Here is a 57,671-nt window from a genome sequence, read left to right on the forward strand (position 1 = left end):
TGTCGATGGTATTTTTTCCTTTGGTCCCTCCACGGTTCACATTGTAGTCCACGCGGATATTGACATCGTCGTATTTCACTCCGAGGTTGGCAATGAAGCGCGAGGTAAACTGATAAGTGGCTTCCGCATAGGCCGAGTGGATATTCTTCCGGACACCGTATTCATCCACGTTGCGGTCTAGCTGGAACATGCCGTTGTCCAAATTCTCCTGGTTGTAGAAATCCCCGAAGGAAATGTGTGCTAGGTCGAAAACCGACTGCTTGACGACAGACATGTCGTATTCCGTAGCTTCGAAGTTGTCGTCTACTATCCGGCCCATGTAGCCCAGTTGAATGTTCGACAAATCCCCATACCCGTTGTGGAGCTTATACGTCAGTCCGCCCCGGAGGTTCAGGTCGTTTTCCTGCAATTCAGAGAAATAACGCTGTTGCACGCCCGTACCTTTCATCGGTACATAACCCTTGTCGGTTTTTACCAGGTTGTTGATTCTTCTGTCGGGTTCGTTTCCTTGAATCGTGTTGTAAGAAAGTCCGGCATCCAGCAGGAAATTCTTGCCCAAGTCCCATTGCGTGTGAAGCTGGTTCACAAACAGCAGGTTATCGTTGGTCTGCTGACGGCGCATGAATCCCTCGTATGTGTCCGACGACTGATAGTCGGCATCCATTCCAAGGTAATCGCCCACAGAGGAATTGGAGGCATGCACCATCATGAAGTTGTAGGACAGGTGATGCTTCTGGTTGTGGGTGTAACTCAGGTTGGCCATGGCCAGCTGACTGGTCTCGATGCGGGAGATTTCGCCGCCCATATCCTGCGACAAATCACCGCTGGTAATGGTATTTCGCACTTCTTCGTCGTAGTAGGAGAAGTTTTTATGGTGACTGGCCACGATGAAGAAAGAGAGCGGGTTGTCGTGGATACGGAACTGTTTTCCCCCCGACAGACTATAGTCCTGGTTGATGGGGATATTCTTTTGGGAAGGGTCGATGGCATTTTTAAAGCTGTAGCTGTGCAAATCCTCTCCCGGTTGGGTGGTATTGGCAAATCCGAACAAGTTGCTTCCGCTGGCTTGCAGCAGGTCGCCCGACAGTGCTTGAGTATTGACACCTCCCGACAGGCTGAAATCCAGTGTGGCGTCTCCCGTCAGTTCCTTCGACGTGATGTTGATGTCGGCTCCTGATGCATCGGCAGGGGTGTTGCCATAAAAAGCCTTGTTCACTTCCACCGACTGGATGATGTCGGTAGAGAAAAAGTCGAGGGCAATATTCTTGTATTCAGGGTCTTCCGACGGAATGGGATAGCGGTTGAGAGTGGTGAGGTTGTAGCGGTCGCCCAATCCGCGGACAAAGACATTTTTCACTCCCTCCTGTTTCGAGATACCCGATATCTTGGTCACGGCAGCCTGTGCGTCGCTGACACCTTTTCGTGCCAGTTCTTTGGCGCCGACTGCCTGAACGGCCACTACCGACCGTTTTTGTTCCAGCAGGGTCACGCTTTCAGATTCGCGGTTGGCCTTGGCTACCACTACCACATCCGACAACAGGTGGTCGTCGGTCACCATTTCGAAATCGAGCGTAGTGATTTTATTGTTCTCAATCTTGACCTGTCTTTTGATGGCAGTCTTGTAGCCTACATATTTAATCTCGATGTCGTAGATACCGTCTTCCACTCCTGAAAGCTGGAAATTTCCGTCCATGTCGGTCACGGCTCCGATGCTGCTCCCTACAATCTGTACCGTGGCACCAATCAGCGGCTCTTTTGATTTCTGGTCTGTAATGCAGCCCTTGATATTGACATTTACCTCTACAGCAAACACTTTGGCAGTAATCAGTGAGGTAAAAAGCGCTGCGTGAATCCATCTTCTTGTTCTGTTCATGTATCGTTTGCTTTTTTCTGCCGCAAAGTTGCGGACTTCCCGTTACAGGGTGAAAGCAATCCGATGAAGTTGCATTTACGAAGATGTGTCGTCTGTGTTGCCGTTTTTTCATTCCTATTTCAGCAGGAAGCGGAGTGTCTGTGCATCGCTGGAGGCCGCATCGTAGGAAAAGCCTTCCCATTCAAAGGCTTTCAGCTGTTCCGGCTGTTCAATCCGGTTTTTCAGGATGAAGCGGGTCATTTCGCCGCGGCACATCTTGGCATAGACCACCACGGTGGTGGGTTTTCCGTTCTTCAGGGTATAAAATTCGGGAGTAATGACCTGGACTTCCCGGCATATCTTGTCCCAATGGAACAGGTCTTTCATTTCGCCACTGGCCAGATTGACCAGAACACCTCCTTGCCGACGGATGGCTTCGATGAAGTAGTCGGTCAGAATCGGTTTCCAATAGTCGAACTGCGTTTGGTGCTGGTGTTCCGGCAGGCGGACATTCCCCTCCATCCGGTAGTTCCTGATGGCATCCAGCGGACGCAGCAGGCCATATAAGAAAGAGGTAATGAACAGGTGCTGCTGGGCAAACCGGAAATCCTCTGTAGTAAAGTCGGCCGGATGGATACGTTTGAACACCATACCCGTGTAGGCTAGCAGTGCCGGGAGAGACGGAGTGTCCGGTGAAAGAAAATCCTGGTAACGCAGGCGGTTCTCTGCGGCCAGCTTGGCATTCACTTTCAGCATCCGGCCCAGTTCCTCGGCGGTAAATTGGTTCATGTACAGGGCATTTTCCCGGGCTTCCTTCTGAAAATGAGGCACAGTGGTTTCGGGGAATTTTATCTTGGTGCGTGCCGTCATGGTTTTGGCACACGAAATGAAGGTCATCATATTGCAGGCTTGTTTTTTCGTTAAAACTCTTTACAAAGATAGGTTCCCCGGCGGATTTTCCATCGGTTTACGGTATCTTTGTCAGGATTTAACATTTACAGAAAGGAAAAAGACAATGAAAAGCGTACGAATCTGGAGTCTTCTGTGCCTGATTTGGATGGGGGTGCTGGCAGCCTCTGCACAGGACACGGGAAAGGAAAAAATCAAAGTGGGAGATGTGATGCCTGCCATCACCCTCAGCTCGGAAGTGTATGGGAAAGTGGCCCCGGCCGACTTGAAAGGCAAGGTGGTACTGGTGAGCCTGTTTGCCACGTGGTGCGGCCCTTGCCAGCTGGAACTGGCGGAAGTGCAGAAAACCTTGTGGCCGAAATACAAGGATTGCAAGGATTTCAAGCTGCTGGTTATCGGGCGGGAACATACTGATGCCGAGTTGAAGAAATACAACGAACGGAAAAAGTTTACCTTTCCGCTCTATCCGGACCCGAAGCGGGAAGTGTTCTCTCTGTTTGCCGACCAGAGTATTCCCCGTGCCTATCTGTTCGGAAAGGACGGTAAGCTGATTCGGGCTTCCGTCGGCTATACGAAAGCCGAGTTTGAGGAGCTGATGAAAGCCATCGAAACGGCCCTGAAATGAGCGAAAAAAAGGGCCTGAAAAAACGCCTTTGCGTTTGAAGGAAAACGTAAGTTCGTTTTACCTGAAACGCAAAGGCGTTTTGTTTCAAACGTAAGTGCGTTTTCATGCAAACGCACTTGCGTTTTTTTTGAGCCCTCAAAAGGCTTCGAAAGTCTTCAGAAAACCTTCGAAAGTCTACATTTTTTATTTGTATTCCTGCCAGCTCTTTATCTGGATGTCTTCCTGCTTCAGATGGCAGAAAGCCTCGATGAATGCCTTGGCCAGACGGGCGTTGGTAATCAGCGGAATGTTGTGGTCGATGGCCCCGCGGCGGATGCGGTATCCGTTGGTGAGTTCCCGCTTGGTATGGTTCTTCGGGATGTTCACAATCAGCTCGAATTTGTGTTCCGCAATCATCTTCATCACGTTGTTTTCGGCGTGCGGACGTTCATCGGGCCAGAACACCGGTGTGGTCGGAATGCCGTGCGAGTTCAGGAAGGCAGCCGTGCCGGCAGTGGCATAGATGTCGTATCCTTTCTGGTGCAGCATGTGGCTGGCATCCAGCAGGTCCACTTTCGATTTGGTGGCGCCGGAAGAGAAGAGTACCGATTTCTTCGGAATCTTGTAGCCTGTCGCAATCAAGGCGTTCAGCAAGGCTTCGTCAAAGTCATCGCCCAGACAGCCTACTTCTCCCGTAGACGACATGTCGACACCCAGTACCGGGTCGGCATTCTGCAGACGGGCGAACGAGAACTGGGAGGCCTTGACTCCAATCCAGTCGATATCGAACGCCAGTTTGTCGGGACGCACGTACGGGGCATCGAGCATGATGCGGGTGGCCGTTTCGATGAAGTTGCGTTTCAACACCTTCGATACGAACGGGAAGCTTCGGGAAGCACGCAGGTTGCATTCAATCACTTTCACGTCATTGTTCTTGGCCAGGTACTGGATGTTGAACGGACCCGAAATGTTGAGTTCCTTGGCAATCTTGCGGCTGATTTTCTTAATCTGGCGGGCCGTCGCAAAATAAATGTGCTGTGCGGGGAATACCAGGGTCGCGTCGCCGGAATGCACGCCGGCATATTCGATGTGTTCCGATATGGCGTATTCCACAATCTCTCCGTTCTGTGCTACGGCATCGAATTCGATTTCCTTGGTTTCCTGCATGAACTGCGATACAACCACCGGATATTCCTTGGACACCTCACTGGCCATTTGCAGGAAGCGTTCCAGTTCCTCCTGGTCATAGCATACGTTCATGGCGGCTCCAGAGAGCACGTACGACGGACGAACCAATACCGGATATCCCACTTTCTTCACGAACTCTTTCACGTCGTCCAGACTGGTCAGTTCCTGCCAGGCCGGTTGGTCGATGCCCAGCTGGTCGAGCATAGCCGAGAACTTGTTGCGGTTTTCCGCCCGGTCGATGGAAATCGGAGAGGTACCGAGTACCGGTACCGACTGGCGATACAGTTTCATGGCCAGGTTGTTCGGAATCTGTCCGCCTACCGAGACAATGACACCACGCGGCTGTTCCAGGTCGATGACATCAAGTACCCGTTCGAAGGAAAGTTCATCGAAATACAGACGGTCGCATACGTCGTAGTCGGTAGACACCGTTTCCGGATTATAGTTGATCATGATGGATTTGTATCCCAGCTTGCGGGCGGTCTGGATGGCATTCACCGAGCACCAGTCGAATTCCACGGACGAGCCGATGCGGTAGGCACCTGAACCGAGGACGATGACCGATTTCTCGTTCTTGTAATAATTGACATCGTGTCCTTCCACGGCATACGTCATATACAGGTAGTTGGTCAGTTCCGGATGTTCGGAGGCCACCGTGTTGATACGTTTCACCGCTGGCAGGATACCCAGCTTCTTGCGGTAGGCACGTACTTGCAGGTTTTCTTTCTCCATGTTTCCCTGCGTGGGTTTCAGTACGAAGCGGGCAATCTGGAAATCGGAGAAGCCCATTACCTTGGCCTGACGGAGCACCTCGGCCGGAAGTTCTTCGAGCGAGTTGTATTCGGACAGCTTATGTTTGTAGTCGACAATGTTTTTCAGCTTGCCGATGAACCACGGGTCAATCTTGGTCAGTTCGTAGATGCGCTCGATGGAATATCCCTCTTCCAGGGCCTGTGCGATGGCGAAGATACGCAGGTCGGTCGGGTTGGACAGTTCGTCGTCCAGGTTCGTGAAGCGGGTATGGTCATTGCCCACAAAGCCGTGCATGCCCTGACCAATCATACGCAGGCCTTTCTGGATAATCTCTTCAAACGTCCGTCCGATGGACATGATTTCGCCCACCGACTTCATGCTGGAGCCGATGCGGTGGGATACGCCGGCAAACTTGTTGAGGTCCCAGCGCGGAATCTTGCAAATCAGGTAATCCAGTTGCGGAGCCACATAGGCCGAGTTCGGGGTGCCCATCTCACCGATTTCATCCAATGTATAGCCCAGCGCAATCTTGGCTGCCACGAAAGCCAGTGGATAACCGGTGGCCTTGGAAGCCAGTGCCGATGAACGGCTCAGGCGGGCATTTACCTCAATGATACGGTAGTCGTTGGTTTCGGCGTGGAACGCATACTGGATGTTGCATTCTCCCACAATGTTCAGATGGCGGATACATTGCTTTGACAAGTCTTGCAGCATGCTGACCTGTTCTTCGGTCAGTGAGCAGGTAGGAGCCACCACGATGGATTCTCCGGTATGGATGCCCAGCGGGTCGAAGTTTTCCATGCTGGCCACGGTGAAGCAATGGTCGTTGGCATCGCGGATGACCTCGAACTCGATTTCTTTCCAGCCTTTCAGGGATTCTTCCACTAGAATCTGCGGGGAGAAGGTGAAGGCACTTTCAGCCAGTTCGATGAATTTTTCCTCATCGGGGCAGATGCCGCTTCCCAGACCTCCCAGCGCATAAGCCGAACGGATCATGACCGGATAGCCGATAGACCGTGCGGCTTCGAGTGCATCCCGCATGTTTTCCACTGCCCGGCTGACAGGAGTCTTGAGGGGTACTTCGTTGAGTTTCTTGACAAACAGGTCGCGGTCTTCTGTGTACATGATGGCATCCACTGAAGTGCCCAGCACTTCCACACCATATTCTTTCAGAACGCCTTTTTGGTAAAGTTCCGTACCGCAGTTCAGGGCTGTTTGTCCGCCGAAAGCCAGCAGAATACCGTCCGGACGTTCCTTCTTGATGATTTCAGTTACGAAATACGGAGTCACGGGCAGGAAGTAGACTTGGTCGGCAATGCCTTCCGAAGTCTGGATGGTGGCAATATTGGGATTGATGAGGACGGAGCGGATACCTTCTTCGCGCAATGCTTTCAAGGCCTGCGAACCTGAATAGTCGAACTCTCCGGCTTGTCCGATTTTCAGTGCGCCTGATCCGAGAACCAGGACTTTTTTCAATTCTTTCTTCATGGTTATAGATAAATTGGTGTTTTTCTCAAAGGTTGTTTGTGTCCGGCGGCTGTTTTTGTCGTTTTGGACTACTTGCAAAGAAACGATTTATTTTGAAGAAAACAAAGGATTTATATATCTTTGCTGCAATTTAGAAAGTAGAAACAATAGCTTGTAGTATGAAAAAAGAAAAGATTATTTTGACCGGTGACCGCCCTACCGGTAAATTACATATCGGCCACTACGTGGGTTCGTTGCGCCGACGTGTGGAGTTGCAGAATTCAGGACTTTACGACAAAATCTTTGTGTTCGAGGCCGACGGACAGGCGTTGACCGACAACATTGACAATCCGGAAAAGGTGCGTCAGAACGTGATTGAAGTGGCATTGGACTATTTGTCTGTGGGACTTGACCCGGAAAAGTCTACCATTTTTATCCAGTCGCAGATTCCGGAATTGTGCGAATTGAGTTTCTATTACATGGACTTGGTCACGGTATCCCGCTTGCAGCGTAACCCGACGGTGAAGACCGAAATCCAGATGCGTAACTTTGAAACCAGCATTCCGGTGGGCTTCTTTACTTATCCTATCAGTCAGGCTGCCGACATCACTGCCTTCAAGGCAACTACCGTGCCGGTAGGAGAAGACCAGGAGCCGATGATTGAACAGACCCGTGAGATTGTACGCCGCTTCAACCATATTTATGGTGAAACACTGGTGGAACCGGAAATCCTGTTGCCGGACAATGCCGCTTGTCTGCGTTTGCCGGGAACAGACGGTAAGGCCAAGATGAGCAAATCGTTGGGCAACTGCATTTACTTGTCGGATGCTGCAGACGAAGTGGAGAAGAAAGTAAAGAGCATGTACACCGACCCGACTCACATCAAGGTGAGCGATCCGGGTAAATTGGAAGGCAACTGTGTATTTACGTATTTGGATGCCTTCTGCCGTCCGGAGCACTTTGGCCGTTATTTGCCGGAGTATGCCAACTTGGACGAACTGAAAGCACACTACACCCGTGGCGGACTGGGCGACATGAAGGTAAAGAAGTTCCTTGCTGCCGTGATGCAGGAAGAGCTGGAACCCATCCGTGCGCGCCGCAAGGAATTTGAGAAAGACATCCCGGCTGTATATGACATGTTGAAGAAGGGTTGCGAGGTTGCCCGTGAGGCTGCTGCCCAGACCATGGACGAGGTGCGCCGTGCCATGAAAATCAACTATTTTGACGATGCCGCACTGATTGAAGAGCAGGCAAAACGCTTTGCAGAGCAATAAAATATGGAAATAGAGGAACTATATAACCGCTTTACGGAATGTAACGGACTGACGACCGACAGCCGCCATTGTCCGGAGGGTTCTATGTTTCTGGCCCTGAAAGGAGAAACATTCAATGGGAATGCCTTTGCCGCTCAGTCGTTGGCACAGGGGTGCCGTTATGCGGTGGTGGATGAACCGCAGTATGCTTCTCCAGAGAATCCGCGGATTATTCTGGTGGACAACTGTCTGGAGACCTTACAGAAGCTGGCCAACTATCACCGCCGCCGGTTGGGTACCCGTATGATTGGGGTGACCGGTACGAACGGAAAGACAACCACGAAAGAACTGATTGCGACTGTATTGGGTGAGAAGTTCAAGGTGCTTTACACGCAAGGAAACTTCAATAACCATATCGGGGTGCCTCTGACGTTGTTGCGTCTGAAGCCGGAACATGAGATGGCGGTCATCGAAATGGGGGCCAATCATCCGGGAGAAATCAAGACCTTGGTTCACATTGCCGAGCCGGATTATGGTATCATTACCAATGTGGGGAAGGCCCATCTTGAGGGATTCGGTTCCTTTGAAGGGGTCATCCGCACCAAAGGAGAATTGTATGATTTCTTGCGGGAAAAGGGAAATGCCACCATCTTTATTCAAAACGAGAATCCTTATCTGAACAAGATTGCTGTCGGCTTGACGTGCGTCCGTTACGGACAGACTCCGGGACTGGATGTGACGGGAAAGGTGGTAGCCTGTTCGCCGTTCCTGCATTTCAGCTGGACAGCCGAAGGGGTTTTACACGAAGTGCAGACACATCTGATAGGGGCCTATAACTTGGACAATGCTTTGGCTGCCGTGGCCATAGGTCGTTATTTCGGCGTGGAGGATACACAAATCTGTCACGCACTGTCTTCGTATGTGCCGCAGAACAACCGTTCGCAGCTGGTACACACCGCTTCCAATACCTTGATTGTGGATGCCTACAATGCCAACCCCACCAGTATGATGGCGGCATTGGAAAACTTCCGTCAGATGGAGGCGGCGCACAAGGTAGCGATTTTGGGCGACATGAAGGAACTCGGGGAAGGAAGTCACGAGGAACACCAGAAGGTGGTCGATTTCCTGAAAGAATGCGGATTTGAACGGGTAATGCTGGTTGGTCCGGAATTTGGAAGCACTGTCTCTTCCTTCGAGCATTATAAGGATGTGAAGGAAGTGGAAGCCCTGCTGGCAGCCCATCCCTTGCTAGAATGTTGTATCTTGGTAAAAGGCTCCAACAGTATGAAGCTGAGTGAGCTTCCGGCCAGTTTGTAATAAAGAATTATTTATTTTGATAAAAGTCCATGTCCGAGAGGAGACCTCTTGGGTGTGGACTTTTGTCTATTCTGAAAATCAGTATGCAGAGACATAGAATAATTCGTCCAAAAAATGGATGATATTGTTACTTGCTTGTTTTTCTTCTTTCCTTGACGAAATTTTTATCCCTTCTTTTGATGTGAAAAGCCTATTTTTGTAACTGTACTTAATATGTAAACTATGAAGCGCATTTTTTTATGTTTGATAGGCATTTTCTTTTTGGGAACTCTTGCCGCACAACGTTTGGTGAAGGTGGGTGACGGATACAGTTCGACTTCGGTCAATACGACCGTATTCCGGAACAGCCCGCTGGTGACGGACAAGGGTACGCAATACATATCTTATTATGATGCGGACGGTTATCTGGTGGTAGGTAAACGTGCTTTGGGCGTGGAGAACTGGACGTTGCATCGTAGCCAGTATAAAGGAAACGTGGCCGACGCACACAATGTCATCAGCATGATGGTAGATGGAGACGGCTATCTGCATCTTTCTTTTGACCACCACGGGCACAAATTGAATTATTGTCGGAGTACGGCTCCCGGAGCACTGACCTTGGGAGAAAAAGAGCCGATGACCGGGAAGGACGAGGACGATGTGACTTATCCGGAATTCTATCGGATGCCCAGCGGCGATTTGCTGTTTGCCTATCGTTCGGGAGCTTCCGGACGGGGAAATCTGGTGTTGAACCGTTATGACTTGAAGAGCCGCAAGTGGTCGCGTGTGCAGGATATCCTGATTGACGGGGAAAACCAGCGGAATGCCTACTGGCAGCTGTATATGGATGAGGCTGGAGTGATTCATCTGTCGTGGGTGTGGCGTGAAACGTGGATGGTGGAAACCAACCATGACCTTTGCTATGCATATTCTCCCGATGAAGGAAAGACGTGGTATAAGTCGACCGGCGAGAAATATACGCTGCCTATCCGGAAAGACAATGCGGAATATGCTTGTTACATTCCGCAAAACAGGGAACTGATTAACCAGACCAGTATGAGTACCGATGCGGAAGGACATCCTTATATTGTGACTTATTGGAGGGATGCGGACAGCGAGGTGCCTCAATACCGACTCGTGTGGAACGATGGTAAAGGTTGGCAGAACCGTCAGATAATGAACCGGTCACAAGGCTTTACCTTGAAGGGCGGGGGAACGAAGATGATTCCGATTTCGCGTCCACGCATTGCGGTGGATAAAGGAAAGGCTTATTTCGTGTTCCGTGATGCGGAGCGGGGAAGCAAGGTTTCAGTGGCTTATACAGAGGATGTGAAGTCGGGCGAATGGCAGGTGAAAGACCTGACCGATTTTTCCGTGGATGCCTGGGAACCCAGTTGTGACACGGAATTGTGGAAAACGCAGAAGAAACTGCATGTGTTCGTGCAGGAAACCCATCAGGGAGACGGCGAGAAAGTGAAGGATTCTGCTGCCACCCCGGTATATGTATTGGAAGTAAATTAATCTCAAGATAAAACTATGAAACAAGTATGTAAATTTTTATTGGCTTGTGCATTGGGTATATGGTCAGGATCGGCGGTTGCCAAGGACTCCGAAGCGGGTCAGGTCCGCAAGATGATTGACAAGGTAAACCAGCACTGGCAGGCCGAAAATTCACCGGAAGTACGTTCGTTCTGGGACAATGCCGTGTATCACACGGGAAACATGGAAGCTTATTTCCTGACTGGAAACGAGACGTACCGCACCTATTCGGAAACATGGGCAAACTACAATCAGTGGAAAGGAGCCAAGAGTGACAACCGTTCGGAATGGAAATACTCCTACGGGGAATCGGATGAATATGTACTTTTCGGCGACTATCAGATTTGCTTCCAGACGTATGTGGATTTATACAACCTGGCTCCGGAGGATTGGAAAATCCGCCGTGCCCGTGAGGTGATGGAATATCAGATGAGCACCTCACAGAACGATTACTGGTGGTGGAGCGACGCGCTCTACATGGCCATGCCGGTAATGACCAAACTGTATAAGGTGACGCACAATACGTTGTACTTGGATAAACTGTATGCGTATCTGCAATATTCCGACAGCATCATGTTCGACAAGGACGAAAACCTGTATTATCGTGATGCGAAATACATCTATCCGAAGCATAAGACAGCCAGCGGAAAGAAGGATTTCTGGGCTAGAGGAGATGCCTGGGTGCTGGCCGGACTGGCTAAGGTGTTGAAAGATATGCCGGAAGAATACAAGCATCATTCATTCTTTGTGGAGAAGTTTCAGAAAATGGCGAAGGCCGTAGCTGCCATTCAGCAGCCGGAAGGCTATTGGACCCGCAGCATGATGGACCCGGATTTTGCCCCAGGACCGGAAACCAGTGGTACGGCGCTGTTCACATACGGATTTTTATGGGGAATCAACAATGGGTATTTAGGAAAAGATACATACATGCCGGTAGTGGAGAAGGCATGGAACTATTTGTCAAAGAAAGCACTTCAGAAAGATGGTACGGTGGGCTATGTGCAGCCGATTGGCGAAAAAGCTATTCCCGGACAAGTGATTAACGCCAATTCTACGGCAAATTTCGGGGTAGGAGCATTTTTGCTGGCAGCCTGTGAATATGTACGTTATCTGGAAGCTCCTCAGGCTGCCGACCGTGCCTATTGGTGTAAGCTGGCTTATCAGATGGCGGCTCCGGTATTGCGTAACATGGCCAAAGGAGAATTGCAGAAAAACATGCAGCTGGAAGTCAGCCCTACCTGGGACGGACGCAACAAGAAAGTGGCTTATATGGAGACCTTCGGACGCCTGATGGCTGGTATCGCTCCCTGGCTCACTTTGCCGGATGACAATACGGAAGAAGGCAAGATGCGCAAGGAACTGCGTGAGTGGGCGTTGAAGAGTTACGCCAACGCCGTGGACCCGCAGAGTCCGGATTATCTGTTGTGGCGTCAGGAAGGACAGACGCTGGTAGACGGTGCGTATGTGGCCGAAAGTTTCCTCCGTGCCTACGACCAGCTGTGGATGCCGTTGGATGAAACCACTAAGAAACGCTATATCGAGGAATTCCAGCAGCTGCGTCGCATCGACCCTCCTTATACCAACTGGCTGCTTTTCTCGTCTACCATTGAAAGTTTTCTGGCCAAGGCGGGGGCACCGTTCGATGAATATCGGGTAAATTCTGCCATCCGTAAAGTGGAAGAGTGGTACACCGGCGACGGATGGTACTCAGACGGTCCATCTTTTGCATTTGATTATTACAGCAGTTACGTGTTCCATCCTATGTACCTGGAGACGCTCCAGGCCATGAAGGATGCCAAAGTGCGCAGCCGGATTGACTACGGGAAATATTATGACCGCGCGTTGAAGCGTGCCCAGAAATACAGTCTGATATTGGAACGTTTCATTTCACCGGAGGGAACTTTCCCCGTATTCGGCCGTTCCATCCCGTACCGTATGGCTACCATGCAGCCTCTGGCCCTGATGGCCTGGTATCAGGAACTTCCGGCAGGGGTGACAGGGGCGCAGGTACGTTGTGCCTTGACTGCCGTGATGAAGCGTATGTTTGCTACCGGTCATAATTTTAATGAAGGCGGTTTCCTGACCATCGGTTTTACCGGTCGCCAGCCGAATGTAGCCGACTGGTACACCAATAACGGAAGCCTGTATATGACTTCTCTGGCTTTCCTTCCGTTGGGACTTCCAGCTTCCCATCCTTTCTGGACCGATGCGCCTCAGGAATGGACCAGCGTGCGGGCATGGGGTGAGAAACCGTTCCCGAAAGATCATCAATGGAAAGACGAAATCCGTACGTGGGATTTGTTTTAAGCTATTATATTGGGGCATATTAAATAAGAAGAACAGATTTGTAGAGTCTATATACGTGAGTATATGGACTCTATTTTTTATTTCAACATCGTATATCTAAAATTGGTTTTTACTTTCTAAAGTAAGCTTTTTTATTCTGTAGTTAAACTTGATTCTATGTAACGTGAAAAATGAATTTTCTATTTTACTGATTATGAGTATATTATAAAAATTGAGCAATAGCGGTATGAATGGAATATGAATAATTTTTATCTCTCTAATGATTAATTTTTGTTGTTTTCTATTATACGTATTTTATACTTTTGCACCCGTAGGTTAATTACTTAAGTCTTACATTAAAAAAACAAAACAAAGTAATAGCCTGCATGAGATAATTTAATCCTTAAATTTTAAACAGAGAAAAACGATGAAATCAGATTCATTACGAAACATTTCCGGGTGGAAAGCTTGGGTAGCATTCACTGGTTTTATGGCATTTTCTCCGATTGCATTAATGGCGGCACCTTCTGTAGAAGGTATTGCCGCAGTGCAACAACATCAAACAATCAACGGTGTGGTTGTTGACAATTCGGGAGAGGCCATAATTGGTGCAAATGTCATTGTGGAAGGAACCTCTATTGGTACGATTACCGATTTTGACGGGCGTTTCTCTTTATCTGTCCCTAAAGGGGGAAGAATAAAAATTTCTTTTATTGGGTATAAGGATCAGGTAGTAACTCGTTTCAGTGCTAATAAAGAGCTGAAGGTTGTTTTGGAGGACGATTCTCAGATGTTGGGTGAGGTAGAGGTCGTGGCCTATGGCTCACAAAAGAAAGTGTCAGTTACGGGTGCTATTTCTTCCATGAAAGGAGAAGATTTGTTGAAAACTCCGGCAGCATCATTGTCTAATGTTTTGTCTGGTCAGGTGACGGGTATTTCTTCTGTACAGTATTCAGGTGAACCGGGAGCCGATGCTGCTGATTTGTATGTTCGAGGTATTGCTACATGGAACAATGCAGCTCCGTTGATTCAGGTGGATGGTGTAGAACGTGATTTTTCACAGATTGACCCGAATGAAGTAGAAAGTATCACGGTATTGAAGGATGCCTCTGCTACGGCTGTGTTTGGTGTGCGTGGTGCGAATGGTGTAATTTTGATTACGACTAAACGTGGTTCTGAAGGAAAAGCCAAGATTTCATTCTCTACTTCAGCTGGTGTGAACTTGATGACTAAGCAGTTGACGTTTGCAAATTCTTATCAGTATGCCTCATATTATAATGATATGATGGTAAATGATGGAGGTGTACCAACTTTTTCTGACGAACAACTTGCCAAGTTCCGTGATCACACCGATCCAATTCTTTATCCTGATATAAACTGGCTGGATTACTGTATGAATGATGCTTCTTTTCAGTCACAGCATAATGTGAACATTTCGGGTGGTACAGACAGAATGCGTTATTTCGTTTCAGCTGGTATGTTTACACAAGATGGTATGTTTAAGCAGTTGGCTGCGTCAGATGACTTTAACTTTAACTATAAACGTTATAACTATCGTGCGAACTTAGACTTTGATGCGACCAAAACGACATTGATTTCTGTAAATATTGGAGGCCGTATCGAAACAAAACGTACTCCTGAATCTGGAGAAGACCAAAACCAATTGTTCCGTAAACTGTATTGGGCTGTTCCATTTGCAGGGGCCGGCTTGATTGACGGAAAGCGTATTGTGTCGAATGCGGATTATTTGCCCTTTACTGGAGTAGATGGATTGGATTCTTATTATGGAAAAGGTTTCCGTACGACTACTACCAATGTATTGAACGTTGACTTGGTATTGGATCAAAAACTGGATTTCATTACTAAAGGACTTTCATTCAAGATTAAAGGATCTTATAACTCAAGTTATTGGACACAAAAAGTAGCCAGCTCTTCTATTGCTACTTATACGCCTGTAATACAGGAGGATGGTTCTATCGCTTATCGTAAAAACGGTTCAGATTCGCAGCTGTCTTATTCTCGGAATACCAATGGAGAAGGAAAGTCACGTGACTGGTATATGGAGGCAGCTTTAAATTATAGCCGTAAGTTTGGCGATCATAATGTAACGGGATTGTTGTTGTATAACCAGTCTAAACGTTATTATCCAGGAGGAACTTATGATGATATCCCTTCTGCATACGTTGGATTTGTAGGTCGTGTGACTTATGATTGGAAGACTCGTTATATGGCTGAATTCAACGCCGGTTATAACGGTTCTGAGAACTTTGCGCCGGGTAAGCGTTATGGTTTCTTCCCCGCAGGGTCTGTAGGTTGGATTGTCAGTGAGGAGTCTTTCTTTAAGCCGTTGAAAAAAGTTGTGAGTTATTTAAAACTTCGTGCTTCCGTAGGTATGGTTGGTAATGACAATAATGGAAACAACCGATTCTTGTATTTGCCAGATGCGTATGTATTGGGTGGTGATGGTTATTATTTTGGAACGAATGCTGGGAGTGCTCAGCCAGGTGCATACGAAGCCACAAAATCGAATGCAGATGTGACATGGGAAAAAGCAGTAAAACAGAATTACGGTATTGACTTTTCTGTCTTTAATGACCGTTTAAGCGTTTCTGTCGACTGGTTCAAAGAAAATCGTAGAGATATTCTTACTACACCGGATTACATGCCGGGAATTTTGGGTATGACTTTGCCGATTATGAATGTGGGTAAAACCGAGAATAAAGGTTATGAAGTACAGTTAAAATGGAATGACAAGATAGGGGATGAGTTCCGTTACTGGGCTAACTTCAATATCTCATTTGCTCGCAACAAAATTGTGTATAAGAATGAGGTGAAGCAGAATGAAGAATGGATGTATGAAACAGGACGTACTATTGGGTCTCGTTCAATTTATAAATTCTGGGGATTTTATGATGAAACGGCTGATGCAAGATATCAGGCAGAATTTGGTGTCCCTATTGCTGATCATGGATTGACATTGAAGCCGGGTGATGCTGTTTTCGTAGACTTGAATAAAGATGGTGTGATTGATGGAGATGACTCCAGTCGTGATTTGAGTTTTACAGATACACCGGAGTATACAGCTGGTTTGAATATTGGATTTAGTTGGAAAGGATGGGATTTCTCTGCACAGTTTACAGGAGCGTGGAATGTGGACCGGTTGCTGTCTGAGTTTAGACAACCTTTGGGTGATACGCAAAACAAAGGTTTGCTTCTTTATCAGTATGAAAATACTTGGCGCTCATCAGACGACACTTATACCGCAAAATTCCCTCGTATTTCTAAATTGGCTGCAGCCAACAACTATCGTGGATCTGATTTGTATTTGTGTGATGCCAGCTATTTGCGTTTGAAGAGTTTGGAAGTGGGATATAATTTCAGTCTGCCTTTCATGAAAAAATTGAAGATGGATCAGTGCAGACTTTATGTAAGTGCATATAACTTGTTTACGATTACAGGTTTTATGTGGGGAGACCCGGAATCTCGTCAGAGTGACCGTCCTAATTACCCGCTTACCCGTGTTGTTAATCTTGGTTTGAAGGTTGGATTCTAAAAACTTATAATCTATGAAACATTTTGGAAAATGGTTTATAATGGCATTTGTCGGAGCTACAACAGCTACGTCATGTGTTGATGAAATAAAATTTGGAGATAGCTTTCTGGAAAAGGCGCCTAGTGTAGCCGTTACGCAGGATTCTATTTTTGGCAAAGCCGATTATGCCCGTCGGTTTTTGTGGAATACTTATAGTAAACTCTATTATGGGCTAGCCACTAACTGGAATGATGTGGACGGCAAAATGAATACTGGTATGTTTGAATGTTTGTCGGATTGTTTTCACAGTCATAATTCGTGGGATGGATTGAACCGTCATTATTATTCTGGAACTTACACAGCCGTAAATGAAGATAATACTTCTGAAACTCGTTTTGGGTTTACAAAGGAAGAAACTTGGCAAGCAATACGTCAGGCTTGGATTTTTATTGAAAATGTAGATCGGGTGCCTGATATGGAAGATTCCGAAAAAGAACGGTTGAAGGGTGAGGCAAAAGTCATTATTGCATCTCGTTATTTTGACATGTTCCGTCATTTTGGAGGATTGCCGATTGTGGAACAAAGTTTTGAAGCAGCCAATGAATATGAAGTGCCTCGTGCTACTGTCGACGAAACGGTGAAATTTATGATTCGTTTGTTGGATGAGGCGGCAAAGGTATTGCCTTGGGATTTGACTGCAGATGGTGAATCCAACTGGCAGGGACGTATGACACAGGCTGCTGCAATGGGATTGAAATGTAAAATATTACTGTTTGCTGCAAGTCCTTTGTTTAATGATAATGAACCTTATTGCACAGAAGCTCCTCAGGAAGCTGTTACACAAAACTTGGTATGGTACGGAGGCTATAAGGCTGAATTATGGAGCCAGTGCTTACAGGCTTGTGAGGAATTCTTTACTACATTGGCCCAAAAAGGACATTATGAACTGGCACAAGCTTCGGGTACGACTTGTGACGATTATCGCAATGCCTTTAATAAGGCGTATTTTACCAGAGACAATACTGAATTGTTGATTTCTACTCGTATCATTGGTAAGTATAATTGGGATTGGTGGTATTATTGGGGTGACTGGGTTCCTAATGGTGGATATACCCCAACATTGGAATATATGGAAATGTTCCCGATGTCAGATGGTACACCTTTTGATTTCGATAAAGCAGTAGCTGATAATAAGATGTTCTTTGAAGAGAATGACTATAATAAGCCGACTCGTGACCCGCGTTTGTATGAAACAATTCTTGTAAATGGAGCCAAATGGGCTGGACGGTCGGTAGAATTGTGGAACGGAGGTCGTGAAAATGCAAATAGTACAGCTACGGAAACTGGTGTGTATGCAACAGGATTTGGATTGTATAAATTCTATAAAGAAGGGAAAGGTAGTCTTGCTGGAAATTATTTGGAATGGCCTTATTTGCGTTTGGCTGAGGTATATTTAATTTATGCAGAAGCGTTGTTGAAGAATAATCGTCCGGGAGATGCAATTGAACAAGTCAATAAGGTACGTGCTCGCGTGGGATTGAAAGGTTTAAAAGAATCTAATCCAGGTAAAAATATGGAAGACGCTAACGTGTTATTGGAAGCAATACTGAATGAACGTGCCTGTGAATTGGGATTGGAAGATGTACGTTTCTTTGATATGATTCGATATAAGCGTGCTGATTTGTTCAAACGTCCATTGCATGGTTTGTTGATTGAACGTACGGATGGTGGAACAGGGTCTTGGTCAGATAAACCAGCTGCAGACAGAGGACCTTTCCCAACAAAATTTAAGTATACACAATTCCAAATTTCAAATTCAGCTCGTTCATGGTGGAGCAATTTTAGCAGCAAATGGTATTTGTCTGCTTTCCCTGTAAGTGAAGTAAATAAGGGATATGGATTGGTTCAGAATCCAGGATGGTAATGCTGATTTTTAATTAACAAAGACAGAAAGAAGATGAAGAAACAAATATTAGCTTTGACTACGCTTGCCTGCATGAGCATGCATGCTATGGCTCAAGAAGCAGTTGATGTGACTGGTTTTGTAATAGATAAGGCCGGTAATCCTGTGTCGGGGGCTGCTGTTTCAGTAGTAGGTATCCCTGCATCTATGGTGTCTACAGATGCTACTGGAAAATTTACGATTTCAGTTCTGAAAGATGACAAGCTGCAAATCCTGACACCAACGGATGCTGTAAAAACAGTGGATGTTGAGTTAGGAAAGAAAATGACGATTGTAATGGATTTGTCCACTGAAAAAGTAAATTATGGTTTTAATCTGAACCAGACATTTGCAGAATCTACAGGAGCTGCTTCTACTGTATATAGTGATAAAATAGACACTCGTTCATCGTATACATTAGGTAATTCTATGTATGGGAATGTAGCTGGTTTGACTACAATGCAGTCTACTGGTGTGATGTGGGAACAGATTCCTTCTATGTTTATCCGCGGACAGAAAACGTTGAATGGAAATAATGGCATTCTGATTGTGGTTGATGGTTTGGAACGTGATAATGCATATAATGTATTACGTTATTTGACACCAGAAGAAGTTGAATCTGTTACTGTGTTGAAGGATGCTGCAGCAGTAGCCTTGTATGGATATAAAGGAATTAACGGTGTGTTGAATATTGTGACCAAAAGGGGTAAGTATAAATCTCGTGAAATTAATTTCTCTTATGACCATGGCTTTACTTACCAGAATCGTCTACCTCAGATGGCAGATGCATATACTTATGCAAATGCGATGAATGAAGCATTGGCGAATGACGGTAAGTCTGCACGATATACTCAAAATGAATTGAATGCTTTTAAAAGCGGGAAGTATCCTTATTACTATCCTAATATTGATTGGTGGGATGAGGTTTACCGTGAAAGAGGAAAATCGGATATTGCGACATTAACCTTCCGTGGAGGTTCTTCTAAAATGCGTTATTTTACGATGTTGAACTTGCAGAATGGCCGTGGATTTATCAATAATTCAAATTCAAATGAAGGTTTTTCTACTCAAGAGAAATACTCAAAAGCAAACTTGCGTAGTAATTTGGATATTGATCTGACTTCTACTACAAAATTGCAGGTAAATATTATGGGAACCTTAAACGAATTCAGCCGTCCGGGATTAGGTTCTGATAATTTGATTGGAGTACTTTATTCAACCCCGGCTACAGCTTTTCCGATTCGTACGGAAAGTGGCTTGTGGGGCGGTAATGCTACATGGACTGGATGGGCAAACCCTGTAGCTTTAACTCAGGCTAGAGGATATTCAAAAGGACATACTTTGGGCCTGTGGGCTGATATGACATTGAGACAAGATTTATCTTCTATCACGAAAGGATTAGGAGCTTCTTTCCGTATGGGATATGATAAGGTGGCTTCTTATTGGGAAGACCATACAATGGAGTACAAGTATGGTAGTACTTCTGTTATTGGATGGGAGAACGGAGAACCTAGTAGCTTTAGTGAATATGAGGCTGGTAAAGATACTGAAATGGCAGGAGGTAGTAAGTTGGACTGGCAGTATCGTTCTTTTAACTTCATGGCGAATGTAGACTGGAACCGTCAGTTTGGTGATCACAAAATTTACACTACATTAATGTATACTTACAAGTATGATAACAATGTGAACATCAATTCAACATTGTATCATTGTAACTGGTCCTGGTATACACATTATGGGTTGAAAGACCGTTATTTCTTGGATTTTGCACTGGTAGCTTCAGCTTCTAATTTGTTGGAAACAGGTAAGCAATGGCATTTGTCACCTACAGTGGGATTAGCTTGGAATCTTACCAATGAAGATTTCCTGAAAGATTCATCTTGGTTGAATTTTCTGAAACTGCGTGGCTCTTTCGGTATTATCAATACGGATAATATTCCTTATAATGGATATTGGAATACTACCATGAACGGCAGCGGTGGAGGATATCCTATTCAAGATAATTTTGGCAATGGTGGTGCTTGGCAAGAAGGAACATTGCCTTCATTGAATGGAACCACAGAAAAAGCCTATAAATATAATGTGGGTGTGGATGCGACTTTATTTGGTGGACTTACCTTGATGGTTGACGGGTTCTATGAAAGACGTCAGGATATATGGGTTTCTACAGCTGGTAAGAACTCGGCTGCATTAGGAACTTCAAGCTCCTATGCTAATGCGGGTATTGTAGATAGTAAAGGAGTTGAAATAGGCGCTGACTATACGAAGAAATGGGGTGACTTCCGTTTCAATTTAGGTGGTAATTTCAGTTTCACTAAAAACATTATAAAAGAACAGTTGGAAGAGCCCCGTGCTTATGATTATCTGTACAGTACAGGAAAGCCTGTTGGACAGATTTTCGGATATCAGGCAATCGGTTATTTCATTGACCAAGCCGATATTGATAATAGTCCATCCCAGCAGTTTGGTGAGGTAAGCCCTGGTGATATTAAATATAAAGACCAGAATGGTGATGGAGTAATCAATGAATTTGACCAGGTTGCATTGGGATATAATTCGAGTGTTCCGGAAATTTATTATGGATTTACTCTTGGAGCAGAATGGAAGGGTATTGGATTTAGCTTGGCTTTCCAAGGTGTAGGCCATTATACTTCATGGACTACTGTGACAGGTCTGTATCGCCCGTTGACTAACGGTAATACAATCTCTCAATATTATTATGAAAATCGTTGGACGCCAGAGAATCCGAATGCCCGTTATCCACGTCTGTCTACTGAAACAGTGCAAAATAACCAGCAGAGTAGTACTGTTTGGTTGGAGAATGGTTCTTTCCTGAAGTTACGAAATTGTGAGGTTTATTATAAATTTCCTCATGAGCTGATTAGTAAATGGCATCTGAATACAGCTAAATTATATGTAAGAGGTGTCGATTTGTTCTGCTGGGATCATATTAATCAGATCGATCCGGAATCATTGGGCAATGGTATTCCGACGACCCGTTCGATTAACGTGGGCCTTTCAGTAGGTTTCTAATTTCTTAATATTAATTGAAAAGTAAAAAACTATGAAACTTAAAAAGATATTATTTGGATTGGCTTGCATGTCTTTGATGGCTTCGTGTGCAGATTTGGATTATCATGAATATACAACCTATGATAAAAGTTACGTTTTTACAGACTTTGGTCGTACGGGGGCTGTTGTAACGAATATTTATAGTTATTTGGATTCGGATCTTCCGGCAGACGGCTCACTTTGTTCAGCATGCGATGAAGCTGAATATGCATGGAGCTGGTCTTCTGTACTTGGATATACTGACGGTCGTTGGAGTCCGACGAACGCTTATAGTAGATGGAGTTTTGAAGGAATTCGAAAGGCTAATTTTTATTTGGAAGAATCTAAATATGCAGATTTTTCAGAATTGAAGCAAGACAAAAATTATGAAGCAGAAATGAAGCGTTTTAACCGCTATCAATATGAGGTCCGCTTTTTACGTGCATACTTTTATTTTAATTTGGTTCGTGCTTATGGGGAGGTACCCTTGATTACGAAGGTAATGACAGAGGATGAGGCCAATCAAGTAAGTCGCACTCCGGTGGCCGATGTGTTTGATTTCATTGTGAAGGAATGTGATGAAATAGCTGATGAACTTCCGGTAGACTATACAAAACTGGAAAATGATGCGGCCAATGGTACAAATCCAGAAACGGGACGTATTACCAAACAAGCAGTTTTGGCCTTGAAGGCACGTACATTGTTGTATTGGGCAAGTCCGTTGTTTAATGCTTCGAACGATAAAAACTTGTGGAAACAGGCTGCTGAGGCCAATAAAGCCGTGATTGATTTCTGTGCAGCTAATGGAATCCAGCTTGGTAAATATTCTGAGATTTGGGGAACAGATAATTATAAAGCGAAAGAAATGATTTATGTTCGTCGTGTCGGAGATACTGATTCTCCAGAACGTACAAATTTCCCGATGGGTATGGAAAATGGTAATTCAGGAAACTGCCCGTCTCAGAATTTGGTGGATGCTTATGAAATGCAAGCTACCGGTAAGGCTTGGAATGAAGAAGGAAGTGGATATGATCCATCTAATCCTTATCAGGGCCGTGACCCTCGTCTGGCTATGACAGTTGCCGTTAATGGGGATAAATGGCCGAATACAAATCCAGTTCCTCTTGAACTTTATGTGGGTGGACGTAATGCATTGCCAATTGCGGGAGCTACTCCTACTGGATATTACTTGAAAAAATATCTGGATGGAACAATCGATATTAGTGCTTCTACTAGTAGTGGTGGCAAAAGACATAGTTGGGTAACTTATCGTTTGGGTGAATTCTATTTGAATTATGCGGAAGCCGTATTTAATTATCTAGGTTCTTCGGATGCGACTAGTGCTGAATTTCCTATGTCTGCGAGAGAGGCTGTAAATGTGGTTCGTAATCGCTCGGATGTTCAGATGCCTGGTTTCCCTACTGATATGTCTACAGATGAATTTGTAACGAAATACCGCCGTGAACGTATGGTGGAATTGGCATTTGAAGGGCATCGCTTTTGGGATATTCGTCGTTGGAAAGATGGTAACTCACAGAAAAACTTGATAGAAATGCAGATTGTCAAGAATGGTGATGCCTATACTTATACGCGTGTCACTAAATCTCGTTATTGGAATGATAAGATGTATCTGTTCCCAATACCGGATAGTGAGATTCGTAAGAATCCTAATTTGTCTCAGAATCCAGGATGGAATAATTGATTGTTGTTTTATTTAAAGACAAATAACTTATGAAACTTAGATATATAATAGCAGCATTAGTTGTTGCCTACATAGGGACAGGATGCGATGATAAATTGGAAACCTTTGAACCGCAAGGTTATATGGGGTATCCAACAACAATAGAAGGTATTACATCGGAAGCATTGCCGGGTCAAATATATTTGACTTGGAATGTACCGGAAGGAGCTGAATTTTCCTATATGAAAATCTGGTATGATGATCCATTGTCAAAACAAACGGTTTATAATGTAGTTTCCAAGGGTACAGCTGAATTGTTGATTGATGATACGCGTGCACGTTTTGGTGAATATGAGATATTTTATCAGACTTTTAATGCAAATAATGAAGGTGGAGAAATAAAATCTATCAAGGCTACTTCAGGTATAGCACCTGCAACTATTACAGAAAAGCGTACAGAGTATAAGCTTACCGAAAATCAATTGAGCACAAATGCACAAGAACCTTCAGAAGGTCCGATTAAAAATTTGATAAACGGTGATACAAACGACTTTTTCCATACCCGTTGGAGTAGTCCTCAGATTCCGTTACCTCATTATATTCAGCTTGATTTCAATGAGGAACATCAAATCTTTGCATTGGAATGGTGGGATCGTGTGGTCGGAAACTCTGATGGTTTCCCTTCAGTGGTGGAACTTCAGATAAGTAATGATGGAAGTAACTGGGAGACAGTGAAGGTATTGAGTGGGTTTGCTGCTTCTTCAGGAGCACATATTACTACAGAATATGTAGATGCAGGTAAACCGTTTACTCACTTTCGTTTCAATGTGACTTCTACTACACAGAATAGCTCTTATTTCCATATGGCAGAATTTAAATTCTATGATGTAGAACTTGATATTTATGATCCGGAAACTGTTGAATTAGATTGATTATGTTTTTGGCAATATAAAGTTTCCAATGTAATGTGAAGTGAATTATTGCGTTATTAGTTAGATAAGTAATAATTGTTTAAAATGCCATTCTGTATCCTAAATGAATGGAATGGCATTTTTCTTTAATCAAAGGCTTTGGCAGAATGAAGAGAATAACTGTTGGTATATTTTTATGGATAATGTGCATCGCTATAAGCTTTGCTCAGGAGAATTATAAATTGGTTTGGAGCGATGAATTTAATCGGGATGGATTATTGGATTCTACGGTATGGAATTATGAAAATGGGTTTGCTCGTAATGAAGAGTTACAATGGTATCAACCTGATAATGCTCATTGTAAAGGAGGCTGTTTGATTATTGAGGCTCGAAAGGAAAAACGTTTGAATCCAATCTATCAGGAGGGGAGCAAAGATTGGAGAACTTCACGTGAGTTCATAGAATGTACCTCCTCTTCGGTTACTACGGCAGGAAAGAAAGAATTCTTGTATGGGCGATTTGAAATACGTGCCCGTATTCCGGTAGGAAAGGGTGCTTGGCCTGCAATTTGGTTATTAGGCAATTCGATGGAATGGCCTTCATGTGGTGAGATTGATATCATGGAGTTTTATCGTAAACAAGGAATACCACATATTTTAGCCAATGCAGCGTGGGGAACAGATCAGCGATGGGTCGCTAAATGGAACAGTAAAGCGATTCCATTCAGCCATTTTCTGGCAAAGAACCCTGATTGGGCTTCAGAGTTTCATGTATGGCGTATGGATTGGAATAAGAAAGCTGTTCGTTTGTATTTGGACGATGAGTTATTGAATGAGATATTATTGAACGATACTTATAATGGTGTGATAGGAGAGAAACTCAATCCGTTTATGCAACCTCAATATTTATTGTTAAATTTGGCCGTGGGAGGTATAAATGGGGGAGAGGTGTCAGAAGAAGCCTTTCCAATGCGTTATGAAATTGATTATGTAAGAGTTTATCAACAATAATTTAATGGTATGAAAATTTTAGGATTATGGATTATGTGCTTGTGCACATTGATGTTTCCCGATTTGGTATTAGGAAAAAATACGAAGGAGATTCGTAGTGGAGAAATTTGGCCTGATAATCAAGGGGTACATGTTAATGCCCATGGTGGAGGAGTATTATATCACAAGGGAACTTATTATTGGTATGGGGAGAATAAATCGGATACAACCAGTAGTGCAATGGTGGGGGTTATGTGTTATTCTTCCCGTAACTTGTATGATTGGAAAAAAGAAGGAGTTGCATTACCTGTTGTCTTGGATGATGCATCCAGTGATATTACGCAAGGATGTATTATGGAACGTCCAAAAGTGATTTATAATAAGAAGACTAAAAAGTTTGTCATGTGGTTCCATTTGGAACTAAAAGGAAAAGGTTATGCTGCAGCTCGTTCTGCGGTAGCTGTTTCAGACACTCCTCAGGGACCTTTTAAGTATATTCGTTCGGAGCGTATTAACCCGGGGCAGCTTCCTTTTGATATGACAGAAAAACAGCGTGAGATGCTAGATACTTTGGATGCGGATAAATATAAACAATGGTGGACTCCCGTATGGTACGAAGCTATCAATAAAGGATTGTTTGTCAAGCGTGATTTGCAAGGAGGGCAGATGGCGCGTGATATGCAGCTTTTTGTAGATGATGATGGAAAAGCATATCATATTTATTCTTCTGAGGATAATCTGACATTACAAGTTGCAGAGTTGAGTGACGATTATTTGAGCCATACGGGAAAATATATCCGCATTGCACCTGCTGGTCACAATGAGGCTCCTGCTATATTTAAAAGAAATGGAGAATATTGGATGATTACTTCTGGATGTACAGGATGGGCTCCCAATGAAGCACGTATGTTCTCGGCTCCCAGCATCTGGGGACCTTGGAAGAAACACCCGAATCCTTGTCGTGGCCCTAAATCTGAAATTACTTTTGGAGGTCAGAGTACGTATGTGTTACCGGTAGCAGGGAAAAAAGATGCTTTTATTTTTATGGCAGATATATGGCGCCCAAAGCATCCTAGTGATGCACGTTACATTTGGTTACCTATTCAGTTTGAGAATGGAGTTCCTTATGTAGAGTGGATGGATAGTTGGTCACTCGATTTTTTTGACAAGAAATAAACCCGAATATAATAATTATTCAAAAATGCTCGACCATTGTTAATGAAGGCTATGGCGAGCATTTTTTGATATGATAGGCTTCCTCGACAAAAGAAGGTCACTTCCGTTTCTTTTTCAGATATTCTGAAGGAGCCATTCCATATTCATCCTTAAAACATTGTCTGAAATAGCCTATACTACTAAATCCGGTAAGATCGGAAATCTCAGCTAAAGAATACTTTCCGTCGTTTATTAGCTCTATACTCTTTTTCATTTTTACTTTTCTAACGAATTCATTAACTGACATTTCTGTCAATCCTTTGATTTTTCTGTATAGAGTAGAGTGGCTCATACACATTTTGTCTGCGATAAAGGCCACATCTATTTTCTCGATACTTAGGTTCTTTTCAATAATATCCGTAACCTTGTTCAAGAACTCTTGATCAAGTTTATTGAGATTCTGGCGCTCATTTTCAATATCTTTTTGCTCATTTTCAGTTGTGGGAATAGTTGTGATGACTTCTGCTATTTTTCTCCTGTTTTCCAGAATATTATTGATTCTGCTATTTAATAATCTGGCGCTGAACGGCTTGGTAATGAAAGAATCTGCTCCAGCTGCATAACCTTCTTCTTTATCTTGAAGTGTATCTTTGGCTGTTAGGAGAATGATAGGAATATGACTAGTACGCATATCTTTCTTTATGTTTCTACATAATTCGATGCCATCCATTACAGGCATCATAATGTCACTGATGACGATGTTAGGAATTTGATTTTGTGCGATATCCCATCCTTCTTTTCCATCAGCAGCCGTTATAACCTCATATCTGTCTTCGAATGAACTTCGTATATATTCTCTGATGTCTTGGTTATCTTCTACAAGAAGAATGATTGGTTTCCCGTCTTCAGTTTCTTTGAGCTCATTGGATAATATATTCTCTTGTGAGAGGGAATCTGTTTCTTTAATTGTTTGGTGTTCAGCATTGGGATAAGTATTTTCTGTGAGCAGTTTCAAGGTAAACTTGCTACCTTTTTCTACTTCACTTTCCACGTCAATTGTAGCTTGATGTAAATCTGCCAAAGATTTCACTAAAGCTAGTCCAATGCCAGAACCAGAAACTTGGTATTTTCCTTGTCCTTGATAATATCGTTCGAAGATATGGTTGAGGGATTCTTTGGATATGCCATGCCCTGTATCTTCTACGCTGATGATTGTATATTTGATATCATCTTTTTCTTTGGTTTCTATAGATAGTGTAACCCTTCCTTTAGGGGTATATTTTAGAGCGTTCGACATCAGGTTATCTACAATGATGGTGATGATTTCCTGGTCATAGTAGAGTTTGGATTCCGGCAAGCTCGTTTTAATATGGATCTCTACATTGGTATTCTGATTCAGCTCCTTATATTTTATGCCTATTTCTTGAATTAATCGGGTTAGGTTGTCATAACGAACTTTAAGTTTTCTGTTTTCTGTTTCTGTTTTTCTGAATTCAAGAATTTGGTTGATTAGATTTAATAGTCTGTTAGCACTATTTCGGATAATGCTAATTTTGTTGGTTTGTCTAGGTGATAATGTGTCGTCGGCCTGTAAATCTTCCAGCGGTCCTAAAATTAATGTCAGGGGAGTGCGTAGTTCATGTGTGATATTAGTATAGAACCTCAGACGCTCGTTATTCAATTTTGGGTCATTTTCATGTTGGTGATGTTCCAAATTCAGACGACTTTCTAATGCCAGTTTCCGTTTGTAGAAATGAAGTATAGCATACATGATAAGGCATATAATGATAAAGTAGGTAAGTTTGGCATACCAGGTGAGCCAGATTGGAGGAGCTATCGTAATTTGGATGGCAGTAAAATTATCACTCCATGTTTGGTTTCTCATTCTGGCTTTTACTTTAAAGGTATATTTACCTGGCTGTAAATCACGAAATGTAATTTTATTTTCATTCTCTACTTCGAACCATGTTTTACCTAAACCTTCCATGGTATAGGCATATTCTACTTGTGGACTCTGTGTATAATCCATTACACCAAATGTGACAGTAAAGGTGCTGTTTTTATATGAGAGATTTACTTTACCATTTATGATGGGAGTAATAGAATCTTTATTGCTGGGTTGAGAGTATTCGTAACTTCGTACGCTTGTGATTTGTACGGGAGCTATGGTAATGTTTTCTACGATATCTTCTGGATTAAAGTAGCATGCTCCATTTTGGGATCCAAAAAAGAGTGTGCCATCCTTTCCTATGCAAACCGAACCATCCATAAAGTCCCCTCTTGGTACTCCTTGATGCCAAGTATAATTAAGAAATTTTTTTTCTTCCTTTTTCCATTGAGCGATACCTCCGTTTGTGCTAAGCCATATTTTCCCTTGTTTGTCCTCAATGATAGCTCTGACATTTTCATTGATTAAACCTTGTTTATGATCGAAAATCTCAATTTGAGGTTTTAAGGGATTGGGAATATAAGCAATACCTGCGCGGGTCGCTGCCCATAGTCCCCCCTTATTATCTAGATAAAGGGAGTTTACAGCGTTGGTATTCATGCCATTGGTTGTATCGAATTGCATGATACGTTGTTTTTGTGATGAAAAAACAACAAGTCCTTTGCCGAATGTCCCTAGCCATAGCCGTCCTTGTCGGTCTTTTTGAATACCATGTATCATTAAGTCTGGTAATTGTTCGTTTATTGTTTTCTCTTCACTTATGATACCGTCTTTCCAAGAGTATAAGCCATTTTGAGTGCCGATCCAGATTTTATCGTTATCTTCAAATATACAACAAATTTCTGCGTCTTTGTCATTTATTGGAATCCGGGTTATAGCTTTGTTTTTAGGATTACACATGAGTATTCCGTCTTTATATAAACCGAGCCAGAGCATTCCGTTTTTATCTTTGAAGATGACAGATGCATGAGTATGGGGATTGGCTTTCCCGGCTAATGAGATGATTTTTTGAAGCTGCATCTTTTCATTGAATACGGCTATTTCATGTTCTCCTCCTAGCCAGACATGCGACTCGTTATCAATCGTAAGTCCCCATATTTGTTTATCGGTTAAGGCCCCGTCTTTTAGAATACTGTACTCCAAGGTCTGGAAAATAGGCTTATTGTAACTTAAAAAATCAACTCCTCCACGATAGTTCCCAATCCAGATGTTGCCAAATGAGTCTTGTAGAAAGCTTTTGGCATTAGGAGATGAAATTCCGTGCAGATCGTTGCTTGCCTTTATATTCTGAAAATGTGTGTTTTGTGGACTTGTAAATACATTTTCATTTAAGTCTAAAATGCTGATGCCTCCCATTTGTGTGCAAACCCATAATTTTCCATCTTTACTTTCTCCAATATCATTAATTTGATTGGAAAGAATTGAAGTCGGATTGTTGGGTTGATTTTGAAAAGAAATAAACTGTTCCTTTTGTGGATTGAATAAGGCAAGTCCATCTTCTGTACCTACCCAGATTGAGTTTGTTTTGCTGATTAGAATGCAATGAATTGTATTATTGGGAATGCTATATGGGTTTTGGGGGTCGTGACGATATACTTTAGCAGTTTGTTTCTCTATATCAATCACTGCTAATCCCCCTTTTTGAAGTCCTACATAAAGATGTCCGTTCTTGTCTTCTTTTGCACACCAGAAGTGGCCTGAAGACAAGCCTTTGATATTTTCCGCCTTATAATGTGTAATTTTTTTGGTTTTGTTGCTATAATGGTCTATTCCGAGGTGATAATGGGTAATCCATATTCCTCCGTCGGAAGAAGGGCTTAAGTCTGTGACATCTTGCGTCATCATTCCTGAGAGATTGGTGAATGTTTGTGTTTCACAATTAAAGATGCAAACTCCATCGCGTTGGGTACCTACCCAGACCGTATTGTCTGTCTCATTATAATATAATACATTATGTGCATTACTTTTGATAGCTGAATTACCGGTATTATATATGGTAAAATCATTGCCATCAAATTTGCATAATCCGGATTCAGAAGCCATCCATATATATCCTTGCTTGTCTTGGATTACATCAACGATATAATTGCTGACCATACCGTCAGTCATGGTTAGGCGTTTGAAAGTGTATTGGGGTTGAGAAAAAATCAATTGAAATTCTCCAAGTATAAGAAGAAAAAGTAAAATAAGTTTATTTCTCATGGTTATTGTATTTAATAAGCAAAAATACAATAAAATTGGTGAATAGAAAACTTTCTTTTATTGGAAATGTCGCATCAGATACTTTTTCTTTGTGTTACACTTATGAAAGGAGAATTGAAACTTGTGTTTGTAGATAAGGTATTAATGCATAGCTTCAATTGGGAGTAAACTATATAAAAAAGCATCGTCTGCATTATTGGAAGATTTAGCAGACGATGCGTATTAAGTTTTGATAACGAAGTAAAACCGTTATCCGATATTCTTCACTTTAATCAGGTATTCTGCAATCTGTACTGCGTTGAGTGCGGCACCCTTCTTAATCTGGTCGCCTACAATCCAGAAAGTCAGTCCGTTTTCGTTTGACAAGTCCTTGCGGATACGTCCTACATATACTGGATCTTTTCCAGCCAGGAACAACGGCATCGGATATTCTTTCTTTTCCGGGTTGTCCATCAGCACCAGACCTTCTCCGTGAGCAAAGGCTTCGCGGGCTTCTTCAATGGATACCGGACGTTCCGTTTCAATCCAGATGCTTTCTGAATGAGAACGAAGAGCAGGCACACGTACACAAGTAGCACTGACCTTTACGTCAGAGTGCATGATTTTGCGTGTCTCGTTATACATCTTCATCTCTTCTTTTGTATATCCGTTGTCCGTGAATACGTCAATCTGAGGAATCAGGTTGAAAGCCAGCTGGTAGGCGAATTTCTCTACCTTGACAGGCTCACCTGCCAATACCTGACGGTATTGTTCATAAAGTTCGTCCATGGCAGCTGCACCGGCACCGCTGGCTGCCTGATAAGTAGCCACGTGTACACGCTTAATGTGAGTGAGGTTTTCGATGGCCTTCAGGGCCACTACCATTTGGATGGTCGTACAGTTCGGGTTGGCAATAATACCGCGCGGGCGGTTCAGGGCATCGGCGGCGTTGACTTCGGGAACCACCAAGGGAATGTCGTTGTCCATACGGAAGGCGCTGGAGTTGTCAATCATTACCGCACCATATTTAGTAATGGTTTCAGCGAATTCCTTTGATGTGCCGGCACCGGCAGAGGTAAACGCGATGTCAACTCCTTTGAAATCATCGTTGTGCTGCAGCAGTTTTACTTCGATTTCTTTTCCGCGAAAAGTGTATTTTCGTCCGGCACTTCTGGTTGAGCCGAACAACAGCAGTTCATCTACCGGGAAGTTTCTTTCATCGAGCACGCGCAGGAACTCCTGTCCTACGGCTCCGCTTGCACCAACAATTGCTACTTTCATTTCTTATGTTTCTTGTTTAAGTTAATAAATTCCGTGATTGTATTGCTTTCTGTGCTTCAGTAAGATATTTAAAATTCGTCCTGTAGCTATTGAATCGCAAAATTAAAACATTTTGGAATACCAAACGGGAAATGCGGAACTTTTTTCGTATTTTTGTCCATAAATTTAAAACAGACCGCTCATTTATATGGAAGAATTGTTAGATTTGTTTCATTTCGATATAGATTTTCCCATTACTGACCCGACCTGGATTTTTTTCTTGGTTTTGGTTATCATTTTGTTTGCACCGATTGTGCTGGAACGTTTGCGCATTCCGCACATCATCGGCATGATTCTGGCGGGTATCGTGATTGGGGAACATGGGTTCAACATTCTGGCCCGTGACAGCAGTTTTGAACTTTTTGGTAAGGTGGGATTATATTACATCATGTTTCTGGCCGGTCTGGAAATGAACATGGAGGATTTCAAGAGTATCCGCATGAAGGCGACCGTGCTGGGATTGCTGGCGTTTATTATCCCGCTGGGTATCGGAGTGTGGACAAACCAGCATCTGCTGGGATATGGCTTGATTACTTCCGTACTGTTGGCCAGTATGTATGCCTCGCACACCCTGATTGCCTATCCGATTGTGATTCGTTATGGCATCAACCGTCAGCGGGCGGTAAGTATTGCGGTGGGAGGTACGGCGGTGACGGATACGCTGACGTTGCTGGTGCTGGCCGTGATTTCCGGTATGTACAAAGGAGAGACATCGGATATGTTCTGGATTTGGCTGGTGCTGAAGGTGATAGTGGTGAGTGCTGTCATCATGCTGACTTTCCCTCGCATCGGACGCTGGTTTTTCCGGCGTTACAGTGACCAGGTAGTACAGTATATCTTTGTGATGGCCATGGTGTTCCTGGGAGCGGGACTGATGGAATGGGTCGGTATGGAAGGTATTTTGGGTGCTTTCTTGGCCGGATTGGTCTTGAACCGTCTGATTCCGCATGTGTCTCCGCTGATGAGTCACCTGGAATTCGTGGGGAATGCCTTGTTTATCCCGTATTTCCTGATTGGGGTGGGCATGCTCATCAATGTCAATGTGCTTTTCGGACATATCGATTCCCTCAAGGTGGCTTCGGTGATGATTGTGGTAGCCTTGCTGGGGAAATGGATTGCCTCTTGGCTGACACAGAAGATTTACCGCATGAAGTCGGTGGAACGGGAACTGATGTTCGGCTTGAGCAATGCACAGGCGGCAGCTACTCTGGCTGCGGTGCTGGTGGGCTACAACATTATTCTGCCTTCGGGTGAACGTCTGCTCAATGAGGATGTGCTCAACGGCACGATTTTGCTGATTCTGGTGACTTGTGTGGTCAGTTCGTTCATCACGGAGCATGCGGCCAAACGGATTGCGATGGATGATGCGGAGCTGGACGAAGAGAAGGAGCAGAAAAAGGAACGTATTCTGATACCGGTTGCCAATCCGGATACCTTGGAGAGGTTGATGCAGTTGGCCTTGGTGGTGCGCGATGAGAAACGTACGGACAATTTGGTCGCACTGAATGTGATTAATGACAACAATGACTCGGTGCGTCTGGAGATGCGGGGCAAGCGTAGCCTGGAAAGGGCGGCGCAGATTGCGGCTTCGGCCAATGTCCCGCTGAAAACGGTTTCTCGTTTCGATTTGAACATTGCGACGGGAATTCTGCACACGGCTAAAGAAACGGAATCGACAACGATTGTTATCGGTTTGCATAACAAGTCCAATCTGGTAGACTCTTTCTTTGGGAATCTGACGGAGGACTTGCTGAAAAATACTTATCAGCAGGTGATGATTGCCCGTTTTCAGATGCCGGTAAACACGTTGCGGCGTATCATTGTGGCCGTGCCTCCCAAGTCGGAATTTGAGCATGGCTTTGTGAAGTGGATTACGCACCTGTGCCGGATGAGCAGTCAGCTGGGATGTCGCTTGCATTTCTTTGCGCATCCGCAGACATTGGGCTACATCAAGGGATATATCCAGAAAAAGCATAAGGATGTGATGACGGAGTTCCAGGAACTGGACAACTGGGACGACCTGCTGATTATTACCGGGCAGGTGAATTATGATCATTTGCTGGTGATTGTAAGTTCCCGAAGGGGTTCTATCTCGTATGACTCTTCTTTTGAACGCTTGCCGATGCAGGTTTCCAAGTATTTCAATAATAACAGCATCATGTTGTTGTATCCTGACCAGAAAGGCGACCCGAATGAAACACTGAGCTTTGCCGACCCGCGCGGATGGGCCGAAACGCAGTATTATGACAAGGTGGGCAACTGGTTTTATAAATGGTTTAAGAAAGATTCATGAACGAAAATAAGAATATAGAATGGCAGCAGCGTACGGAACTGTTGCTGGGAAAAGAAAAAATGGACCGCTTGCGGAACGCACATGTGCTGGTCGTTGGCTTGGGCGGTGTAGGTGCCTACGCGGCAGAGATGATTTGCCGTGCCGGAGTGGGGCGGATGACAATTGTGGATGCGGATACGGTGCAGCCTAGTAACATCAACCGTCAGTTGCCTGCCACTCATTCCGTAATTGGCCGACCGAAGGCGGAGGTATTGGCAGCCCGTTTCCGGGACATCAACCCGGAACTGGATTTGACGGTACTGCCGGTCTATCTGAAGGATGAGGCGATTCCGCAGCTGTTGGACAGTGCTTCGTTCGATTTTGTGGTGGATGCCATTGATACGGTAGCTCCCAAGTGTTACCTGATTTATCATGCGCTTCAGCGGGGGTTGAAGATTGTCAGCAGCATGGGAGCCGGGGCCAAACGCGATATTACGCAGGTACGTTTTGCCGATTTGTGGGAAACATATCACTGTGGGCTGAGCAAGGCGGTACGGAAGCGTTTGCAGAAGATGGGCATGAAGCGGAAACTGCCGGTGGTGTTCAGCACGGAACAGGCCGACCCGAAGGCGGTGATATTGGTGGACAACGAGCAGAACAAGAAGTCTACGGCAGGTACGGTGAGCTATATGCCGGCTGTGTTTGGCTGTTATCTGGCGGAATATGTGATTCGTAAATTATAAAGCGTATGATTCAGTTGGAAGGAATAACCAAGAGCTTTGGCACGCTCCAAGTGTTGAAAGGAATCGACTTGGAGATAGCCAAGGGGGAAGTGGTGAGCATCGTAGGCCCCAGCGGCGCAGGAAAGACCACGTTGCTTCAGATTATGGGTACGCTCGACAAACCGGACAGCGGACGCATTGTCCTGAACGGGACGGAGGTGAACCGGCTGAAGGAGAAGGAACTGTCTGCTTTCCGTAACCGGGAAATCGGTTTTGTGTTTCAGTTTCATCAGTTGTTGCCTGAGTTTACGGCGGTGGAGAATGTGATGATGCCTGCCTTGATTCAGGGAAAAGCGATGGGGACGGCCCGGAAAGAGGCGTTGGATATTCTGGCGTTTCTAGGTCTGTCGGAACGTGGCTCCCATAAGCCGGCCGAGCTGTCGGGAGGAGAGAAACAGCGGGTGGCTGTGGCCCGGGCTTTGATCAATCATCCCTCGGTGATATTGGCCGATGAGCCTTCGGGCAGCCTGGACACGCAGAACAAGGGCGAGCTGCATCAGCTGTTTTTCGATTTGCGCGACAAACTGGGACAGACGTTCGTGATTGTGACCCACGATGAAGGGCTGGCGGCACAGACCGACCGTACGATTCACATGATAGATGGTAAAATAAAAATAGAAGCATTATGAGTCATATAAAATTAGGAAAATATAATCAGCTGGAAGTGGTGAAGGAAGTGGATTTCGGAGTGTACCTCAATGGAGATGAAGACGGCGAAATTCTGCTTCCGAAACGGTATGTGCCCGAAGGTACTAAACCGGGTGATGTGTTGAACGTGTTCATCTACCTCGATATGGAGGAAAGGCTGGTGGCTACCACCTTGCAGCCGTATGTGCAGGTGGGTGAGTTTGCTTGTCTGGAAGTGGCATGGGTGAACCAGTTCGGGGCATTCTTGAACTGGGGACTGATGAAGGACTTGTTCGTACCTTTCCGCGAGCAGAAAATGAAGATGCAGAAGGGAAAGCGTTACGTGGTGTATGTACACTTGGACGAGGAAAGCTACCGTATCGTGGCTTCGGCCAAAGTGGAGCATTTCTTGTCGACCGAAAAGCCGGATTACCAGCCGGGTCAGGAAGTGGAAGTACTGGTATGGCAGCGCACGGAGCTGGGATATAAGGTGATTGTGGAAAACAAGTTCAGCGGCATGCTGTACCACAATGAGATTTTCCAGCCTTTGGAAGTCGGCATGCGGCTGACGGCGTTTATCAAGCAGGTACGTCCGGATGGAAAGATTGATCTGGTATTGCAGAAGGCTGGTGCACGGAAGGTGGATGATTTTTCGGAGGTGCTGTGGCAATATATCAAGGACAACGACGGATTCACTCCGTTGAACGACAAGACAGATGCGGAAGTGATTTACCACACGTTTGGGGTAAGCAAGAAGACTTTCAAGAAAGCTGTCGGCGATTTGTATAAGAAACGTCGCATTGTATTGGAAGAAGACGGCATACATTTGGCTTGAGTCAATCCATCTAAAATAAAGTGCTGAAGTTTCTGGAGAAAGTTCCGGAGGGCTTCAGCACTTTGTGTTTATAGACGCTTAGAGAGAGATTTTCGGTCGTGGTCCGCTTCTTTTTTCTGATTCTGTCGGGAGCGGCTTTGTCCGGGTTTTACCGTAGTACCTTTGTTCGGCTTTGCCTGAGGGCGAGTGGCCGGCCGTCTTTGTGGAGCGGCTTCAGGTCTTCGCTGTGGTTGGTTTTTTGGCCTTCTTTGCGGACGGGCTTCCGGACGGGCCTGAGGCCGGTTGTTGGGCTTTTGTACAGGTCGGTAGTCCGGTCTGCCGTTGGCCACGGGTTGGTGTCCCGGGCGGGGAGCCGGTGTCCAGTGATTGTCTTTAGGCGGGCGGTTTCCCGGTTTGGGCCTGGCAAAATCCTTGGGACGCAGCTGGGGACTGATATGGCACGGACGGGTGTACACCGGATGACGATAGCGTATCGGATAGTTTCTCCGGTAGAAGCTGGCGCCGCCGAAATGGGCCCGGCAGTGTCCTCCCCGGTAGGTCAGGTAGTGGCGGGGCGGGCCGAAGTAAAAATAGTTCCGGTTGGGATATACCTGATAAATACGGAGGTAGCACACGCTGTTGAGGGCATAAATGGGGCGGAAGAAGTATTCTATTCCCATGAAGCGTACATATTCCGCATTGGAAAGTACCCAGCGGAGGTCATCGTTGCGTTCGTCCAGGTAGCGGTAGTAGGCATCCAAGGCGCGGCTGTCGGCTATGGCGATGCCTGAAAGGTAAGGACCTACGTTGTTCAGGAAATCATAGTTGATTTCATACAGATCGTTGTATTGGTCGGTGCTCAGATGCAGTTCGAAGGCCATGCGGTCGGTCAGGAAGCGTGCGTTGATTCGGAAGTCTCCGAGGCCGGAAGCGCGACCGGACAAGGCGGTCAGGCAGAAGGCCAGTAAGCAGAGGAAAAATGTCTTTGTTTTCATAAGCGTTGTCTTTACCGGCTGAATGTGATTCCTTCAGCTTTTTGTTATGTGACAAAATTAGCAGAAGAAAAAGCGCGGGTCAAGATGAAAACGCCCATTCTTTGATAGGGTTTTCCCTATCTTGTATAGGAATTTCGCCGTTTGGCTTACCGGATAATCTTGAGGAATTTCTCGATGTCTCTCCGAATCATCTGATAAAGAGGCGAGTGAGTATAGAAGTTGTTCCGGTGGATGACGACTTCCACGCCCACCTGGCTCCGTTGGTAGCTGGTCAGTTCGTTGTGCAGCTGCATGTCGTGGAGGGCCAGGTCATGAATCTGCTGTTCCCGTTCCCGGCGCAGCACGGTGCATACGGGGATTAACAGGCGCAGTACCACGTTGTCCATGATGTGATGGCCTTGGATGAACATATAGGTGTTGTCGGGATGTACACCGAGCTGTTCGAATTCTTTTTTCATGTCTTCAATTTCTCCCAAGGCATCGGGGTGACGGTGTTCCAGGTCGTGCAGTTTCCGGTTGACTTTTTTCGCCATGTTTTCCAGGCTACGTTCCGGATGGTGGGTGCTGACCTGATCCAGCTTGACGTACGAACAGAAATCCAGCAGGGAGAATTCGGAAAGGATGTGCCGGCGGTAGAACCATACCGACCAGATGAACAGCGGATAAGCAATCTGGGAATACAGTTTCATGAACTCCACAAAGTTGATGAGCTTGTGGTCGTTCAGGGTAGCCATGACACAGACCTCGTGCAACCCTTCCGCGTAGCAATGATAGTTTTCGATGGCGTAGGCGTAGGTTTGCATCACGTAGGGACTTTCGATGATGTATTGGGAAGTATGGGTACGTCCTTGCAGGAGATAGTCGTAATCGCTGTCCACACAGGCAATCATGTTCTCACCCAGCTGTTTTCCGAGTTGGTTCATCAGTACGGTTTTCTTGCCTTTGGCCAACGATGTCTGGGAAGGCAGCATCACTTCGAAGTAACGGGTGTTGTCTTCGTATTCCGAGAGGATGGTTCTCCAGAAAGAAATATCATCGTAGCTTTCCACGTAAGCCACGATTTTTCTTCTCGCACGTTTGGGCTTGAGGCTGTTGGCCGCTCCAATGTACAGGGAAGAAAGGTTCTCAGTCAGTCTTTTTCCCATACGGCTACTTCTTTTTTAACGGGTTGTAATGTCACTCACTTCGGTCACGGCATCCATCCAGCCGTTCATGATGAGGGCCGGAGAGTGGGTGGTCAGGATGATTTGTACGTTCGGATTCAGGCTCCGGATGAGGGAAATGAGGCGCTGCTGCCATTCCACGTGAAGAGAGATTTCCGGCTCGTCCATGAAAAGGGTACACGGTTGGTTGTCTTGCACCAGTACGGTGAGCAGGATGACCAGCATCTGCTTTTCGCCGGAAGACAGCTGGTAGGGCGTCAGGATGTCACCGTCCTGTTCAAACAGAATTTCGTTGTTCTGGCGGAGGATTTTCTTTCCGGTCTCACTGAACAAATCGTCCATCAGGTCCTGAAAATGCGTCTTCGGTCGGGAGATATCGGCCGCCTTTGCCTGATTCTCCGGCTTTCCACTCGTCAGCAGAGAGATAATCCGGTTGCCGATGTTCACCTGATAATCCAGGTAGCGCCGCTGGAGCAGATAAAGCTGCCAGTCGAGTTCCGTCTTCACGTTTTGGTTCCCGATTTTATCCAGCAGTCCCGCGCTGAGCAGCGGACGGTCGAAACTGCGTATTACATCGAAATGGATGTAGGTGGCATCTTCCGGATAGAAGGTGAACGAGACTCCTTCATGCACTCCGTTGCTGAGGGCACCGCCTTCCAGGTCGCTCAGACGGCGTACGGAGTTGTTCAGAATCGTGCTTTTCCCGATACCGTTCACTCCGCTCAGGATGTTGACGTCCGGGCGTAAATCCCAGGCAATGTTTTTCCGGCCCCATAAGCCTTTAATCTCAATGCGCTTGATGTATTCAGCTTGTTTCTTCATGGCTGTCTTTGTTTACACGTCAAACAAAAATAGCAAATTATCGGGAATAAATCAACGGGGAGCCGGTTCTTTTTTCAAAAACCTCGTAACTTTGCAGAAATTAGGGGGAAAGAGGGCTTCCACATGAGCGTGAAAAGGTTTTTTGTGGCTGAAAGCCCGACCTCTGCAAGCTGAAAAAGAGAAAATGAAGAAAGAAAATACAGTCATCCAATCGCCGGTGTTGTACTTGCAGCATCAGTATGAGCTGTTGAAGCTGGAGTATGAATATGAGAAAGCGCAGTTCAAGCAGCAGACCGAACTGATGGGCATCGGACGGAAAATCAAGCGGGGCATGTGCTGGTATCCCTTGTCGTTGGGAAGAAGTTATTACAACGCCTTGAACCAGCTGGTCATCGAGGTGGAACGGAAAGAGGACAAGGAGATTGAGCATCTGTTCGAGTATGGGCGTCCGGTGTGTTTCTTTACGCAGGACTTGTCGGGCAAACTGACCTACCTGAACTTTGTGGCCACGGTGAATTATGTGGAGGAAGACCGCATGGTGGTGATTCTGCCGGATGCCAATGCGTTGCTGGCTTTGCAGAGCAAGGAAGTGCTGGGGGTACAGCTGTATTTCGATGAGACCAGCTACCGGCTGATGTTCGAGGCACTCAAGCAGGTTCTTAGTGCGAAGAACAACCGTCTGGCAGAGCTGAGGGACATTTTCCATGGCACACAGCCCGTATCCACCTTCTCGTTTCAGCCGGTGCGTTTCCCGTGGTTGAATGCCACGCAGGAAGAGGCGGTCAACAAGGTGTTGCATGCCAAGGATGTGGCCATCGTACACGGCCCTCCCGGAACGGGAAAGACGACCACGCTGGTGGAAGCCATTTATGAAACCCTCCACCGGGAAAATCAGGTGCTGGTCTGCGCACAGAGCAACATGGCCGTCGACTGGATCAGTGAGAAGCTGGTCGACCGGGGCGTGAGTGTGCTGCGCATCGGAAATCCCAGCCGGGTAAACGACAAGATGCTGTCGTTCACCTATGAGCGGCGTTTCGAGGCCCATCCGGACTACCCTCAGCTGTGGAGCATCCGCAAGGCCGTGCGCGAACTGTATACCCGCAGCCGGAAAGGGGCCGACCGGGAGAGTATCCGGCAGAAAATCAATTCGCTGAAAGACCGGGCCACGGAACTGGAAATCCGCATCAACGAGGCTTTGTTCAGTGAGGCAAGGGTGATTGCCTGCACGCTGGTGGGGAGCGCCAACCGTCTGCTGATGGGACAGAAGTTCGGAACGGTATTCATTGACGAGGCGGCACAGGCGTTGGAAGCGGCCTGCTGGATTCCGTTGCGGAAAGCCGACCGGGTGATTCTGGCCGGCGACCATTGTCAGTTGCCGCCTACGGTGAAATGTCCGGAGGCCCTGCGTGCCGGACTGGGGCATACGCTGATGCAGTGCATTGTGAAGAACAAGCCGGAGGTGGTGTCTCTGTTGAAGGTGCAGTACCGTATGAACGACGAAATCATGCGCTTTTCGTCCGACTGGTTTTACGGGGGCATGCTTCGTTCGGCTCCCGAAGTGAAATACCGCAGCATCCTGGACTTCGATACCCCGATTGAATGGGTCAATACCGAAGGGATGGATTGCAACGAGGAGTTCGTAGGCGAAAACTACGGGCGCATCAACAAGCCGGAGGCGGAACTGTCCATCGGGCAGTTGAAGGAATACATCACGAAAATCGGCCGGGAGCGTTTCCTGGAAGAACGCATCGACGTGGGGCTGATTTCGCCGTACAAGGCGCAGGTGCAGTACCTCCGCCAGCTGGTCAAGAAAGATGCGTTCTTCAAGCCCTACCGTTCCTTGATTACCATCAATACGGTGGACGGTTTCCAAGGGCAGGAACGCGACGTCATCCTCATCAGTTTGGTACGGGCCAACGAGGACGGACAGATTGGTTTCCTGAACGATTTGCGCCGTATGAACGTGGCCATCACGCGGGCCCGCATGAAACTCATTATTCTGGGGGATGCTTCCACTTTGACAAAACATGCTTTTTATAGGAAGCTCTACGAGTATATCGGCAGTCTGCGGGAGTGAATTCGGAAATCGGGAGAAGGATATTCGCAAAATTTGATTATCTTTATCCCGATTTTATTCACACTATTCTAATTTTTTATGTTGACAGACTTACTGCAAACTTCGTATTTTGCAATTTTCTTGATTGTAGCCTTGGGCTTTATGCTCGGACGTATCAAAGTGATGGGGTTGTCGCTCGATGTGTCTGCCGTGATTTTTATCGCCCTTGCTTTCGGGCATTGGGGCGTGTCTATTCCAAAGGAACTGGGAACCTTCGGGTTGGTGCTGTTCATTTTCACTATCGGCATCCAGGCCGGTCCGGGTTTCTTTCATTCTTTCCGGAGCAAAGGAAAGACCTTGATTCTGATTACCTTGCTGATTGTGGCTTCTGCCTGTCTGACGGGGGTGGCCATGAAGTATCTTTTCGATATCGATACGCCCAGTATCGTGGGACTGATTGCGGGGGCGCTGACCAGTACGCCGGGTTTGGCGGTGGCTATCGACAGCACGCAGTCGCCGCTGGCTTCCATTGCCTACGGTATCGCCTATCCGTTTGGGGTGATTGGGGTGATTTTATTCGTGAAACTGCTTCCCAAGCTGATGCGTATCGACTTGAATGAAGAGGCCAGACGTTTGGAAAAGGAACGGCGCAGCCAGTTCCCGGAGCTGAACACTTGTCTGTTCAAAGTGACCAACCCTACGGTTTTCAACCGTACCCTGATTCAGTTGAATATCCGGGCCATGACGGGTGCCGTGATTTCGCGTTTGAAGCGGGGCGATGAGATTCTGATTCCGAAAGCCCATACCGTGTTGCAGGAAGGCGACCACATCCAGGCGGTGGGCAGTGAGGATTCCCTGAAGAATCTGGCTCTGATGCTGGGCGAACGGGAGGAAGGAGAACTTCCACTGCGCCATACGCAAAGCATCGAATCCTTGTTGCTGACCAAGAAAGATATGATTAACAAGCAGCTGGGTGAACTCAACTTGCAGAAGAACTTCGGTTGTACGGTAACCCGCATCCGCCGAAGCGGCATCGACTTGTCTCCCTCTCCGGAACTGGCCCTGAAGTTTGGCGACAAACTGATGGTGGTGGGCGAAAAGGAAGGGATACAAGGAGTGGCCCGGTTGCTGGGGAATGACGTGAAACGCCTTTCGGATACCGATTTCTTCCCCATTGCCATGGGTATTGTGCTGGGCGTGCTGTTCGGTAAACTGAATATTTCTTTCGGAGGAGGGATGACCTTCTCTCCGGGACTGACCGGGGGCGTGCTGATGATGGCGTTGTTCCTGAGTGCCATTGGCAAGACGGGACCGATTATCTGGTCCATGTCGGGACCGGCCAACCAGCTGTTGCGTCAGTTGGGCTTGCTGCTGTTCCTGGCCGAAGTGGGTACGTCTGCCGGAAAAACCTTGGTGGCTACCTTCCAGGAGAGCGGTTTCCTGCTTTTCGGGGTAGGTGCTTTGATTACCCTCGTACCGATGCTGCTGGCGGCTGTCGTGGGACGGCTGGTGTTTAAGGTCAGTCTGCTCGATTTGCTGGGTACCATTACCGGCGGTATGACCAGTACCCCGGGACTTGCGGCTGCCGACTCCATGACCGACAGTAACATACCGGGAGTAGCTTACGCTACAGTATATCCCATCGCCATGGTGTTCCTAATTCTGTTTATTCAGTTGATTGCACTGGCAGTAATATAGTATTTGAGAAGGCTTGCTTTGCCTTCGGTGAGGAAATCCTGAAAGTCTGCATCTGTAAAGAGGGAGGCTTTCAGGATTTTTTTTGTCGTATCCAGCAGATACTTTCAGCAGCCCCTGAGATAAAGTTCAGAGGCCTTGTCGCATACTTCTTTTTGTCCTGAAGAATCCTCTGTTTCACACTGCGGGATTTGTATTCCACACTGTGAAATATATATCCCACACTGTGGTTTTTGTATCCCACAGTGTGGGACAGAGAAATTGTCCCGAAGTTTGGGAGAAAATATAGGGGAAAATGAAAGTTTTTGTAGGGGCAAGTTTTATTTTTGCTGGGGAAGATGAGTCCTAATCTTGGAACAAATTAGGATAAATTCTTCTCCTTTTGTTCTTTTCACTTGGTTTTTCACTATATTTGTAATTAACAATTACTTCATCCTAATTATCAATTGAATCGTATGAAATACCCCATTGGAATACAGAGCTTCGACCAGCTGATAGAAGACGGTTATGTGTATGTGGACAAAACTGATTTGGTTTACCGTCTGGTGAAGGAAGGTAAGATTTATTTCCTGAGCCGTCCGCGCCGTTTCGGAAAGAGTCTGCTGGTATCCACGTTGAAAAACTATTTCCTCGGCAGGAAGGAGTTGTTTAAGGGACTGAAGATGGAGGCGCTGGAGAAAGACTGGAAGGTGTATCCGGTGTTTCATATCGATTTCAATGGAGGAAACTTTACCCAAAAAGGCGTTTTGCAAAGCTGGATTGACGGGTATGTATCTTCCTGGGAGCGTGAAATAGGGATGGAGGCAGACAAAAGTCTTCCCACCGGATTGAGGTTCATCGAACTGCTGAAAACGGCCTATGAGAAGTCTGGTTTGCGTGCCGTGGTACTGGTGGATGAATACGACAAACCTATTCTCGATGTTTTGGACTATGACAAGGACCTGGAGGAGGAACATCGTAATATACTGAAAGGCTTTTATTCCACCTTCAAGGGGGCGGATGAATACTTGCAGTTTGTTTTCCTGACGGGTGTGACAAAGTTTTCGCAGGTGAGCGTATTCAGCGGTTTCAACCAGCCTAAAGACATCAGCATGCACGCCAAGTATGAGACATTGTGCGGTATATCGCAGGCAGAATTTGAACATTATTTCAGAGAGTCTGTCGGGCAGATGGCAGATGATTACGGATGTGCTTTTGATGAAATGATGAATAGGCTGAAATTGCAGTATGATGGTTATCATTTCAGCAAACAAATGACCGATGTGTATAATCCCTTCAGTTTGCTCAATGCGTTTGATGCGGGAGAAATAAATGATTACTGGTTCAAGAGCGGTACTCCTACCTATCTTATCCGTTTGTTGGCGCACTCAAACGAAAATATGAACGAGATTACGGGAAAGTATTATTCTCCGGAGGAATTTATTGATTACAAGGCGAGTGTGGAACAACCTTTGCCGATGATTTATCAGAGCGGCTATCTGACCATCAAGGAGTTTGACATGGAAGAAAGAACGTTCCTTCTTGATTTCCCTAATAACGAAGTGAAGCGTGGGTTCCTTACAATGGTGGCTTCCTCGTACTTTGATAAGATTGAGACTGCCTCATGGATAAGGAAAGCGGCCTCACAACTGAAAAAGGGGGAACTCGATGATTTCCGCACAGGCCTGACTTCTTTCCTGGCCAGCATCCCCTATACCATGCGCCGTAAGGAGAACGAGCGTGAGAAGGAACGGTATTTCCACTATACTTTCTATCTGATTATGCGTCTGATTAGTGTCTATACGGTTTATACGGAGAAGGTGCAGAGTCAAGGTCGGGTAGATTGCATTGTGGAGACTCCTAATTATGTGTATATCTTTGAGTTCAAGCTTGATGGTACAGCTGCAGAGGCCATGCGGCAGATAGAAGAGAAAGGTTATGCGAAAGAATATGGGGCAGATACCCGTAAACTGTATCAGATAGGAGCCGTATTTTCTTCGGAAACGGGAACGATAGAGGAGTGGATAGTCAGATGACGACTTATCCACTTCGATCCTTTGGGTTATAGTTTGCTCAAAAAACGTTCCCGGTCCACAATATATCGGATGTGGGTACCTTCGCCCACCAGTCCCTTGCGGTCGGAAGCACTTACCTTGAAGGTCAGTTTCCGGCCTTCTACTTCGGTAAGTTCCGCGGTGGCGGTAACTTCCTCTCCCAAACCGGAAGGTTTGAGGTGCGTGGTCTGTATCATGGCACCTACGGTAGTGGAGCCTTCCGGGAGAGCCGGTTGGACGGCATGCATGGCTGCATTTTCCATCAAAGCCACTAAGGCGGGAGTGGCAAAAACTTCCATGTCGCCCGAGCCGAGTGCCAAGGCGGTGTTAGTGGAATTTACCTGTACGGTACTGCTGTATGTAAGTCCTGTTTCCATGGTTCTTTTATTTTGAAGTTATAAATTCATTTTTCTCATTGGGTTGAAAGTCGGTTCCGGCAGGGCGCTGGAAGATGTGCAACCCGAATTCCGGTACTATGGCAATCAGGTGGTCGAAGAGTTCACCTTGCAAGGTTTCGTAGGGAATCCAGTCGGGCGTGTTCGAGAAGCAATACACTTCCACAGGGATGCCTTCGGTGGTAGGTTGCAGCTGGCGGACCATCTGCATCAGGTTGTGGTTCACGTCGGGATGGCTGCTGATGTACTTCAGGGCATACTCCCGGAACACGTGCAGGTTGACCGGTGGTTCACTGCCTTCTGCGGGGACACTTATCCATCCTTTTTCCGTGAAGCGGGCCACTTCTTCCGGGGTACAGAAATGTACGGTGGTCATATCAATGAACAGTGAACGCTTGATGCGTCGTCCGCCGCTTTCGCGCATGCCCCGCCAGTTCTGGAAGGAGTCGCTGACCAGGGCGTAGGGAGGGATGGTCGTGATGGTCTTGTCGAAGTTCTGCACCTTGACCGTCGTCAGCGAGACTTCCACCACGTATCCGTCGGCTCCGTATTTGGTCATGGTAATCCAGTCGCCCGGACGCAGCATGTCGTTGGCCGAAAGCTGTACGCCGGCCACCAGCCCCAGAATGCTGTCCTTGAATATCAACATCAGAATGGCGGCTGAGGCCCCGAGTCCGGTCAGGATAGCCGTCGCATTCTGGTCAATCAGGATGCTGATAATCAGTATGATTCCAATGCCGATGGCCACCAGGTTAATCATCTGGTAAATACCTTTGAGCGGACGGTTTTTCAACGCCTCGTGCTCGCTGGAAATCTCATACAGTGAGTCCAGAAAACATTTAATCAGCATGAGAGAGGTGATAATGAGGCAAATCAGACTGATTTTCAGTAGAATCTGAAGGAGATAGGCCGAGGAGTCGTTGAAGGCGAAGGGGAGCAGGATGTACCAGATGATAGGGGGAATCATCCGGCAGAAAGAAGTCATCATCTTGTCGTTAAACAGATAGTCGTCCCAAGTAGCCTTGGTGCGGGCCGTGATTTTCCGTACAGCCGGCATAATCAGGTGGCGGAACACCAGCGTGGTGAGATAGGATATCAGTAAAATAGCTAAAATAAGCACCACTTGGGTGGTCCAGCTGAGGTTGTTCTTTTCAATGCCGGTCTGCTGGAGAAGTTGTGCGATTTCTTGGTTCAGTGTATTCATATTTGCAGCGTCTTTTTATCTTTTCCGGACTCAAAGATAAACAAGTTCTGAGAGTTTGCAAAACTTGTGTTTCTTGTTTATCTTTACTGTATGAAGTGGAATCGGATTTTTTGGTTTTTTTTTCTCGGATACCTGTGCTTTTCCTGCATCCGGGATGAGGTTCCGGCGGGTACGAATATTGTGGGGCCGGGAGATGGGTTACCCGATTTTTCGGTGGTATTGAGCGATGGTTCAGTGGTGAGCCGGGAATCATTGAAAGGGAAGGTGGCCGTGCTGGTGTTTTTTCATACGGGTTGTCCGGATTGCCAGGAGGAACTTCCTGTCATACAGCGGTTGTATGAGGAATATGCTTCTTCGTCCGAGGTGTGTATCTGTGCCATTAGCCGGGAAGAAGGGGAGGCCGAAGTGGCTTCCTATTGGCAGGCCCATGCGCTGACTATCCCTTATTCGGCACAGGAAGACCGGAGGGTTTATGCGCTTTTTTCCACGGGTGGGGTGCCTAAAGTCTATGTGTGCGGGCCAGACGGGAAAGTGGTTTCTGTCTATTCCGACAATCCCATTGCCACCTATTCCAAGTTGAAGGAAGATGTGGAGAATGCACGTATTTTTTCTTCATATCTTTTTGCGGAACAAATGGTTTCACTAAATTTGCCGACAAGAAATTACTAATACCAAAATAAAGAATCTAATGAGTTTGAAAATTGTAGTATTGGCAAAACAAGTTCCCGATACACGTTGTGTGGGAAAAGATGCCATGAATGCCGACGGTACGATTAACCGTGCGGCACTTCCGGCGATTTTTAATCCGGAAGACTTGAATGCTCTGGAACAGGCACTCAGACTGAAAGACACACATCCCGGTTCTACTGTGACGATTTTGACAATGGGACCAGGCCGTGCCGCTGAAATCATTCGTGAAGGATTATACAGAGGAGCCGACAACGGTTATCTGCTGACAGACCGTGCCTTTGCCGGTGCCGATACGCTGGCCACTTCGTATGCGCTGGCAACTGCCATCCGCAAGATTGGTGCATACGACATCATTGTGGGTGGACGTCAGGCTATCGATGGAGATACCGCACAGGTAGGTCCGCAGGTGGCCGAAAAACTGGGATTGCCGCAGGTAACTTACGTAGAAGAAATTGAAGAAGTAAAAGACGGACGCATCCGCGTGAAACGTCATATCGACGGCGGTGTGGAAACGGTAGAAGCTCCGCTGCCGATTGTTTTGACGGTGAACGGTAGTGCCGCTCCTTGCCGTCCGCGCAATGCGAAACTGGTGCAGAAATACAAACGTGCACTGGGTGGTCAGGAAAAAGCGGCCATTACCAAAGACGGGGCTGAACTGCCTTATGCTTCTTTGTATGAAAGCCGTCCTTATCTGAACATCACGGAATGGAGCGTAGCCGATGTAAACGGTGACACGAAACAATGCGGTCTGTCGGGTTCTCCGACCAAGGTGAAGAGGATTGAAAACATCATCTTCCAGGCAAAGGAAAGCAAGACACTTACCGGCAGCGATGCAGACGTAGAGAATTTGATTGTTGAACTGTTGGCTAACCATACTATCGGATAAAGACTATGAATAACGTATTTGTATATTGTGAGATGGAAGGTGCCCATGTGGCCGATGTCAGTCTCGAACTTTTAACCAAAGGTCGTAAGTTGGCCAACCAGCTGGGATGCCAGTTGGAAACGATTTGTGCCGGCAGTGGCCTTGCAGATGTAGAAAAACAAGTTTTGCCATACGGAGTAGACTGCGTGCATGTGTTCGACGCTCCGGGCTTGTTCCCTTATACTTCACTTCCTCATACTTCTATTCTTGTCAACTTGTTTAAGGAAGAAAAACCGCAGATTTGCCTGATGGGGGCGACAGTGATTGGTCGTGACCTGGGTCCGCGTGTGTCTTCAGCTTTGACGAGTGGTCTGACTGCCGACTGTACGCAGCTGGAAATCGGTAACCATGAAGACAAGAAGAACGGCATCACTTACGAAAACCTGTTGTATCAGATTCGTCCGGCTTTCGGAGGTAACATTGTGGCTACCATCGTCAATCCGGAACATCGTCCGCAGATGGCTACCGTTCGTGAAGGGGTGATGAAGAAAGAAATCGTAGATGCCAACTACCAAGGTGAAGTGATTCGTCACGACGTAGCGAAATATGTACCCGAAACGGATTATGTGGTGAAGGTTATCGACCGTCACGTGGAAAAAGCAAAACATAATCTGAAAGGAGCACCTATCGTGGTAGCCGGTGGTTACGGTATGGGTAGCAAGGAAGGTTTCGACATGCTGTTCGAACTGGCCAAGGAACTTCATGCAGAAGTAGGTGCCAGCCGTGCGGCGGTAGATGCCGGTTTCTGTGAACACGACCGTCAGATTGGTCAGACAGGGGTAACGGTACATCCGAAATTGTATATCGCTTGCGGTATTTCCGGACAGATTCAGCACATCGCCGGTATGCAGGATGCAGGTATCATCATCTCTGTGAACAGCGACCCGAATGCGCCGATCAACACCATCGCCGACTATGTCATCAACGGTACGGTGGAAGAAGTAATCCCGAAAATGATTAAGTATTACAAAAAGAACAGTAAATAATGGCAAACTTTTATACAGAACATCCGGAACTCAAGTTTCACTTGAACAATCCGATGATGGAGCGTATCTGTCAGTTGAAAGAACGCGATTACAGAGATAAAGACGAGTACGATTATGCGCCGCAGGATTATGCGGATGCCATCGACTCTTACGATAAAGTGTTGGAAATTACCGGTGAAATCACGGGTGAGGTGATTGCACCTAATGCTGAAGGAGTAGATCAGGAAGGTCCGCATCATGCCAATGGCCGTGTGGAATATGCTTCGGGTACAAAGGCTAACCTGGAGGCTATGGTAGAAGCTGGATTGAACGGAATGACCATGCCGCGCCGTTTTGGTGGTTTGAACTTCCCGATTACGCCGTACACCATGTGCGCGGAAATCGTGGCACAGGCCGATGCCGGTTTCGGTAACATCTGGTCTTTGCAGGACTGTATTGAAACTTTGTATGAGTTCGGTAATGAAGACCAGCATAGCCGTTTCATTCCGCGTATCTGTGCGGGCGAAACCATGTCTATGGACTTGACTGAACCGGATGCAGGTTCCGATTTGCAGAGCGTGATGCTGAAGGCTACGTACGATGAGGCCAACAACTGCTGGCGTCTGAACGGAGTGAAACGTTTCATCACGAACGGTGATGCCAATATTCACCTGGTACTGGCCCGTTCGGAAGAAGGTACTCACGACGGTCGTGGCTTGTCTATGTTCATCTATGACAAGAACGATGGTGGAGTTGACGTACGTCGTATTGAAAACAAGCTGGGTATCCATGGTTCTCCGACTTGTGAACTGGTGTACAAGAATGCGAAGGCTGAACTTTGTGGCGATCGTAAGCTTGGTTTGATTAAATACGTCATGGCATTGATGAACGGTGCCCGTCTGGGTATCGCGGCTCAGTCAGTAGGTTTGAGCCAGGCTGCTTATGATGAAGCATTGGCATACGCAAAAGACCGTAAGCAGTTCGGTAAGGCGATTATCGAATTCCCGGCTGTGTACGACATGCTGGCTACCATCAAGGCGAAACTGGATGCCGGTCGTGCGTTGTTGTATCAGACTTCCCGTTATGTGGATATCTACAAAGCCTTGGACGACATCGCCCGTGAACGCAAGCTGACTCCGGAAGAACGTCAGGAACAGAAACGCTATGCGAAACTGGCCGACAGCTTTACCCCGTTGGCAAAAGGTATGAACTCTGAATATGCCAACCAGAATGCCTACGACTGTATTCAGGTACACGGCGGTTCCGGCTTCATGATGGAATATGCGTGTCAGCGTATCTACCGTGATGCCCGTATCACCAGCATCTACGAAGGAACGACTCAGTTGCAGACGGTTGCTGCCATCCGTTATGTGACCAACGGTTCGTATGCGGCTACTTTGCATGAATTTGAAACGGTACCTTGTGCGCCGGAATATGAAGGTTACATGAACCGTATCAAGGACATGACCCGTAAGCTGGAAGCTTGCACCAATGCAGTGAAGGAAGCACAGAACCAGGAACTGCTGGATTTTGTGGCCCGTCGTTTGTATGAAATGGCAGCTGTCTGCGTGATGAGTCACTTGCTGTTGCAGGATGCCACCAAGGCTCCTGAAATGTTCGGTAAGTCACTGAATGTGTATGTGAACTATGCAGAGGCTGAAGTGGAAAAACATTTCAACTTCATCCGCAAGTTCCAGGCTGAAGAACTGGCAAGCTACCGGAAATAAGTTTCTGGCGGTATTTTCAAATAAGAACGGCTGACAATAAGTCATCACATAAAATCCTCCTGAGGTTAGTCTGAATCGAATGAAAGACTGGCGCAGGAGGATTTTTTTCTGTTTTTATGAATAATGTGCTCCGTTGGGTGGACTGGCTTTTGAACCGCTTCTTTAAGTGTGTGAAATGAGTTTTTTCCGTAGCCATTGGTTGAACAGGAAGAGCAGGAAGAGGGCACAGAGAATAGGCAGATAAAATAGGCAGGTCTGCAGGGAAGGACTGTCTTCTTGCAAGGTTTGTAGCAGGGCGAGGATCTTATTTCCGTATTGCCAGCATAAAATCCCCAGGCAACCTCCACCTGCCAGAAAGGTAGTGACGAGCATAAGGATGAACAATCTTTTTTCTTGCCGCTTTTCGCGTAGAAAGGTTTCCTGATGAATCTTCTGCATCATCCGGTAACTGAAATTGCTGGGCAGCCGGTAGTCAGGCTGCTGGCTGAGAGCCTTTTTAAGTCCTTTATCGGTGGTATTCATAAGTCAATCCTCCTCTTTCATTAATGTACATAATTTTTTGCGGACGCGGTGTAGCTTTACTTTCACATTATTTTCGGTCAGGTGAAGGATATAGGCTATTTCCGTCACCGGTTTCTCTTCTTCATAGAAGAGTGTCACCAGGGCCTTCTCGTCCGAAGTCAGACGGGTGAGGGCTCGTTGCAGCTTTTCTATCTGCATCTCATTTTCCGTATTGAGTGTTTCATCTACTTCCGTATCCGACAAGCTGTTCCACATCCGGTCGTCGAACGAAAGGAGTTCATGCTCTTTCTTCCGCAGGGCAGACGTGGCGGTGTTGTAGGCAATGCGGTAAATCCAGGTGGAGAAACTGCTGTTCTCCTGAAACGAGGAAAGGTGGGTGAAGGCTTTCATAAAACAGTCTTGCGTCAGTTCTTCTGCATCCTCCGGTGAACCCACCATGCGAACAATCAGATGAAACACCTGTGGCCCGTAAGTATCCAAAAAGTAGGAGAACTGTTCGGTTCTCCCGCTCAGAATGGATGCGATGATATGTGATTCCTCGTTTTGCATGATGCCTTTTAGACGCGATGCCTTGTGAAAGGTTACAGCCTGCAGAAAAATTTTTTTCATGCTCATGGAGTGTAACCTTTTCCGTGGGGATGCGTCTAAAGGGGCAAAGTAACAAATTAAAAACGAAACGACGATGGAAGAATTAATGATTGTTGCCAATGTGGCCATTGTATTTGGAGTGATTTATAAACTGTTTGAACTGTTTGCTGGAAGAAGAGAACGGATGATGCTGATTGAGAAATTGGGAGATAAGCTGACGCCGGAAACCTTTAAGCAGGGTATTGTGTATCGGCCCAGTTTGTTCTCTTTTGGTGGACTACGAGTAGGATGTCTGCTGTTAGGGATAGGTGTAGGGTTGTTGATTGGATATGGTCTGGTATATGCCACTCAGCCGGAATATTTTATGGAAGATCCGAGCCGGGCAGTAGAGTATACGGTTTCCGTTATTTACAGCGCCAGTGTGTTGCTGGGAGGAGGTTTAGGTCTGGTCATTTCTTATTTGATTGAAAAGAAGCAGCTGGACAAGGAGAAATAAAAGTTTATTTTACTCTCGGACAAAGCGGTTTGATACGGATTTAAGGTGTCAAATCGCTTTTTTATGGTATGATTTACCTTAAATATGTGTATTTATTCTTTATTTATCCAAACAAATGCAATATTTTGAACCCAGATAGGATATTCTTTGTAATTTTACTGAGAGGTAAATTATGGAGATTTTGGGTTATGAAATGGAATTACATGGCAGGAGTGGTATGTGCTTTCATGCTGTTTGCAGGTCAGGTACATGCACAAGTGGAAGGAACGGATTCGCTTCAGATGGTGATGTACCATGATGAGGCGAATGAATTGAAGGAAATTCTAATCTGTCCGCCGGTATTTTGTTCTTTGCCCGACGGAAAGCGCGTGAAGATGAAAATCTGTAACGACGGAGAAGAAACGGTGCGGAAAGTCTCGTTTTGCCTGTTTTATAAGAAGAAAAGGGTCTGTAAGGTCCGTCTGCCGCACATGCAGAAAGGAGCAACCTATGAGTTTGCGGTGAATATCCACGAAAAGCTGTCGCGGAAAGACCGGGAGAGTCTGGAGTTCGAATTGAAAAAAGGCCGATGCTATCGAATGTATAAGCTTCCGTCTTATTAGAGTGAGGATGGTTCTGCACTTTTTTAGCTTTGCTTCTTCACTTGTTAAGAGATTTAATCAAAGAGTAGGAGGTAGTTAATGTATGTTGTAAAACATTCTTTTTTACTCTCAGGCTTTGCCGTTCCAAATAAAATAAATAATTTTGCACTGTGTTTTTCATAGTATTAGATTTAAGGTTAACAAAGGTTGGAGTTCAGCGGAACTCCTTTTTTTATGTCCGTACGTCTGGACCTGAAAAAAGGCCATTTCCACGGGCGGTGGAAACAGCCTTTTCAAAGTAATTCACTATTGTTTTTTCTGATTGATTTTATTCCGACTTCAGGCAGTCTACCGGATTGCTGGTAGCCGTCCGGTAATTCTGTATCGTAATGGTGACCAAGGTAATGACACTGATAAGCAGGCAGGTACAGAGGAAGACCCAAGGCGAGATGGGAATCCGTTCATTGAACTGCTTCAGCCATTCTGAAACGGCATACCATGCGATAGGACTGGCGATGAGGGAACATACCACTGAGAGTATCAGATAGGAACGTCCGAACATCCAGAGAATTTGCCGGATGGAAGCCCCGTAGACCTTGCGCACGCCGATTTCCTTCTGCCGGTGTTCGGCTTCAAATATAATCAAGCCAAAGACACCTACCAGTGAAATGAGGATGGCCAGCAGGCTGAACCAGGTAATGATTTTTTGCTGGTCGGTTTCCTTCTGATACAGTTGTCCGTAGATCTGGTCATAGAACTTCACTTCGGTGGGATAACCGGTGAAGCAGTCGCTAATGGTCTCGCGGATGTGTTTCAGGGCGGTATCCATGTCGCTCCCGGCTTTTACGCGGATATAGGCAAACGGCAAGACTTGGTTGCTGTAGGCACCGTTGGGGCAGAATACGTAAGGCACGGGATTCATCTTTAATGAAGTAAACTGCACGTTGTTCACATATCCTTTGAGGAGGGCCTTCATTCCCCACGAGGAAAAGTCGAGTGTCTCTCCTGCCGGAATACCGCTTTCTTGCTGCAAGTCCTGTGTGGCGATGAAGTTCAGCTGGGAAGTGTAAATGGAATCGCTGGGCAGGAAGTCGCTTCCCGACAGGATGTGCAGGCCCATGACGCGGCAGAAATTGGGAGTGACGTCAATATACCGATGTCCGTATTGACTCCCTTTGTAGGTGAAAGCATATTGCGTGTATCCTTCGCTGGCCCCCAGTTCCCATTTGGCATAGGCGATGTCGTCGATTTCCGCAAAACTCTTCAGTTGGCTGTCGAACTTACGGTACGGACTGCTGTGGAAAGGCTGTTGGGGGAGGGAAGCTACCAGTATCTGGTCTTTGTCGATGCCCAGTTCATGGTTGCGCATGAAGCGGTTCTGCAGGAAGATGAAAGCGGCAGTAGTAATCAGGGCAAACGAAACGATGTACTGGAAGCCGATGAGTATCGTACGCAACCGTTGTCCTTTTCCGCTCAGGGCGTAGTTGCCTTTCAGTACGAGGGCAGGCGGGAAGGAGGTCATGTACCACGCCGGATACAGTCCTGCCACGATGCCGGTGAGCAGGGCTATCAGTCCGGTGTAGACTACATATTTCCAGTAGACAAGTAGGGAGGGCGTGAAGCCCATGAAGGATAGCACGTTCAAGTGAATCAGGGCGGCCACGATGCACAATGACAGCAACCAGCTGACCAGTACGATGACGACCGATTCGAGGGTCAAGGCACGGCGCAGTTCTCCGTTGGTACTTCCCAGCACTTTCTGGGTGTTGATGCTGCGCATGCGCATCGGAGCCAGTGCCGTACTGAAATTGATGAGGTTGATGCATGCAATGAGGATGATCAGGAATCCGATGCTTACCAGCAAGGTCATGGTGTTGCGGCTGCCCGTCTTGAAATAGTAGGGGGAATACATGTCATAATACAGTTTTTGTATCGGAAAGACATAGAGTTTCTGTGTGCCTGGCTCTCCGGTGAACAATCGTGCGTCGACCCCTGTAGCCGTAATCTGTTGGTTGACTTCTTCTATGCTGACACCCGGTTTCAGCAGAAAGAACGCATAGAAGTTCTGGCTGCCCCAGTCGTTCTCCTGCAGCTTTCCCATCGGTACGAAAAGGTCGTTCTTGAACTGGCAGTTCTCGGGGAGGTCTTCAAAGATACCGCATATCCGGAACTTCGTGGCTTCCGGACTTCGCCAGTCTGGGGTATCTGCATACAGATAGGAGCCCAAGGCATTTCCTTTGGGGAACAGCTTGCGGGCATAGCTCTCGGAGATAATGACACTTTCCGGCTGGTTCATTTCCTGGTCGCTGCCTTCCACGAACTTCAGTCCGATGATTTTGCCGAAGTCCGGATATACGGCCCACGGTTCCTCGTAGAAATATTGGGGATTCTTGGGGTCGGTGTAGAAAGCCTGCTTGGACCAGGCAGGGGAATAGATGGTACCGTATTCGATGCCGGGCACTTGCTGGATGAGGAAGTCGATGGGAGCTCGGGGAAGGGTACTGACGTAATTGCTTCCTTTGGCTTCTGACAGGTTCAGCATGACCAAGCGGTCGGCATGGGGATAGCAGGTATCGAAATTGCGTTCGTAGCTCACCTTCATCATGAGTAGGACAAAGGCGGCAAAGGCGGCCGAAAGTCCCAGGAGGTTCAGCACGGAGGCGGTCCGGAAACGCTTCAGGGTGTAAAATAGATTTCTTAAAATGGTTTTCATATCGTTGTTATTTTATGTTTTGGGTTTGATAGAGATTATTCGGTCTTCAGGTTGCATACCGGATTTTCCCGTACGGCTTTTCGGCTGATAAGCCAGACGGAGGCCAAGGAGATGAGGCTCACAATCAGGAAGGCGGCAATCGGTACCCACCAGGGGAAACTGCTCTCGTAGGTTACAATCTTGTCTATCTGGCGGATTCCCACATACATCAGCGGGAGCGCAATCAGCAGACTGATAACGAGCGAGACGGAAGAGAATCTCATCAGTTGCAGCATCTCGTGGCGGCTGTCGGAACCGAAGACCTTGCGGATGGCAATGTCGCGTTTCCGCTGGGCGATGAAATAGATGCTCATGGCGGTCAGCCCTAACAGGGAGATGACCAGTGCCGCACAGGTGAAGATTCGAATCAGCTGGCTCATGCGGGTAATATTTTCATAGATATCCTGCATCAGGGTGTCATACCATTCCGATTCAAACGGGTATCCGTCTATGATCTTGGAATAGAGCTGGTCGAGTTGCTTTTTATATACATCTGGTTGGTCGTCAAGTACTTCTACCAGAATGTTCCAAGGGCTGATGCTGTCGGCAGGAGCAATCTGCATGCGCAGCGGATGAGGGTCTTTTTCCAGTAGAGATTGAATTTGAAAGTCTTTGAATTCGCCGGTGATGTTCCAGGAATAGTTTCCGTCACTGCTGTGGACATGGTCGGTAAATCCCAGTTGTTTCAGCTTTTTCATGGCCGATTGGCTCACTAGGTAATTGTGTGTATCGAATCCGGCATGACGGTCGTCCGTGATTTGGATGTGAAACATGTCGATAAAGGCAGAATCAACGATAAAACTCTGGAAGCTCAGCACTTCTGTACTGTCGGCGGAGTTGAAGTTCATCGTGTCGTTGTTGCCTCCGTCCAAGGGGGTACCCTTTGAAAAACTGACGCGCTTCACAAAAGGAAGTTTCTGGGCTTCGTGGCGGAAGAGTTGCAGCTTCTGGTCGCTAGCCATAGGAGGGTAGTGAATGACGTGTCCGTATTCATATCCTAAGGGGGCGTGCAGGATGCGGTAAATCTGTACAGTCAGATAGAGGGCACATCCCAGCATGGCGATGGTCAGCCCGTTTTGCACGATGTTCAGCAAGCGGAGATATAACGTCTTGGTTTTCCGGCGGAAGGTACCTTTCACGATGTCCAGCGGATGGTAGTGCGACAGCATCGTGGCGGGCACGAAACCGGAGAGCAGGGAAAGTACGACAATCAGCAGCAGATAGCAGGATATGGTGACAGGATTTAACCCTCCTACGATATCGAGCCGTGTGTGGAGCAAGTCCATGGCGGTCGGTTCTGCGGCTTTGGCGAGCAAGAATCCCACCAGGAAAGCGAAGGTGGTCATCAGGAACGACTCGGCAATCATGCGCCAGAAAATATTCTTCCTGGAAGAACCTAACAGGCGGCGGGTAGCCATTTCCTTTGCCCGGTAGCTGGTCTGAGCCACACTCATACTGATGTAGTTGAAGGTGGCCATGCACAGAATCAAGATACTGATGGTCAGGAAAATGAGTACCAGTTTCCGGCTGTACTGGTTAAGAGTTGCTCCGACAGCAGAAATATCAGAGAAATAAAAATCATGCACAGGTATAAAGCGTACTTCCTTGACGATGTCGTATTGGTAAATCCAGAAGAATTCCTTGAAGAAGCGGGCAATGTCACCGGCCTTGTTGTTGGGATTGACACCCGGATGGAAACGCAGGAAGAAG

The 57,671-nt window shown here is 46.4% G+C and carries 39 protein-coding genes (2 of these 39 running past the window's edge); 25 read left to right on the forward strand and 14 right to left on the reverse strand.

The genetic code is table 11. The annotated features are described in order from the left end of the window. Window positions 1–1,873 carry the 5' portion of a TonB-dependent receptor gene (locus BQ7480_RS02975; protein ID WP_072541658.1) on the reverse strand. It extends 827 nt beyond the left edge of the window, so 1,873 of the gene's 2,700 nt are visible here — the first part of the coding sequence; it begins with the start codon at window positions 1,871–1,873; its stop codon lies off the left edge, out of view. A gap of 114 nt (window positions 1,874–1,987) precedes the next feature. After that, complete coding sequence (yaaA, locus tag BQ7480_RS02980) at window positions 1,988–2,752, reverse strand: peroxide stress protein YaaA (protein WP_072541659.1); 765 nt, start codon at window positions 2,750–2,752, stop codon at window positions 1,988–1,990. A gap of 115 nt (window positions 2,753–2,867) precedes the next feature. Between yaaA and BQ7480_RS02985 the strand changes: the two genes are divergently transcribed. Further along, entirely contained in the window at window positions 2,868–3,386 is a 519-nt protein-coding gene (locus BQ7480_RS02985) for a TlpA family protein disulfide reductase (RefSeq protein ID WP_072541660.1), read from the forward strand. Window positions 3,387–3,569: 183 nt separating this feature from the next. On the opposite strand, the gene carB is transcribed toward BQ7480_RS02985, so the two are convergent. After that, window positions 3,570–6,794 (reverse strand): carbamoyl-phosphate synthase (glutamine-hydrolyzing) large subunit, encoded by a 3,225-nt coding sequence (gene carB, locus BQ7480_RS02990; RefSeq protein ID WP_072541661.1) that lies wholly within the window; start codon window positions 6,792–6,794, stop codon window positions 3,570–3,572. A 158-nt stretch (window positions 6,795–6,952) separates the two neighbouring features. On the opposite strand from carB, the gene trpS reads away from it, so the two are divergent. The 11 genes from trpS (at window position 6,953) to BQ7480_RS03045 (ending at window position 26,429) form a co-directional block, all read left to right on the forward strand. Beyond that, window positions 6,953–8,047, forward strand: a complete 1,095-nt coding sequence (trpS, locus tag BQ7480_RS02995) for a tryptophan--tRNA ligase (protein ID WP_072541662.1) — start codon at window positions 6,953–6,955, stop codon at window positions 8,045–8,047. Window positions 8,048–8,050: 3 nt separating this feature from the next. Further along, window positions 8,051–9,343, forward strand: a complete 1,293-nt coding sequence (locus BQ7480_RS03000) for a UDP-N-acetylmuramoyl-tripeptide--D-alanyl-D-alanine ligase (protein WP_072541663.1) — start codon at window positions 8,051–8,053, stop codon at window positions 9,341–9,343. A gap of 222 nt (window positions 9,344–9,565) precedes the next feature. Next, window positions 9,566–10,843, forward strand: coding sequence for an alpha-l-rhamnosidase (locus tag BQ7480_RS03005; RefSeq protein WP_072541664.1), 1,278 nt, complete (start codon window positions 9,566–9,568; stop codon window positions 10,841–10,843). Window positions 10,844–10,858: 15 nt separating this feature from the next. Beyond that, window positions 10,859–13,168 carry a DUF2264 domain-containing protein gene (locus BQ7480_RS18320; protein WP_072541665.1) on the forward strand — a complete coding sequence of 770 codons (2,310 nt, stop codon included), beginning with the start codon at window positions 10,859–10,861 and terminating at the stop codon, window positions 13,166–13,168. Window positions 13,169–13,574: 406 nt separating this feature from the next. Then, window positions 13,575–16,700 (forward strand): SusC/RagA family TonB-linked outer membrane protein, encoded by a 3,126-nt coding sequence (locus BQ7480_RS03015; protein WP_072541666.1) that lies wholly within the window; start codon window positions 13,575–13,577, stop codon window positions 16,698–16,700. Between the two features lie 13 nt (window positions 16,701–16,713). Next, the gene (locus tag BQ7480_RS03020) at window positions 16,714–18,603 is read left to right on the forward strand and encodes a RagB/SusD family nutrient uptake outer membrane protein (protein ID WP_072541667.1); all 1,890 of its coding nucleotides are present in this window, start codon (window positions 16,714–16,716) and stop codon (window positions 18,601–18,603) included. Between the two features lie 33 nt (window positions 18,604–18,636). Next, window positions 18,637–21,654 carry a SusC/RagA family TonB-linked outer membrane protein gene (locus BQ7480_RS03025; RefSeq protein WP_072541668.1) on the forward strand — a complete coding sequence of 1,006 codons (3,018 nt, stop codon included), beginning with the start codon at window positions 18,637–18,639 and terminating at the stop codon, window positions 21,652–21,654. Between the two features lie 31 nt (window positions 21,655–21,685). After that, on the forward strand, window positions 21,686–23,374 hold the full coding sequence (locus BQ7480_RS03030; RefSeq protein ID WP_072541669.1) for a RagB/SusD family nutrient uptake outer membrane protein: 1,689 nt from the start codon (window positions 21,686–21,688) through the stop codon (window positions 23,372–23,374). Between the two features lie 29 nt (window positions 23,375–23,403). Then, window positions 23,404–24,285, forward strand: coding sequence for a discoidin domain-containing protein (locus BQ7480_RS03035; RefSeq protein ID WP_072541670.1), 882 nt, complete (start codon window positions 23,404–23,406; stop codon window positions 24,283–24,285). A 146-nt stretch (window positions 24,286–24,431) separates the two neighbouring features. Then, window positions 24,432–25,274, forward strand: a complete 843-nt coding sequence (locus BQ7480_RS03040; RefSeq protein ID WP_072543871.1) for a glycoside hydrolase family 16 protein — start codon at window positions 24,432–24,434, stop codon at window positions 25,272–25,274. 33 nt (window positions 25,275–25,307) lie between these two features. Beyond that, window positions 25,308–26,429 carry a glycoside hydrolase family 43 protein gene (locus BQ7480_RS03045; RefSeq protein WP_235816718.1) on the forward strand — a complete coding sequence of 374 codons (1,122 nt, stop codon included), beginning with the start codon at window positions 25,308–25,310 and terminating at the stop codon, window positions 26,427–26,429. A gap of 97 nt (window positions 26,430–26,526) precedes the next feature. On the opposite strand, the gene BQ7480_RS03050 is transcribed toward BQ7480_RS03045, so the two are convergent. Then, window positions 26,527–30,558 (reverse strand): hybrid sensor histidine kinase/response regulator transcription factor, encoded by a 4,032-nt coding sequence (locus BQ7480_RS03050; RefSeq protein ID WP_072541672.1) that lies wholly within the window; start codon window positions 30,556–30,558, stop codon window positions 26,527–26,529. 249 nt (window positions 30,559–30,807) lie between these two features. Continuing rightward, complete coding sequence (locus tag BQ7480_RS03055) at window positions 30,808–31,818, reverse strand: aspartate-semialdehyde dehydrogenase (RefSeq protein ID WP_072541673.1); 1,011 nt, start codon at window positions 31,816–31,818, stop codon at window positions 30,808–30,810. A 187-nt stretch (window positions 31,819–32,005) separates the two neighbouring features. Here BQ7480_RS03055 and BQ7480_RS03060 point away from each other — a divergent pair, with 187 nt between their 5' ends. The 4 genes from BQ7480_RS03060 to BQ7480_RS03075 are packed head-to-tail and all read left to right on the forward strand — an operon-like array spanning window position 32,006 to window position 36,373. Beyond that, window positions 32,006–34,150, forward strand: coding sequence for a cation:proton antiporter (locus tag BQ7480_RS03060; protein WP_072541674.1), 2,145 nt, complete (start codon window positions 32,006–32,008; stop codon window positions 34,148–34,150). Continuing rightward, a complete protein-coding gene (locus BQ7480_RS03065; RefSeq protein ID WP_072541675.1) occupies window positions 34,147–34,872 on the forward strand; it encodes a tRNA threonylcarbamoyladenosine dehydratase in 726 nt (241 codons plus the stop codon). The genes BQ7480_RS03060 and BQ7480_RS03065 overlap by 4 nt, the downstream gene beginning before the upstream one ends. 5 nt (window positions 34,873–34,877) lie before the next feature. Further along, the gene (locus BQ7480_RS03070; protein WP_072541676.1) at window positions 34,878–35,540 is read left to right on the forward strand and encodes an ABC transporter ATP-binding protein; all 663 of its coding nucleotides are present in this window, start codon (window positions 34,878–34,880) and stop codon (window positions 35,538–35,540) included. Next, window positions 35,537–36,373 carry a CvfB family protein gene (locus BQ7480_RS03075; protein WP_072541677.1) on the forward strand — a complete coding sequence of 279 codons (837 nt, stop codon included), beginning with the start codon at window positions 35,537–35,539 and terminating at the stop codon, window positions 36,371–36,373. The genes BQ7480_RS03070 and BQ7480_RS03075 overlap by 4 nt, the downstream gene beginning before the upstream one ends. A 68-nt stretch (window positions 36,374–36,441) precedes the next feature. Here BQ7480_RS03075 and BQ7480_RS03080 read toward each other — a convergent pair whose 3' ends face one another. The 3 genes from BQ7480_RS03080 to BQ7480_RS03090 form a co-directional block, all read right to left on the reverse strand. Next, window positions 36,442–37,347 (reverse strand): hypothetical protein, encoded by a 906-nt coding sequence (locus tag BQ7480_RS03080; RefSeq protein ID WP_083581743.1) that lies wholly within the window; start codon window positions 37,345–37,347, stop codon window positions 36,442–36,444. Window positions 37,348–37,493: 146 nt separating this feature from the next. Next, complete coding sequence (locus tag BQ7480_RS03085) at window positions 37,494–38,492, reverse strand: DUF4435 domain-containing protein (RefSeq protein WP_072541678.1); 999 nt, start codon at window positions 38,490–38,492, stop codon at window positions 37,494–37,496. A gap of 15 nt (window positions 38,493–38,507) precedes the next feature. After that, window positions 38,508–39,332 carry an AAA family ATPase gene (locus BQ7480_RS03090; protein WP_072541679.1) on the reverse strand — a complete coding sequence of 275 codons (825 nt, stop codon included), beginning with the start codon at window positions 39,330–39,332 and terminating at the stop codon, window positions 38,508–38,510. A gap of 184 nt (window positions 39,333–39,516) precedes the next feature. Here BQ7480_RS03090 and BQ7480_RS03095 point away from each other — a divergent pair, with 184 nt between their 5' ends. The 3 genes from BQ7480_RS03095 to BQ7480_RS03105 all read left to right on the forward strand — a co-directional run bounded on the left by BQ7480_RS03095 (window position 39,517) and on the right by BQ7480_RS03105 (window position 45,098). Continuing rightward, window positions 39,517–41,409, forward strand: coding sequence for an AAA domain-containing protein (locus BQ7480_RS03095; RefSeq protein ID WP_072543873.1), 1,893 nt, complete (start codon window positions 39,517–39,519; stop codon window positions 41,407–41,409). 78 nt (window positions 41,410–41,487) lie between these two features. Continuing rightward, window positions 41,488–43,086: an aspartate:alanine exchanger family transporter gene (locus tag BQ7480_RS03100; RefSeq protein ID WP_072541680.1), complete on the forward strand. Its 1,599-nt coding sequence runs from the start codon at window positions 41,488–41,490 to the stop codon at window positions 43,084–43,086. A 452-nt stretch (window positions 43,087–43,538) separates the two neighbouring features. Continuing rightward, window positions 43,539–45,098, forward strand: coding sequence for an ATP-binding protein (locus tag BQ7480_RS03105; RefSeq protein WP_072543874.1), 1,560 nt, complete (start codon window positions 43,539–43,541; stop codon window positions 45,096–45,098). A gap of 26 nt (window positions 45,099–45,124) precedes the next feature. Here the strand turns inward: BQ7480_RS03105 and BQ7480_RS03110 are convergent, their stop codons facing one another. Further along, complete coding sequence (locus BQ7480_RS03110; protein WP_072541681.1) at window positions 45,125–45,493, reverse strand: thioesterase family protein; 369 nt, start codon at window positions 45,491–45,493, stop codon at window positions 45,125–45,127. 7 nt (window positions 45,494–45,500) lie between these two features. Beyond that, complete coding sequence (locus tag BQ7480_RS03115) at window positions 45,501–46,715, reverse strand: mechanosensitive ion channel family protein (protein WP_072541682.1); 1,215 nt, start codon at window positions 46,713–46,715, stop codon at window positions 45,501–45,503. A 90-nt stretch (window positions 46,716–46,805) separates the two neighbouring features. Between BQ7480_RS03115 and BQ7480_RS03120 the strand changes: the two genes are divergently transcribed. From BQ7480_RS03120 to BQ7480_RS03135, 4 genes are read left to right on the forward strand one after another with little or no spacing between them, the layout of a single operon-like run. Beyond that, on the forward strand, window positions 46,806–47,384 hold the full coding sequence (locus BQ7480_RS03120; RefSeq protein WP_072541683.1) for a TlpA family protein disulfide reductase: 579 nt from the start codon (window positions 46,806–46,808) through the stop codon (window positions 47,382–47,384). A gap of 19 nt (window positions 47,385–47,403) precedes the next feature. Beyond that, window positions 47,404–48,291 (forward strand): electron transfer flavoprotein subunit beta/FixA family protein, encoded by an 888-nt coding sequence (locus tag BQ7480_RS03125; RefSeq protein WP_072541684.1) that lies wholly within the window; start codon window positions 47,404–47,406, stop codon window positions 48,289–48,291. A 5-nt stretch (window positions 48,292–48,296) separates the two neighbouring features. Then, on the forward strand, window positions 48,297–49,316 hold the full coding sequence (locus tag BQ7480_RS03130) for an electron transfer flavoprotein subunit alpha/FixB family protein (protein WP_072541685.1): 1,020 nt from the start codon (window positions 48,297–48,299) through the stop codon (window positions 49,314–49,316). Further along, window positions 49,316–51,022, forward strand: a complete 1,707-nt coding sequence (locus BQ7480_RS03135) for an acyl-CoA dehydrogenase family protein (RefSeq protein WP_072541686.1) — start codon at window positions 49,316–49,318, stop codon at window positions 51,020–51,022. The genes BQ7480_RS03130 and BQ7480_RS03135 overlap by 1 nt, the downstream gene beginning before the upstream one ends. A gap of 162 nt (window positions 51,023–51,184) precedes the next feature. On the opposite strand, the gene BQ7480_RS03140 is transcribed toward BQ7480_RS03135, so the two are convergent. Together BQ7480_RS03140 and BQ7480_RS03145 are read right to left on the reverse strand one after the other, a co-directional pair. Then, complete coding sequence (locus tag BQ7480_RS03140) at window positions 51,185–51,544, reverse strand: hypothetical protein (RefSeq protein ID WP_072541687.1); 360 nt, start codon at window positions 51,542–51,544, stop codon at window positions 51,185–51,187. A 3-nt stretch (window positions 51,545–51,547) separates the two neighbouring features. Then, window positions 51,548–52,093, reverse strand: coding sequence for an RNA polymerase sigma factor (locus tag BQ7480_RS03145; protein ID WP_072543875.1), 546 nt, complete (start codon window positions 52,091–52,093; stop codon window positions 51,548–51,550). A gap of 133 nt (window positions 52,094–52,226) precedes the next feature. On the opposite strand from BQ7480_RS03145, the gene BQ7480_RS03150 reads away from it, so the two are divergent. Together BQ7480_RS03150 and BQ7480_RS03155 are read left to right on the forward strand one after the other, a co-directional pair. Beyond that, a complete protein-coding gene (locus tag BQ7480_RS03150) occupies window positions 52,227–52,628 on the forward strand; it encodes a DUF6249 domain-containing protein (RefSeq protein WP_072541688.1) in 402 nt (133 codons plus the stop codon). 188 nt (window positions 52,629–52,816) lie between these two features. Beyond that, window positions 52,817–53,230 carry a hypothetical protein gene (locus BQ7480_RS03155; RefSeq protein WP_072541689.1) on the forward strand — a complete coding sequence of 138 codons (414 nt, stop codon included), beginning with the start codon at window positions 52,817–52,819 and terminating at the stop codon, window positions 53,228–53,230. A 307-nt stretch (window positions 53,231–53,537) separates the two neighbouring features. On the opposite strand, the gene BQ7480_RS03160 is transcribed toward BQ7480_RS03155, so the two are convergent. Together BQ7480_RS03160 and BQ7480_RS03165 are read right to left on the reverse strand one after the other, a co-directional pair. Further along, window positions 53,538–55,922: an FtsX-like permease family protein gene (locus tag BQ7480_RS03160; protein ID WP_072541690.1), complete on the reverse strand. Its 2,385-nt coding sequence runs from the start codon at window positions 55,920–55,922 to the stop codon at window positions 53,538–53,540. A gap of 35 nt (window positions 55,923–55,957) precedes the next feature. Beyond that, window positions 55,958–57,671 carry the 3' portion of an ABC transporter permease gene (locus BQ7480_RS03165; RefSeq protein WP_072541691.1) on the reverse strand. The gene runs 635 nt beyond the window's last position, so only the last 1,714 of its 2,349 coding nucleotides appear in the window; the start codon falls outside the window, past its right edge — the gene reads right to left on this strand; it ends in the stop codon at window positions 55,958–55,960.

The organism is Bacteroides mediterraneensis, assembly GCF_900128455.1.
GTDB classification, from domain to species: Bacteria; Bacteroidota; Bacteroidia; order Bacteroidales; family Bacteroidaceae; genus Phocaeicola; species Phocaeicola mediterraneensis.

What these genes read in the sequence shown, in the direction of transcription:
- BQ7480_RS18320 (WP_072541665.1), top strand. Translation starts at nt 10,859, where the DNA reads ATGAAACAAGTATGTAAATTTTTATTGGCTTGTGCATTGGGTATATGG.
- BQ7480_RS03055 (WP_072541673.1), bottom strand. Translation starts at nt 31,818, where the DNA reads ATGAAAGTAGCAATTGTTGGTGCAAGCGGAGCCGTAGGACAGGAGTTC.
- BQ7480_RS03060 (WP_072541674.1), top strand. Translation starts at nt 32,006, where the DNA reads ATGGAAGAATTGTTAGATTTGTTTCATTTCGATATAGATTTTCCCATT.
- BQ7480_RS03085 (WP_072541678.1), bottom strand. Translation starts at nt 38,492, where the DNA reads ATGGGAAAAAGACTGACTGAGAACCTTTCTTCCCTGTACATTGGAGCG.
- BQ7480_RS03135 (WP_072541686.1), top strand. Translation starts at nt 49,316, where the DNA reads ATGGCAAACTTTTATACAGAACATCCGGAACTCAAGTTTCACTTGAAC.
- BQ7480_RS03120 (WP_072541683.1), top strand. Translation starts at nt 46,806, where the DNA reads ATGAAGTGGAATCGGATTTTTTGGTTTTTTTTTCTCGGATACCTGTGC.
- BQ7480_RS03040 (WP_072543871.1), top strand. Translation starts at nt 24,432, where the DNA reads ATGAAGAGAATAACTGTTGGTATATTTTTATGGATAATGTGCATCGCT.
- BQ7480_RS03145 (WP_072543875.1), bottom strand. Translation starts at nt 52,093, where the DNA reads ATGCAAAACGAGGAATCACATATCATCGCATCCATTCTGAGCGGGAGA.
- BQ7480_RS03125 (WP_072541684.1), top strand. Translation starts at nt 47,404, where the DNA reads ATGAGTTTGAAAATTGTAGTATTGGCAAAACAAGTTCCCGATACACGT.
- yaaA (WP_072541659.1), bottom strand. Translation starts at nt 2,752, where the DNA reads ATGATGACCTTCATTTCGTGTGCCAAAACCATGACGGCACGCACCAAG.
- BQ7480_RS03115 (WP_072541682.1), bottom strand. Translation starts at nt 46,715, where the DNA reads ATGAATACACTGAACCAAGAAATCGCACAACTTCTCCAGCAGACCGGC.
- BQ7480_RS03105 (WP_072543874.1), top strand. Translation starts at nt 43,539, where the DNA reads ATGAAATACCCCATTGGAATACAGAGCTTCGACCAGCTGATAGAAGAC.
- trpS (WP_072541662.1), top strand. Translation starts at nt 6,953, where the DNA reads ATGAAAAAAGAAAAGATTATTTTGACCGGTGACCGCCCTACCGGTAAA.
- BQ7480_RS03150 (WP_072541688.1), top strand. Translation starts at nt 52,227, where the DNA reads ATGGAAGAATTAATGATTGTTGCCAATGTGGCCATTGTATTTGGAGTG.
- BQ7480_RS03130 (WP_072541685.1), top strand. Translation starts at nt 48,297, where the DNA reads ATGAATAACGTATTTGTATATTGTGAGATGGAAGGTGCCCATGTGGCC.
- BQ7480_RS03020 (WP_072541667.1), top strand. Translation starts at nt 16,714, where the DNA reads ATGAAACATTTTGGAAAATGGTTTATAATGGCATTTGTCGGAGCTACA.
- BQ7480_RS03100 (WP_072541680.1), top strand. Translation starts at nt 41,488, where the DNA reads ATGTTGACAGACTTACTGCAAACTTCGTATTTTGCAATTTTCTTGATT.
- BQ7480_RS03045 (WP_235816718.1), top strand. Translation starts at nt 25,308, where the DNA reads ATGTGCTTGTGCACATTGATGTTTCCCGATTTGGTATTAGGAAAAAAT.
- BQ7480_RS03005 (WP_072541664.1), top strand. Translation starts at nt 9,566, where the DNA reads ATGAAGCGCATTTTTTTATGTTTGATAGGCATTTTCTTTTTGGGAACT.
- BQ7480_RS03160 (WP_072541690.1), bottom strand. Translation starts at nt 55,922, where the DNA reads ATGAAAACCATTTTAAGAAATCTATTTTACACCCTGAAGCGTTTCCGG.
- BQ7480_RS03000 (WP_072541663.1), top strand. Translation starts at nt 8,051, where the DNA reads ATGGAAATAGAGGAACTATATAACCGCTTTACGGAATGTAACGGACTG.
- BQ7480_RS03155 (WP_072541689.1), top strand. Translation starts at nt 52,817, where the DNA reads ATGAAATGGAATTACATGGCAGGAGTGGTATGTGCTTTCATGCTGTTT.
- BQ7480_RS03030 (WP_072541669.1), top strand. Translation starts at nt 21,686, where the DNA reads ATGAAACTTAAAAAGATATTATTTGGATTGGCTTGCATGTCTTTGATG.
- BQ7480_RS03070 (WP_072541676.1), top strand. Translation starts at nt 34,878, where the DNA reads ATGATTCAGTTGGAAGGAATAACCAAGAGCTTTGGCACGCTCCAAGTG.
- BQ7480_RS03075 (WP_072541677.1), top strand. Translation starts at nt 35,537, where the DNA reads ATGAGTCATATAAAATTAGGAAAATATAATCAGCTGGAAGTGGTGAAG.
- BQ7480_RS03110 (WP_072541681.1), bottom strand. Translation starts at nt 45,493, where the DNA reads ATGGAAACAGGACTTACATACAGCAGTACCGTACAGGTAAATTCCACT.
- BQ7480_RS03025 (WP_072541668.1), top strand. Translation starts at nt 18,637, where the DNA reads ATGAAGAAACAAATATTAGCTTTGACTACGCTTGCCTGCATGAGCATG.
- BQ7480_RS02985 (WP_072541660.1), top strand. Translation starts at nt 2,868, where the DNA reads ATGAAAAGCGTACGAATCTGGAGTCTTCTGTGCCTGATTTGGATGGGG.
- BQ7480_RS03090 (WP_072541679.1), bottom strand. Translation starts at nt 39,332, where the DNA reads ATGAAGAAACAAGCTGAATACATCAAGCGCATTGAGATTAAAGGCTTA.
- BQ7480_RS03080 (WP_083581743.1), bottom strand. Translation starts at nt 37,347, where the DNA reads ATGAAAACAAAGACATTTTTCCTCTGCTTACTGGCCTTCTGCCTGACC.
- BQ7480_RS03015 (WP_072541666.1), top strand. Translation starts at nt 13,575, where the DNA reads ATGAAATCAGATTCATTACGAAACATTTCCGGGTGGAAAGCTTGGGTA.
- carB (WP_072541661.1), bottom strand. Translation starts at nt 6,794, where the DNA reads ATGAAGAAAGAATTGAAAAAAGTCCTGGTTCTCGGATCAGGCGCACTG.
- BQ7480_RS03050 (WP_072541672.1), bottom strand. Translation starts at nt 30,558, where the DNA reads ATGAGAAATAAACTTATTTTACTTTTTCTTCTTATACTTGGAGAATTT.
- BQ7480_RS03035 (WP_072541670.1), top strand. Translation starts at nt 23,404, where the DNA reads ATGAAACTTAGATATATAATAGCAGCATTAGTTGTTGCCTACATAGGG.
- BQ7480_RS03140 (WP_072541687.1), bottom strand. Translation starts at nt 51,544, where the DNA reads ATGAATACCACCGATAAAGGACTTAAAAAGGCTCTCAGCCAGCAGCCT.
- BQ7480_RS03065 (WP_072541675.1), top strand. Translation starts at nt 34,147, where the DNA reads ATGAACGAAAATAAGAATATAGAATGGCAGCAGCGTACGGAACTGTTG.
- BQ7480_RS03095 (WP_072543873.1), top strand. Translation starts at nt 39,517, where the DNA reads ATGAAGAAAGAAAATACAGTCATCCAATCGCCGGTGTTGTACTTGCAG.